At 56.0% G+C, this 56,240-nt stretch carries 54 protein-coding genes and 1 tRNA gene (1 of these 55 cut by a window edge); 28 read left to right on the forward strand and 27 right to left on the reverse strand.

Annotation, left to right across the window (positions count from 1 at the left end; all coding sequences use genetic code 11):
- From Q354_RS29075 to Q354_RS0120765, 5 genes are all read left to right on the forward strand, one after another.
- Positions 1-141 (forward strand): HvfA family oxazolone/thioamide-modified RiPP metallophore (locus tag Q354_RS29075; protein WP_036230989.1); only part of this gene is annotated, 141 nt, incomplete at its 5' end.
- A 122-nt stretch (positions 142-263) separates the two neighbouring features.
- A complete protein-coding gene (locus Q354_RS0120750) occupies positions 264-1,115 on the forward strand; it encodes an HvfB family MNIO-type RiPP peptide maturase (RefSeq protein ID WP_027859275.1) in 852 nt (283 codons plus the stop codon).
- On the forward strand, positions 1,096-1,872 hold the full coding sequence (locus Q354_RS0120755; protein WP_027859276.1) for an HvfC family RiPP maturation protein: 777 nt from the start codon (positions 1,096-1,098) through the stop codon (positions 1,870-1,872). The genes Q354_RS0120750 and Q354_RS0120755 overlap by 20 nt, the downstream gene beginning before the upstream one ends.
- Positions 1,873-1,912: 40 nt before the next feature.
- On the forward strand, positions 1,913-2,527 hold the full coding sequence (locus tag Q354_RS0120760; RefSeq protein ID WP_036230991.1) for an HvfX family Cu-binding RiPP maturation protein: 615 nt from the start codon (positions 1,913-1,915) through the stop codon (positions 2,525-2,527).
- 182 nt (positions 2,528-2,709) lie between these two features.
- Positions 2,710-3,633, forward strand: coding sequence for a Dyp-type peroxidase (locus tag Q354_RS0120765; protein WP_027859278.1), 924 nt, complete (start codon positions 2,710-2,712; stop codon positions 3,631-3,633).
- A gap of 29 nt (positions 3,634-3,662) precedes the next feature.
- Here Q354_RS0120765 and Q354_RS0120770 read toward each other — a convergent pair whose 3' ends face one another.
- The 4 genes from Q354_RS0120770 to Q354_RS0120785 form a co-directional block, all read right to left on the reverse strand.
- On the reverse strand, positions 3,663-4,022 hold the full coding sequence (locus tag Q354_RS0120770; protein ID WP_027859279.1) for a hypothetical protein: 360 nt from the start codon (positions 4,020-4,022) through the stop codon (positions 3,663-3,665).
- The gene (locus Q354_RS0120775; protein WP_169828921.1) at positions 4,019-5,278 is read right to left on the reverse strand and encodes a diguanylate cyclase domain-containing protein; all 1,260 of its coding nucleotides are present in this window, start codon (positions 5,276-5,278) and stop codon (positions 4,019-4,021) included. Before Q354_RS0120775 ends, Q354_RS0120770 begins: the two co-directional genes overlap by 4 nt.
- Positions 5,279-5,430: 152 nt before the next feature.
- Positions 5,431-7,119: a Na/Pi cotransporter family protein gene (locus Q354_RS0120780; RefSeq protein WP_027859281.1), complete on the reverse strand. Its 1,689-nt coding sequence runs from the start codon at positions 7,117-7,119 to the stop codon at positions 5,431-5,433.
- Positions 7,120-7,205: 86 nt separating this feature from the next.
- Positions 7,206-7,913, reverse strand: a complete 708-nt coding sequence (locus Q354_RS0120785; RefSeq protein WP_027859282.1) for a ComF family protein — start codon at positions 7,911-7,913, stop codon at positions 7,206-7,208.
- 120 nt (positions 7,914-8,033) lie between these two features.
- On the opposite strand from Q354_RS0120785, the gene bioB reads away from it, so the two are divergent.
- The 8 genes from bioB (at position 8,034) to Q354_RS0120825 (ending at position 14,680) form a co-directional block, all read left to right on the forward strand.
- Positions 8,034-9,077 (forward strand): biotin synthase BioB, encoded by a 1,044-nt coding sequence (bioB, locus tag Q354_RS0120790; RefSeq protein WP_027859283.1) that lies wholly within the window; start codon positions 8,034-8,036, stop codon positions 9,075-9,077.
- Positions 9,078-9,136: 59 nt separating this feature from the next.
- Entirely contained in the window at positions 9,137-10,303 is a 1,167-nt protein-coding gene (gene bioF / locus Q354_RS0120795; protein WP_027859284.1) for an 8-amino-7-oxononanoate synthase, read from the forward strand.
- Positions 10,300-11,076 carry a pimeloyl-ACP methyl ester esterase BioH gene (gene bioH, locus Q354_RS0120800; protein ID WP_027859285.1) on the forward strand — a complete coding sequence of 259 codons (777 nt, stop codon included), beginning with the start codon at positions 10,300-10,302 and terminating at the stop codon, positions 11,074-11,076. The genes bioF and bioH overlap by 4 nt, the downstream gene beginning before the upstream one ends.
- Positions 11,073-11,870, forward strand: a complete 798-nt coding sequence (bioC, locus tag Q354_RS0120805) for a malonyl-ACP O-methyltransferase BioC (protein WP_027859286.1) — start codon at positions 11,073-11,075, stop codon at positions 11,868-11,870. The genes bioH and bioC overlap by 4 nt, the downstream gene beginning before the upstream one ends.
- Positions 11,863-12,546, forward strand: coding sequence for a dethiobiotin synthase (bioD, locus tag Q354_RS0120810; RefSeq protein ID WP_027859287.1), 684 nt, complete (start codon positions 11,863-11,865; stop codon positions 12,544-12,546). Before bioC ends, bioD begins: the two co-directional genes overlap by 8 nt.
- A 66-nt stretch (positions 12,547-12,612) precedes the next feature.
- Positions 12,613-13,191, forward strand: a complete 579-nt coding sequence (smrA, locus tag Q354_RS0120815; protein WP_027859288.1) for a DNA endonuclease SmrA — start codon at positions 12,613-12,615, stop codon at positions 13,189-13,191.
- 100 nt (positions 13,192-13,291) lie between these two features.
- Entirely contained in the window at positions 13,292-14,026 is a 735-nt protein-coding gene (locus Q354_RS0120820) for an EAL domain-containing protein (protein ID WP_027859289.1), read from the forward strand.
- 48 nt (positions 14,027-14,074) lie between these two features.
- Positions 14,075-14,680, forward strand: a complete 606-nt coding sequence (locus Q354_RS0120825) for a DUF924 family protein (RefSeq protein WP_027859290.1) — start codon at positions 14,075-14,077, stop codon at positions 14,678-14,680.
- A gap of 22 nt (positions 14,681-14,702) precedes the next feature.
- Here the strand turns inward: Q354_RS0120825 and Q354_RS0120830 are convergent, their stop codons facing one another.
- Both Q354_RS0120830 and Q354_RS0120835 read right to left on the reverse strand, forming a co-directional pair.
- Positions 14,703-15,185, reverse strand: coding sequence for a GreA/GreB family elongation factor (locus Q354_RS0120830; protein ID WP_027859291.1), 483 nt, complete (start codon positions 15,183-15,185; stop codon positions 14,703-14,705).
- A 41-nt stretch (positions 15,186-15,226) separates the two neighbouring features.
- A complete protein-coding gene (locus tag Q354_RS0120835) occupies positions 15,227-16,471 on the reverse strand; it encodes a multidrug effflux MFS transporter (RefSeq protein ID WP_027859292.1) in 1,245 nt (414 codons plus the stop codon).
- Positions 16,472-16,952: 481 nt separating this feature from the next.
- Here Q354_RS0120835 and Q354_RS0120840 point away from each other — a divergent pair, with 481 nt between their 5' ends.
- Positions 16,953-17,372: an Lrp/AsnC family transcriptional regulator gene (locus Q354_RS0120840; protein ID WP_027859293.1), complete on the forward strand. Its 420-nt coding sequence runs from the start codon at positions 16,953-16,955 to the stop codon at positions 17,370-17,372.
- Here Q354_RS0120840 and Q354_RS26765 read toward each other — a convergent pair.
- Entirely contained in the window at positions 17,362-18,351 is a 990-nt protein-coding gene (locus Q354_RS26765) for a sensor histidine kinase (protein ID WP_051560489.1), read from the reverse strand. The genes Q354_RS0120840 and Q354_RS26765 overlap by 11 nt on opposite strands.
- A complete protein-coding gene (locus tag Q354_RS0120850; protein WP_027859294.1) occupies positions 18,348-18,890 on the reverse strand; it encodes a heme NO-binding domain-containing protein in 543 nt (180 codons plus the stop codon). The genes Q354_RS26765 and Q354_RS0120850 overlap by 4 nt, the downstream gene beginning before the upstream one ends.
- Before the next feature lie 198 nt (positions 18,891-19,088).
- Between Q354_RS0120850 and Q354_RS26770 the strand changes: the two genes are divergently transcribed.
- The 3 genes from Q354_RS26770 (at position 19,089) to Q354_RS0120870 (ending at position 22,183) form a co-directional block, all read left to right on the forward strand.
- Positions 19,089-19,808, forward strand: coding sequence for a GGDEF domain-containing protein (locus Q354_RS26770; RefSeq protein WP_051560491.1), 720 nt, complete (start codon positions 19,089-19,091; stop codon positions 19,806-19,808).
- A gap of 80 nt (positions 19,809-19,888) precedes the next feature.
- A complete protein-coding gene (locus Q354_RS0120865; protein ID WP_027859295.1) occupies positions 19,889-21,985 on the forward strand; it encodes a tRNA(Met) cytidine acetyltransferase TmcA in 2,097 nt (698 codons plus the stop codon).
- 121 nt (positions 21,986-22,106) lie between these two features.
- Positions 22,107-22,183: transfer RNA gene (locus tag Q354_RS0120870), tRNA-Met, on the forward strand.
- Positions 22,184-22,807: 624 nt separating this feature from the next.
- Here the strand turns inward: Q354_RS0120870 and Q354_RS0120875 are convergent.
- From Q354_RS0120875 to Q354_RS0120895, 5 genes are all read right to left on the reverse strand, one after another.
- Positions 22,808-23,731, reverse strand: a complete 924-nt coding sequence (locus tag Q354_RS0120875) for a branched-chain amino acid ABC transporter permease (RefSeq protein ID WP_027859296.1) — start codon at positions 23,729-23,731, stop codon at positions 22,808-22,810.
- Between the two features lie 11 nt (positions 23,732-23,742).
- Complete coding sequence (locus Q354_RS0120880) at positions 23,743-24,630, reverse strand: branched-chain amino acid ABC transporter permease (protein WP_027859297.1); 888 nt, start codon at positions 24,628-24,630, stop codon at positions 23,743-23,745.
- A gap of 120 nt (positions 24,631-24,750) precedes the next feature.
- Complete coding sequence (locus Q354_RS0120885) at positions 24,751-25,959, reverse strand: ABC transporter substrate-binding protein (protein WP_027859298.1); 1,209 nt, start codon at positions 25,957-25,959, stop codon at positions 24,751-24,753.
- Positions 25,960-26,018: 59 nt separating this feature from the next.
- Positions 26,019-26,729, reverse strand: a complete 711-nt coding sequence (locus Q354_RS0120890; protein WP_027859299.1) for an ABC transporter ATP-binding protein — start codon at positions 26,727-26,729, stop codon at positions 26,019-26,021.
- Entirely contained in the window at positions 26,726-27,550 is an 825-nt protein-coding gene (locus tag Q354_RS0120895; protein ID WP_027859300.1) for an ABC transporter ATP-binding protein, read from the reverse strand. The genes Q354_RS0120890 and Q354_RS0120895 overlap by 4 nt, the downstream gene beginning before the upstream one ends.
- A 283-nt stretch (positions 27,551-27,833) precedes the next feature.
- On the opposite strand from Q354_RS0120895, the gene Q354_RS26775 reads away from it, so the two are divergent.
- From Q354_RS26775 to Q354_RS0120910, 3 genes are all read left to right on the forward strand, one after another.
- Entirely contained in the window at positions 27,834-30,743 is a 2,910-nt protein-coding gene (locus tag Q354_RS26775) for a cache domain-containing protein (protein ID WP_084332702.1), read from the forward strand.
- A complete protein-coding gene (locus tag Q354_RS0120905; protein ID WP_027859301.1) occupies positions 30,733-31,449 on the forward strand; it encodes a response regulator transcription factor in 717 nt (238 codons plus the stop codon). The genes Q354_RS26775 and Q354_RS0120905 overlap by 11 nt, the downstream gene beginning before the upstream one ends.
- Positions 31,450-31,753: 304 nt before the next feature.
- On the forward strand, positions 31,754-33,220 hold the full coding sequence (locus Q354_RS0120910; RefSeq protein ID WP_027859302.1) for an NAD-dependent succinate-semialdehyde dehydrogenase: 1,467 nt from the start codon (positions 31,754-31,756) through the stop codon (positions 33,218-33,220).
- Positions 33,221-33,364: 144 nt separating this feature from the next.
- Here the strand turns inward: Q354_RS0120910 and argS are convergent, their stop codons facing one another.
- Positions 33,365-35,101 carry an arginine--tRNA ligase gene (argS, locus tag Q354_RS0120915; protein ID WP_027859303.1) on the reverse strand — a complete coding sequence of 579 codons (1,737 nt, stop codon included), beginning with the start codon at positions 35,099-35,101 and terminating at the stop codon, positions 33,365-33,367.
- A gap of 323 nt (positions 35,102-35,424) precedes the next feature.
- Entirely contained in the window at positions 35,425-35,826 is a 402-nt protein-coding gene (locus Q354_RS0120920; RefSeq protein ID WP_027859304.1) for a gamma-glutamylcyclotransferase family protein, read from the reverse strand.
- 649 nt (positions 35,827-36,475) lie between these two features.
- On the opposite strand from Q354_RS0120920, the gene Q354_RS0120930 reads away from it, so the two are divergent.
- Entirely contained in the window at positions 36,476-36,733 is a 258-nt protein-coding gene (locus Q354_RS0120930) for a hypothetical protein (RefSeq protein ID WP_036230997.1), read from the forward strand.
- On the opposite strand, the gene Q354_RS0120935 is transcribed toward Q354_RS0120930, so the two are convergent.
- The 5 genes from Q354_RS0120935 to gatC form a co-directional block, all read right to left on the reverse strand.
- Positions 36,721-37,161 carry a GNAT family N-acetyltransferase gene (locus Q354_RS0120935; RefSeq protein ID WP_027859306.1) on the reverse strand — a complete coding sequence of 147 codons (441 nt, stop codon included), beginning with the start codon at positions 37,159-37,161 and terminating at the stop codon, positions 36,721-36,723. The genes Q354_RS0120930 and Q354_RS0120935 overlap by 13 nt on opposite strands.
- Complete coding sequence (gene msrA / locus Q354_RS0120940; RefSeq protein ID WP_027859307.1) at positions 37,151-37,621, reverse strand: peptide-methionine (S)-S-oxide reductase MsrA; 471 nt, start codon at positions 37,619-37,621, stop codon at positions 37,151-37,153. Before msrA ends, Q354_RS0120935 begins: the two co-directional genes overlap by 11 nt.
- Before the next feature lie 269 nt (positions 37,622-37,890).
- On the reverse strand, positions 37,891-39,345 hold the full coding sequence (gene gatB, locus Q354_RS0120945; RefSeq protein ID WP_027859308.1) for an Asp-tRNA(Asn)/Glu-tRNA(Gln) amidotransferase subunit GatB: 1,455 nt from the start codon (positions 39,343-39,345) through the stop codon (positions 37,891-37,893).
- Between the two features lie 13 nt (positions 39,346-39,358).
- The gene (gene gatA, locus Q354_RS0120950) at positions 39,359-40,810 is read right to left on the reverse strand and encodes an Asp-tRNA(Asn)/Glu-tRNA(Gln) amidotransferase subunit GatA (RefSeq protein ID WP_027859309.1); all 1,452 of its coding nucleotides are present in this window, start codon (positions 40,808-40,810) and stop codon (positions 39,359-39,361) included.
- Between the two features lie 49 nt (positions 40,811-40,859).
- Entirely contained in the window at positions 40,860-41,147 is a 288-nt protein-coding gene (gene gatC, locus Q354_RS0120955) for an Asp-tRNA(Asn)/Glu-tRNA(Gln) amidotransferase subunit GatC (protein WP_027859310.1), read from the reverse strand.
- Positions 41,148-41,498: 351 nt separating this feature from the next.
- On the opposite strand from gatC, the gene Q354_RS0120960 reads away from it, so the two are divergent.
- The 7 genes from Q354_RS0120960 (at position 41,499) to Q354_RS0120990 (ending at position 50,885) form a co-directional block, all read left to right on the forward strand.
- Positions 41,499-42,536, forward strand: coding sequence for a rod shape-determining protein (locus Q354_RS0120960; protein ID WP_027859311.1), 1,038 nt, complete (start codon positions 41,499-41,501; stop codon positions 42,534-42,536).
- Between the two features lie 120 nt (positions 42,537-42,656).
- Positions 42,657-43,460 (forward strand): rod shape-determining protein MreC, encoded by an 804-nt coding sequence (mreC, locus tag Q354_RS26780; protein WP_407637290.1) that lies wholly within the window; start codon positions 42,657-42,659, stop codon positions 43,458-43,460.
- Positions 43,461-43,467: 7 nt separating this feature from the next.
- The gene (gene mreD / locus Q354_RS0120970) at positions 43,468-43,959 is read left to right on the forward strand and encodes a rod shape-determining protein MreD (RefSeq protein WP_027859312.1); all 492 of its coding nucleotides are present in this window, start codon (positions 43,468-43,470) and stop codon (positions 43,957-43,959) included.
- An 8-nt stretch (positions 43,960-43,967) separates the two neighbouring features.
- A complete protein-coding gene (locus Q354_RS0120975) occupies positions 43,968-44,552 on the forward strand; it encodes a Maf family protein (RefSeq protein ID WP_027859313.1) in 585 nt (194 codons plus the stop codon).
- Between the two features lie 19 nt (positions 44,553-44,571).
- Positions 44,572-46,056 carry a ribonuclease G gene (rng, locus tag Q354_RS0120980; protein ID WP_027859314.1) on the forward strand — a complete coding sequence of 495 codons (1,485 nt, stop codon included), beginning with the start codon at positions 44,572-44,574 and terminating at the stop codon, positions 46,054-46,056.
- Positions 46,057-46,236: 180 nt separating this feature from the next.
- Entirely contained in the window at positions 46,237-50,055 is a 3,819-nt protein-coding gene (locus Q354_RS0120985; RefSeq protein WP_169828923.1) for a YhdP family protein, read from the forward strand.
- A complete protein-coding gene (locus Q354_RS0120990; RefSeq protein WP_027859316.1) occupies positions 50,052-50,885 on the forward strand; it encodes a carbon-nitrogen hydrolase family protein in 834 nt (277 codons plus the stop codon). The genes Q354_RS0120985 and Q354_RS0120990 overlap by 4 nt, the downstream gene beginning before the upstream one ends.
- Positions 50,886-50,917: 32 nt before the next feature.
- Here the strand turns inward: Q354_RS0120990 and yjgA are convergent, their stop codons facing one another.
- The 7 genes from yjgA to Q354_RS0121025 all read right to left on the reverse strand — a co-directional run.
- Positions 50,918-51,460, reverse strand: coding sequence for a ribosome biogenesis factor YjgA (gene yjgA / locus Q354_RS0120995; protein ID WP_027859317.1), 543 nt, complete (start codon positions 51,458-51,460; stop codon positions 50,918-50,920).
- A 12-nt stretch (positions 51,461-51,472) separates the two neighbouring features.
- Positions 51,473-52,822: a magnesium transporter gene (mgtE, locus tag Q354_RS0121000; protein WP_027859318.1), complete on the reverse strand. Its 1,350-nt coding sequence runs from the start codon at positions 52,820-52,822 to the stop codon at positions 51,473-51,475.
- A gap of 105 nt (positions 52,823-52,927) precedes the next feature.
- Positions 52,928-53,197 (reverse strand): HPr family phosphocarrier protein, encoded by a 270-nt coding sequence (locus tag Q354_RS0121005; RefSeq protein WP_027859319.1) that lies wholly within the window; start codon positions 53,195-53,197, stop codon positions 52,928-52,930.
- Positions 53,198-53,223: 26 nt separating this feature from the next.
- Positions 53,224-54,081, reverse strand: a complete 858-nt coding sequence (gene rapZ, locus Q354_RS0121010; RefSeq protein ID WP_027859320.1) for an RNase adapter RapZ — start codon at positions 54,079-54,081, stop codon at positions 53,224-53,226.
- 19 nt (positions 54,082-54,100) lie between these two features.
- Positions 54,101-54,550, reverse strand: a complete 450-nt coding sequence (gene ptsN, locus Q354_RS0121015; RefSeq protein ID WP_027859321.1) for a PTS IIA-like nitrogen regulatory protein PtsN — start codon at positions 54,548-54,550, stop codon at positions 54,101-54,103.
- Positions 54,551-54,571: 21 nt separating this feature from the next.
- On the reverse strand, positions 54,572-54,862 hold the full coding sequence (gene hpf, locus Q354_RS0121020) for a ribosome hibernation-promoting factor, HPF/YfiA family (RefSeq protein ID WP_027859322.1): 291 nt from the start codon (positions 54,860-54,862) through the stop codon (positions 54,572-54,574).
- Between the two features lie 49 nt (positions 54,863-54,911).
- A protein-coding gene (locus Q354_RS0121025; RefSeq protein ID WP_084332706.1) for an RNA polymerase factor sigma-54 crosses the window boundary here: on the reverse strand, positions 54,912-56,240 show its 3' portion. The gene runs 171 nt beyond the window's last position; the window shows 1,329 of its 1,500 coding nt (coding positions 172-1,500); its start codon lies off the right edge, out of view; the stop codon is at positions 54,912-54,914.

Raw genomic sequence — 56,240 nt, forward strand, 5'->3', positions numbered from 1 at the left:
TGTGGCGAAGGTAAATGTGGCGGCGAAAAAACCAAAGCTGAAGGTAAATGTGGCGAAGGTAAGTGCGGCGGCGAAAAAACCAAGTCCGAAGGTAAGTGCGGCGAAGGTAAGTGTGGCGGTTCTAAAACGAAAGAAAGCTAATCCTTTAGCAGCCTGAAAAAAGGAGACGATACTCTCTGGATTGATTCTGGTCGTATCGTCATCCTGCAGGGCTATGTATTCTCGTAGCCCTTTCTGGATTTGATGCTCCGAGGACCTGAGTGATGAGTGATAAAAGCTATCCGGTAACGGGTGCTGGATTTGGATTCCGACGTTGTATGGTGGATACCCTGCCTGAGGTTGACCCCGAAAAGGTCGATTTTCTGGAAGTCGCACCGGAAAACTGGATGGGACTGGGTGGTCGCTTCGGCCGGAAATTCCGCGAGTACACGGAAAAATATCCGTTTATGGCCCACGGCCTGTCACTGTCACTGGGGGGGCCTTCAGCGCTGGATACTGAATTCCTGCAGCGCCTGAAAGGTTTTATCAAAGAGCACAACATTCGCGGTTATTCTGAACACCTGAGTTACTGTACCGACGATGGTCACCTCTATGACCTGATGCCGATTCCGTTTACGGAAGAGGCGGTGAAGTACGTGGCGGCCCGTATCCGGCAGACTCAGGAGATTCTGGAACAACGAATCGCGATTGAAAACGTTTCTTTTTATGCCGCCCCTTCAGCTGAAATGACCGAATTACAGTTTGTGAAGGCGGTGCTTGAAGAGGCTGACTGTGACCTGCTGCTGGATGTGAATAACATCTATGTGAACAGCATTAATCACAATTACGACCCTTACGAATTTATGGCGCAGATGCCGGCTGAACGCCTGATGTATCTGCACGTTGCCGGTCATTACGACGAAGCCGAAGACCTTAAGGTCGATACCCACGGTGCCGATGTCATCGACCCGGTGTGGAACCTGTTGCAGCAAGCCTATAAGCAGTTTGGCCCGGTGCCTACTCTGTTAGAGCGGGATTTTAATATACCTCCACTGGCTGAATTGATGCGGGAGGTAGATCAGATTCGTTTCTACCAGAGCGAACGGAGGATGGCCGATGCCCGCACAGTCGCCTGAGCGCCCTCAGTTTCAACAGGTGCAGTATGCATTTGCTGCGCATCTGCGAAACCCGGAAAAGAATGCTGCGCCTGCCGACGTGGAAGAGCGTCGGATGCAGATCTACCGCGAGTTGTTCTACAACAATGTAGAGGGATTTCTGGCGGGGAACTTTCCGGTGTTCAAAAGCCTCTGCTCAGAAGAGTACTGGCACCAACTGGCACGTAGCTTCTTCGACAGTCATCACTGTCATACCCCCTACTTCCTGGAGATCGGCGAAGAATTCCTCAGCTGGCTGAATGGCGAGCGGGAAGCCAATCCGCGCGATCCCGGCTTTATGGCTGAACTGATGCACTACGAGTGGGTTGAGCTGGCGCTGGACAGCTCCGAAACAGAGATTCCGTCGCAGGGCTTTGATGCTGAAGCGGATCTGCTCGACGGACATCCGCTGCAGTCACCACTGGCCTGGTCGCTGGCGTACCAGTATCCGGTGCATTGTATCCGTCCGGATTATCAGCCGGAGCAGCCTGGCGAGACGCCCACCTGCCTCATTGCCTATCGCAACCGCGATGATGAGGTGAGGTTTATGGAAATTAACCCGGTGACCGCACGCCTGCTTTACCTGCTGTCAGAGGATGAGTCTCTGACCGGCCGCGAAGCGCTGGAACAGATCGCTGCCGAGATGCAGCACCCCGAGCCGGGACAGGTGATTGCCGGAGGCGCTCAGACGCTGGCGCATCTGCGCGAGGCTGGGGTTTTGCTGGGTACGGCGATCTGACACACCTATACGAGCTTTAAGCCTTGAAAGGAACAAGACTATGGCGAATCCTCTGATCAATTTTGCGAATAAACTGCAGGATGTGCTGGATTACAGCCGTCAGGCAGATGGGCTGGCACCGCTATTGCTGCGCCTCTATCTGGCCCCCGTACTGATGCAGGCCGGCTACAACAAATTATCCCACTTTGAAGATACCGCAGCCTGGTTCGGAAACCCCGAGTGGGGCCTGGGGCTGCCAATGCCTGAAGTGATGGCGGCACTGGCTGCCGGCACTGAGTTCTTTGGTGGTATTGCCTTGATTCTCGGCCTGGCGACCCGCTGGATCAGTATTCCGCTGATGGTCACCATGATTGTAGCGGCGGTGACTGTGCATCTGGAAAACGGATGGTTGGCGATCTCCGATGCCAGCAGCTGGTTGGCGAACGAGCGGGTGATGGAAGCAGCCGAGCGGCTTGACCGTGCCAAGGACATCCTGCGTGAGAATGGCAACTATAGCTGGCTCACCGGGCGCGGATCAGTAGTGATTCTGAACAACGGTATCGAGTTTGCGGCGACCTACTTTATTATGCTGCTGAGCCTGTTCTTTATCGGTGGCGGCCGCTACTTCAGTCTGGATTATTGGATTGCCCGTAAATTCCGCACTCAGGAAGCCTGAGAGGCTGAACTGAAGGTGCTAGAAAGCCTGTCCTGGTGACAGGCTTTTTTATGTCCTGAAGATGGCTTTTCTTCGATATTAGTTATTAGCTATCGGGGTGTTGCCCTTAATCAATTATATTGAGGGGCAACCCCGCTCTATACTGGATTCATTTAAAACCGATACAACGAGAGGATCTCTCCATGACGCTTTATCAGCATGGTGTGGTAGCTGAGGCCAGCAGTGATGCCCTGTTTCTCACGCTGAACCGGACGGCTCAGGTTGATGCCGATAGCCGCATTCGTCAGTTGCTCAGCCGTATTCCACAGATTCAGGCGCAATATCGTAATGAATATCCCCAGGCAGCTCTGAGCCTGGTGGTTGCGATCGGCAGCAGTTACTGGGATTCACTGATTGCCGAAGACCGGCCTGCTCAGCTGCGGGCGTTTCCTGCTATGGAGTCGGGTGGCTTTGTGGCGCCGGATACGCCGGCGGATCTGTTATTCCATATCCGCTCTGAGCGTCATGATCTTAACTTCGAGCTGGGGCGTGCCCTGCTGGCCGAGCTGCAGGGAGCTGCCGAGCTGGTGGAGGAGGTGCATGGATTCCGCTATCTGGATTCGCGGGATCTGACTGGGTTTGTCGACGGTACTGAAAACCCGGAAGGGGATCATCGGGCTGAGGTCGCAGTGATCGGTAATGAAGATAGCGCTTTTGCCGGTGGCAGTTATATCCACCTGCAGCGTTATGTGCATGATCTGCCTCACTGGAGTCTGCAATCGCTGACAACCCAGGAAGATACGATCGGTCGCAGTAAGGCCGAAAATGTGGAATACGCCTCCGACAAAAAGGCGCCGACGGCACATACCAAGCGAACGTCGCTAAAAGATGCCGAGGGCCGTTCAATCGAGATACTGCGCCATAGTATGCCTTATGGCATGATGAAGGAATGTGGTCTGATATTTGCCAGCTACTGTCGCTCTGCGGATAACTTCCGCCTGATGCTGGAGAGTATGATCGAGGGTGATAAGCAGGGGCACCGGGATCACTTGCTGCGCTATACCCGGGCGGTTACCGGACAATCATTCTTTGCCCCTTCAACCGAGTTCCTGTGTCAGCTAGGATAGTCCTGAAGCCGCTAGCCAGCCTCTGACTGTCAGAGGCTCTTTTCCAGCAGTTCCCGCAGGTTTTGCTCCGCAGCTTCGTTATTGCGCTGTTGTTGCAGCGCCTCGACCATCTGTTGCAGCAGTGGCGCGCAGCTTTTACCGGCCGCCAGTCCCTGTTGCAGCAGTTTTTCCAGATCCAGAGGCTGGTCTGACTGCAGTGCCTGCTGGTCATCGAAACACTGCAGGTAGCTGCGGATATAGGGTGCGCTGATCTCGCCGCCTTGCTCGAGGCTGTTTCCGAACTGTTTCAGCCATCGCTCAAGCTGTTCGGCCTCTGTGGATGCAGCACCGGCTGTACCTGTCAGAAGCAGAGCGGCGGGTATTATCAGTGCCGGCAATAAGCGTTTCATAGCTGTTCAACGCCTCCCTTATTATTATGCTTCGCCCGGTAAAGTGCCTTATCGGCCCTCACCATCAGTGATTCCAGACTATCATCTGGCTGCAGATGACTGAAGCCGATACTACAGCCAACTCCCGGGAATTCATGATGAATACCCTCTTTAATCCGTGCGGCAATGTGATCGATAGCGCTGTCGTCGCAGTGGTGCAAAAACAGGATAAACTCATCGCCACCGGTGCGTCCGGCGATATCATCGCTGCGAATCAGCTGGTTGAGAGTGTCGCCCAGCTGTTTAAGCAGGCGGTCTCCGACGGGATGGCCCATAGAATCGTTCAGTTGCTTGAAGTGATCCAGGTCCAGTGCCAGCAAAACCGCCGGAATCGCCTGTTTCTGGCAGCTGCGCAACCTTTTCTTCAGGTAGGCTGACAGGCCGTGGCGGTTGTAGAGTCCGGTGAGAGAGTCTTTCAGGGCCATCTCGCTGAGATAGCTCTCGCGTTCGCGCAGCTGATCGATCAGTTTGTGGCGGGTGAGTACCCGCTCCAGCCGCACTTTCAGTTCCTCTTCCATCACTGGTTTGGTGATGTAGTCATCAACGCCGAGATGGAAGGCCATGATGCGGCGGGCAGAATCGTTGTAGCCGGTAAGGGCAATGGTGGGCAGGTTGCGGATCGCCTCGACGCTGCTGTGACGGATCTTATGGATAAGCTCCAGCCCGGTATGGCTGTCTTTCAGAATCAGGTCGATGATCGCCAGGTCGTACTCCGTCTCTTTAAGCGCAGCGGAAGCACTTTCAAAGTTATCGTAGCAATCGACGCGCATACCGTAGCTGTTCAGCATCGCCTTGAGCACCATCGCGGTGGCGCGGGTATCTTCCAGCACCAGTGCCCGGCCGGAGCATCTCAGATCACAATGGTAGAGCGAGCGACGCAGTCCGGCAAAGAGCTCGGCCGGTTGCTGTTTGCAGTAGATATCTGTGACGCCGTTGGCCAGTGCCTCGGAAAACAGGATCTGCTCATCGCTGGAGGTAATCAGCAATATAGGCGTGAACTGATAGCCGGGATGCTGGCGGATGGATCGAACCAGATGGGTATAGTCGCCATCCTGGAGGTGACGTGCCGTGGTGATCAGACCGTACTGCCGTGAACCTAATGCTACCAGCGCCGCTTCGTTACTCTCGCAACAATCGGCAATATATCCTTGCTGGGTGACTTCAGTGGTAATCAGGTTGCGCAGATGGCGGCTCGGATCAACGACCAACACTCGCACAGGCGATTCTCCTTGTGGCTGGATAAGCTCACTCGACGGCTCAGGACAGAGGGGACAGCAAACGACTAACACTAAGCCGGGACAGCTGAATCGGGCCTTATGGGACCAAGCGGATAATTATACGAATAAAAATTGAACAAGCGATAGCTAATTTAGGGCCCGGGTCGTGAATCATAGCTTTGCATTTCAGAGACCTCTTCGATCTCCTGTTCGACCTTTTCAGGAGGATCCAGTTTTGCCAGCGAAAGCTGCAAGCGTTTCAGGTAACGGGCACCCTGATCGGCTTGTTCAGACATGCGCTGAATATGGCTGAGTGCATCCAGAATGGACATGCTTTGCTTGGGCTTGAGTTTGCGTTTCAGGGTAGCGTTGTGGATGGCACCTTTCAGCTCTTTATACTGCTGCTCCAGCGCCAGACTTTTCTGTCGTACCTTCTCGCCGATAAAGCTGGAGGAGGTGGGGGATTTGCAGCTGTCCAGTAATGTGGCGGCAGCCCCGAGGTAGTTGTAAATCTGCTTTTGCAGCGCCGGATGTTCGGCCTCGTTCAGAGCATCGGTGTACTCGGGTAGCCGGGTGGCAAGGCGGGCCAGCTCGCTGAAATTACGCCCTGCCTTGAGGGCGACGGGCAGCATCGGGCTGGTATCTTCGCCCAGTTTCTGTCGCGCCAGTGCCTGGTTGTACTTACCGAGTTTGGAGACCAGGCGCTGCACGATGCTGAGCTGGGGCTGCAGCGGACGGCTATGGTCATACTCATTGCTCAGGACCTGGCGCGCCATCTGATTGCTGATCTCACCAATCCGCGTCAGCTCCAGCTTTACCGCCTCCAGCGCCAGTGAAGGCGTGTAGAGAATGTTCTTATCCAGATAGCGGGGTTTGCCTTCATCTTCTTCCTGCGAGCGAAAACGCCGTTTAATCTGGCGCGTAAGCTGATCACTGAAAGGCCATATCAGGGCAACGCCGAGCAGGTTGAACAGGGTATGGAACAGTGCCAGCAGGATCACCAGATCCAGTGCCTGACCGCTCAGATAGTTTTGCAGCAACGGGCCTGCTGTCAGTAACAGAGTGATACCGACAACGGCCGTAATCAGGTTGAACAGCACATGCACGGCGGCCACCCGTTTGGCGTTGGCAGTCGCGCCGATCACGGCCAGAACCGCGGTAGAGGTGGTACCGACATTGGCACCGATAACCATCGCGGCTGCGCCGATCAGCGGAATAGAGCCGGCGGCGGTCAGTGACAGGGTAATTGCCATCGCGGCGGCGGACGACTGCAGCAGGAATGTGAGTACAAAGCCGGCTGCTACCAGCAGCAGTATCCCCATGCTGTGCTGACTCAGGCTGGCCAGGGGCAGACTGCTATCCAGTCCGATAAAGGCGTCCTTGAGGAAGTCCAGTCCGATAAAAAACACCCCGAAACCGGTAATAGCGATCCCCGTCTGTTGATAGCGGGTGTGGGAGGAGACCAGCTTCATTGCCATACCGATCGCGACCATCGGCATGGCGACGGCGCCGATCTTGAACTTGAAGCCGATCAGCGCGACCAGCCAACTGGTGAGGGTCGTACCGATATTGCTGCCGTAAATCACGGCAACAGACTGTCCCAGGTTAAGCAGGCCGGTGTTAACAAAACCGATTGTCGTAATGGTTACAGCGGTGGAAGATTGTACCAGGGCGGTGATTAATGTGCCTGAAACAAGGCCTCTCAGGGGGGAGCCAGTGGCGGCTTTAAGCGCCTTCTTGAGTGCAGGCCCGGCCGCGTTTTTCAGGCCGCCGGTCATAAGGTGTATACCTAACAGAAATAAACCAACTCCCCCGGCCAGTGTGCCGATAAGTTCATACATAGGGTTGTTCCGTCAGCCGTCGATACTGTCATATTTTAGCAGTAAATATGTCATGCCGAGGGAAAAGGACCTTAAGTCGCCGGCGATCAGGCTTCCGGTGTGCGAGCCAGAACCCAGCCTTCCACGCGGCTGGCACCGCAGTTCAGCAGCACACGGCTGATCTCATTCAACGTGGTTCCGGTGGTCATCACATCGTCGACAAGCGCCACCGAGAGGCCATCCAGCGGCAGGCACTCAAAAGCATGGCGCAGGTTTTGTTTGCGGGCTTTTTTATCCAGCTCCCGCTGGTGGCGGGTTTCCATGGTTTTGCGCAAGCGGCGGAAGTCGGACGGCAGTTTCAGCTGCTGGCTGACAATACGGCAGATCAGTTCTGCCTGGTTAAAACCTCGCTTCGCCAGGCTGTGGCGGTGCATGGGTACCGGTAGCAGCAGATCGGGAAAGGGATGCCCGGGGGATTCTGTCGGGTGCTGTATCTGTAGTGCCAGTTGTAGCGCCAGCGGCGCGATCAGGCTGGCATGGCCGGAATATTTGATCTTTCCGACCAGCTGATCAAGCGGAAACTGATAGCTGAAAGGGGCGCGGATCAGGCTGAATGCGGGCGGTTTCAGCAGACAGTCGGCACATAGCGTCTGCAGCGAACTGCTCAGGGGCAGGGCGCAACGCGTGCAGTGATGGGGCAGCCAGGGCAGATCCTGCAGACAGGACTGGCAGATGCCGGTATGGCGATGGCAGGCGTTGCGGCATAAAATGCATTGATCAAAAAGTAATCTGTGGTTTACCTGTGTTTTTGGCATAGGTTGACAGCTCCGTCTGTCGGGATATCATGTACCAAATAATTTACAATAGTGCCCTCTGCACGTGGTAGGAAAGCGTCCTGCTTTTCAATGACAGATTTTCCGAAGGATTACAGACAGATGCAACAGCCAGCCCCGATCAGGCACGACTGGAACGAAGCCGAAGTAAAAGCTTTATTCGACCTGCCATTTAATGACCTGATGTTTAAAGCCCACACGGTACATCGTGAGAACTTCGATCCCAATGAGGTTCAGGTCAGCACTCTGTTATCGATCAAAACCGGTGCCTGCCCGGAAGACTGTAAATACTGCCCCCAGAGCGGTCACTACAACACCGGCCTGGAAAAAGAACGCCTGATGCAGGTGGAGAAGGTGCTGGAGAAAGCCCGCAAGGCGAAAGAGACCGGCTCTACCCGTTTCTGCATGGGGGCGGCCTGGAAGCATCCGTCTGAAAAGGATATGCCGTACGTGCTGGATATGGTCGAGCAGGTTAAGGCACTGGGTCTGGAAACCTGTATGACGCTGGGTACCCTGACGCAGGATAAGGCAGACCGTCTGGCCGATGCAGGTCTGGACTACTACAACCACAACCTGGATACCTCGCCGGAGTTTTACGGCAACATCATCACAACCCGTAGCTACGGCGAACGCCTGGATACGCTGCAGAATGTCCGTAATTCCGGCATGAAGGTATGCAGTGGCGGTATCCTCGGTATGGGCGAAACCGCTAAAGACCGTGTCGGCCTGCTGATGCAGCTGGCCAATATGCCATCTCACCCTGAAAGTGTGCCGATCAATATGCTGGTCAAAGTGAAAGGTACGCCGCTGGAAAACGCCGAAGACCTGGATCATCTGGACTTTATCCGCACCATCGCGGTGGCGCGTATCATGATGCCCGCCTCCCACGTACGCCTCTCTGCGGGCCGTGAAAAGATGAGCGATGAGATGCAGGCGATGACTTTCTTTGCCGGTGCCAACTCGATCTTTTATGGTGAATGCCTGCTGACCACGCCGAACCCTGAAACCCATCGCGACCTGCAGCTGTTCCGCCGTCTGGGTATCAATCCGGAACAGCGGATCTCGGATACCGATGAGACGCAGGAGCAGGCGATCATCAAGGATCTGCAGGCCCAGCAGGACAGCTCTCACTTCTACGAAGCCTGATCAGTGCGGGGCAGGCCGCGTAGCCTGTCCTTCTCTCCTATTCTTTAGCGGGTCACCTCATGTCATTTGATCAGCTGAAAGCGGAGCTGGAGGCGCGCCGGGCGCAGTCTCTCTACCGCGAACGTCGCCTGCTGCAAAGTCCACAGACACCGGAAGTTCAGGTCGACGGTAAAACCTATCTGGCTTTCTGTTCCAACGATTACCTCGGCCTGGCAAATCACCCTGAGGTGGTTAAGTCGCTACAGCGGGCGGCAGAGCAGTATGGCGTCGGCGGTGGTGCTTCCCATCTGGTGAACGGTCATTCGATGCCGCACCATGAACTTGAGGAAGCGCTGGCTGAGTTTACCGGCCGGCCTCGTGCTCTGCTGTTCTCTACCGGCTATATGGCAAATCTGGGAGCCGTGAACGGGCTGCTGAACAAGTCCGATGCGGTGTTCCAGGATCGTCTGAACCATGCCTCGCTGCTGGATGCCGGGCTGCTGAGCGGGGCGCGTTTTCAGCGCTACCTGCATAATGATCCGGCCAGCCTGAAGCAGCGACTGGCGAAGAGTGAGGCGCGCCGCAAGCTGGTGGTCACTGATGGCGTCTTCAGCATGGATGGTGATGTGGCGGACCTGCCTGCGCTCTGTACTGAAACCAAGGCTGCCGGTGGCTGGATGATGGTGGATGATGCCCACGGCTTTGGTTGTCTGGGCAAGCAGGGCGGCGGTTGCGTCGAACAGTATGGCCTCGGTATGGATGATGTGCAGGTACTGGTAGGCACTTTGGGTAAAGGCTTCGGTACCGCCGGGGCTTTTGTTGCCGGATCGGAAGAGCTGATCGAAACCCTGATCCAGCATGCGCGAACTTATATCTATACCACCAGTATGCCTCCGGCAGTGGCGGCAGCGACCCTGACTTCACTGAAGCTGCTGCGCACGGAGAGCTGGCGACGGGACAAGCTGAACCGGCTGATCAGTCGTTTCAGGAGCGGTTGTGAACAGCTGGGACTGGAGCTGATGGACTCTCCGACACCGATCCAGCCGATTATGGTGGGGGAAGCGGATAAGGCGATGAGCATGAGCGCGATGCTGGCACAAGAGGGGATCTTTATCAGTGCGATCAGGCCCCCGACGGTACCGCAGGGCAGTGCGCGGCTGCGGGTCACGCTGAGTGCGGCACACAGCGAGCAGCAGGTCGACCGGCTGCTGGATGCATTGGACAAGGTTAAACAGGTTAGTCAGTGAAACTGCATTACGAACATTACGGAAACAGCGACAACCCGGCACTGGTGTTACTGCATGGCTGGGGAATGAACAGTCAGGTATGGCAGCCACTGATCGAACCGCTGGCACAAGATTTCCACCTTACCCTGATCGATCTGCCCGGACTGGGCGCCAGTCGCGAATATCCGCAGCCATATGGCCGCGATGCCGTGATCGATGCCCTGTTGGCCGTTGCACCGGCAAAGGCCAGCTGGATCGGCTGGTCGCTGGGCGGCCAGCTGGCGCTGGCGCTGGCTGCCAAAGCGCCTGAGCGGGTCGAACGGCTGGTGATGCTGGCCTCCAACCCCTGCTTTGTGCAGCGTGAGGGCTGGTCGGAGGGGATGAGTCAGGATACCTATCAGGGCTTTGCCCAGGCGCTGCAGCAGAATGCCGCCAAAACCCTGACCCGCTTCATCATGCTGCAGGTGCAGGGCGCCGAGGCCGCCCGGCCCTGTCTGAAACAGTTGAAAGCGGTACTGGCGGCACAGCAGGAGCCGGCCACGGCGCTGGCGGAAAGCCTGGTACTGCTGGAAGAGGACGAGCGCCTCAGCCTGGCTCAGCTGGCGCAACCTCTGCTGATGCTGTTTGGTGCCGAAGACCAGCTGGTACCGGCAGCGGCGGCAGACGCCTGTAAGGCGATCCGTCCCGAAACCGAAATCCGTGTCTATGCCGGCGCCGGTCATGTGCCTTTCCTTTCGCACCCGGAGGTGTTGCTGGCCGATCTGCTGGACTTCCTGCAGGCCGGAGCGTCATGAGTCCGGCACAGTTCGACAAGCAGCGCGTGGCTGCGTCTTTCAGCCGGGCCGCCTCAAGTTACGACAGCGTCGCCCAGCTGCAGCGCGATGTCGGCAATGCCGCACTTGAACAGCTGCCGCAACTGCAGCCGCAGCGGGTCGTCGATCTGGGCAGCGGTACCGGTTATTTCAGCGAACGTCTGCAGCAGCAGTTCCCGCAGTCGACACTGATCAGTCTTGACCTCGCCGAGGGGATGTTGCGCTATGCGCGGGAACATCGCCCGCTCCGTGACGGTCACTACCTGTGTGCCGATGCTGAGTCGCTGCCGCTGGCCGATAACAGCGTAGAGCTGATCTTCTCCAGCCTGGCGATCCAGTGGTGCAGTGATTATCCGAAGCTGTTTGCCGAGATTGGCCGGGTATTGAAACCCGGTGGCTGCTTCCTGTTTGCGACCCTGGGACCGCAGACACTGCATGAATTACGTCAGGCCTGGGCTGCGGTCGATGGCTATGTCCACGTCAACAGCTTTACCCCGGCCGATGAACTGAAGCAGGCCCTGCCCGATGTGCTGGCGCTGGAGCGCTGGCAGGAGGAAGACCGGCTGCTGCGGTACGGCCAGCTGAAACAGCTGACTGACGAACTCAAGGGCATCGGGGCACACAATATGAACCAGGGCCAGCAACATGCCCTGACCGGACGTCAGCGGATTATTGGCTTTAAGAACGCCTACGAACAGCAACGCATGGTGGATGGATCACTGCCGGCCACCTACGAAGTGTTCTATGGGTTGTTACGGAAGAAGAATCATGGCTAAGAAAACATATTTTGTGGCCGGCACGGATACAGATGCCGGTAAAACAGTGGCGTCAGCCGGCCTGCTTGAGGCGGCAAACCGGCAGGGCCTGCGCACAATGGGGCTGAAACCGGTCGCGGCCGGTTGCGAACAGACCGCGGAAGGGCTGCGGAACAGCGATGCCCTGATCCTGCAGCAAACCGCCAGCCTGTCTCTTACGTATGAGCAGGTAAACCCGATCGCATTCGAGCCACCGATCGCGCCGCATATCGCCGCCGCACAGGCAGAGCGACGCCTGACAGCTGACCGGGTCGCGGCCTTCGTCAAAGGCACCCTGCTACAGCCGGCGGATTTTGTGATTGTGGAGGGTGCGGGCGGCTGGCGGGTACCGTTAAATAACCGTGAAACCATGGCGCATCTGCCAAAGATACTGCAGACGCCGGTGATTCTGGTGGTCGGCATGAAGCTGGGCTGTATCAACCATGCTCTGCTGACTGCAGAATCGGTTTCCCGGGATGGTATCCGTCTGGCGGGGTGGATCGCTAACCGGGTTGATGCCGATATGGCAAACTACGATGAGAATATCGGCACGATTAAATCGATGCTGCGGGCACCGCTGCTGGGCGAGATTCCTCACCTCGAGGACCCGACGCCGCAGAATGTAGCGCCGTTTCTCGATCTGTCCCTACTGGACTGATCACTACCGCGGCCGGGGCTATCGCCACCGGCCGTTGGCTGTTCCGCATAGAAGGAGGATTCCGTCATGAACAACGATGATCTGGATTTTTCTGCCCTGATGCAGGATGAAGGTGTTGAGCCGCTGCAGAGGGATCCCCGCGCCGAGCTGGACAGCCACCATGAAAAGCGTGGCGATATTGATTATGAAGCCCGCCGCCGTGCCGCCACTGATGGTGAAGAGGAGGGGCTTTCCACCCGCTATTGCCAGCTGGTGGACCCGAATGATCCGCTGGAGTGGAAGCGTGATGGTGTGCAGGAGGGGGTCTACCGCAACCTGCGGCTGGGTAAATACCAGATTGATGCCCGCCTCGATCTGTTTAAGAAAACCGTTCCCCAGACCCGCGACGAACTGCTGGCCTTTATCGATGAGAGCATGAAATTCGGCATCCGCACCGTGCTGGTCAGTCATGGCCGCGGTAAGCACAAGCAGGCCCATGGCAATGTCCTGAAAAGTTTCCTGAACGACTGGTTGCCGCAGATTCCCCATGTAATGGCGTACCACAGTGCGCAGAAACAGCATGGTGGACTGAGCGCGGTCTATGTCCTGTTACGCAAAAGCGAAGAGGAACGACTGGCGAACTGGGAGCAGCACCAAAAGCGTTAACGTTGCAGTGGGTAGGGCTGCCATAGCGGTTTCACTTGAATTTGAATACGCTGTAAATAATAATGCAATTCATTCTTATTTGATGGCTATTTCAAACGTTATGGATAACTCACTCAGCCGCGTAGACCTTATGGGTATTATCAAGCAGCGCCTCTATGGTGCTGAATACCAGCCACTGGTCTGCCTGAAAACCGCCGAAATCTATGCCTGGGAGGCGCTGGCCCGGTTCTACACAGACAGTGGCCTGAGTATCTCTCCGGCGATCGTCTTTGAAGCCCTGCATGACAGCCCCCTGACACTGGCACAGGTCGAACTGGATCTTAAGCAGCTCCAGCTGGAGGGCCGCCCGCAAGGCTATCCCCTGTTTCTGAACCTTGATCCCGATGCTTATCTTGGTTTTGCCATTGAGGGCCAGACCAATCCGCTGGTCGACCTGATCTGCCGCAGCGACCAGGTAGTGGTGGAGCTGATTGAAAATACCAGTGTCAGTGATGCCAATGCCTGCAACCAGCTCAGTCAGGTATTCCATCAGCAGGATATTGAACTGGCGCTTGATGATGTCGGTGCACCGGGATCGATGCTGTCGCTGCAGGTACTGGAGGCGGTGGACTTTATTAAATTTGACCGTTCCTGGCTGGGATGTCGGGAAGATTCAGCTAAGTTTGCTATGTTGCAGAGTCTGATCGGATTTGCCGCTGGCAGCGGTAAACGTACCGTACTCGAAGGCGTCGAAACTGAGGCTGATCTGAGATGGGCTCAGCGTCTGGGAGTTGACCTGGTGCAGGGGTTTCTCTACCGGGATCAGTTCAGACGTTTTAGCAACAACCGCGAATAGCCTTGTGCTAAAGTGTTATAAACGCTCAAAAACTATAGGGAGATGGCCATGGCGCATCAGATTGACGCGATTCTGGAGTTCTGGTTTGGTGAGATTGAGGGGGGCTTTACCACTACCGATCGCAGCCAGTTATGGTGGATGGGAAATCCTGAGCAGGACCTGCTGATCGGGCAGCAGTTCGGTTACCTGATGGAGCCGGCGCTGGGCGGTGAACTGGATCACTGGGCCGATGCCCCCCGAGGGCGCCTGGCGCTGATTATCCTGCTGGACCAGTTTACCCGCAATATCTACCGTGGCACGGCCAAAGCATTTTCCGGGGATGCCAAAGCACTGGGCCTGTGTAAAGAGGGAATCGAGCTTGGACATGACCGTAAGCTGGCGTATACCGAGCGTACTTTCTTCTATATGCCGCTGGAACATGCCGAAGACCTGGATGCCCAGGAACGTTGTATCAAGCAGTTTCAGAAGCTGGTGCAGGAGGTTCCGGACGACCGTAAGGAAGCCGCCCAGGGCAATCTGGATTTCGCGCACCAGCACCGCAATGTGATCGTGCGCTTTGGTCGCTTTCCTCACCGTAATGAAGCGCTGGGACGCAGCTCCAGCGAAGAGGAGCTTGAATTCCTTGAACAGCTCTCCTCCCGCTGGGGACAGTAGGCCTCCATTGCCTGGCAGCAGGTCAGGCTATATCGGTAATGATAAAGCGGTTGAGTTGTCCGGCTCGGCGCAGCTCGACCTCATCATCCCGCTGACGCTGCATCAGTTGCTGTCCTGCCGGGGTCTCGGGGGTAATCAGGGTAACCGGCTGCTGTGCCAGCATCAGTACCAGACCTCCGGCCTCGGGGCCGATCAGAAAGCGGCACTGCTCTCCCTGTTCTGACTCCAGAGTAACCAGGGCCCCGACAGCAATCTCGTCATCTTCCTCAAACGCCCGCAGCGGCAGATTCTGATAGCGGCTGATAGCCCTGATCAGGCCTTCGCTACGCATTGACTGGCCGTGGGCCAGGTAGGCATTTTCCAGTCCGATGGTGTCGTACTGGGTTTCGGCGATGCTTTCGCTGTTAGTGGCATTGAGATGCGCTTCTTCAGCGGCTTGCAGGGCTTCATCCAGCTGCTGTTGTAGCTGGTCGATAATCTGCGTAATCAGGGGCTGCTTATCCATCAACGGTGATTCTTTCCGGTTAGCGGTTACAGCTTAGGATCTTACGCTTCCGATTTCGGCTGGCAAGTTCTTACTGCGGGACGGGTGAGCAAGTGAATGGCCGATACCGCGCCCAGTGCGGTGGCTGCCATCAGCAGCGTCACCGGCGCCAGAGTGCCATCGTGCAACAGGGTCGCGCTGCTGCCTGCGGTGGCCGCAATGATATTCTGGCTGCAGCCCATGACCGCGTTGGCGGTACCAGCATTATTGGGAAAGAATTCCAGATAGCAGGAGACGCCGTTCGCAAACACCATGCCCAGAGAGCCGATCGTCAGCATAATCAGGCCGACTGCCAGCGGCAGATTGATAATGCCACTCTGGACAGACAGGGCCAGCAGAATCGCACAGGTTAGCTGCAAACTGACCCCGGCCCGCAACAGCTGGTGCGGCGAATACCGGTCCAGCAGGCGCATATTTAATCGGTTAAACAGCATCATCACGATGATATTTGCGCCAAACAGCAGCGGGAAATGGTTCGGGCTGACCTCAAAGTGCACGATGTAGATAAATGAGGATTCGGTCAGGAAGATAAACATGGTGGAGAAGGCCAGGCCGACGGTCAGGATATAGCCACGGGCCGGGCCGTTCTTTAATACGGCGGTATAGCCGGCCAGGGCCGCTTTCAGCCCGCGCTTAGATTTATCCGCGGGGGCCTGATCTGATGCGGATGCTTTTTGCCGTCCAGTCACCGATGGCAGGTTCAGCAGGCTCACCGTCATCGCGATACCGCCGTAGATCGCCAGTGCGACGAAGATCATCCGCCAGCCGGAAAAGTGCAGTATGCCGGCCCCGACGGCGGGGGCGATCAGCGGCGCCCCCATCATGATCATACCGATCAGTGACATAACCCGGGCTGCCTCCCGTCCCCGGAAACGGTCTCTGACAGTGGCGGCGGCAACCACCGTGGCGGTGCCGCCACCGACGGCCTGAATCAGGCGGAACAGCAGCAGCTGGTCAATGGAGTCACTTACCGCAAGCAACAGGCTGCTGATCATAAACAGGCTGCAACCGAGCACGGCAGTTAGCCTGCGTCCCATCTGGTCTGACAAGGGGCCGCCGAAGAGCTGGCCGATGGCATATCCCAGCATGTAGATGGCAACAGAGGCTTCCACCTGATGCAGTTCAGCCGAGAACTCTTTGGCAATATCGGGTAGTGATGGCAGATAGGTATCGATGGCAAAGGGTGCCAGCGCCATCAGGCAGGCCAGAGAGTAAACCAGGGATTTTGATAGTTGGTTGGTATTCATGCAGCCCTTCGGAGACCGGGAAGAAGATAATCGCCCAGTATAAGGCCAAATTTGTTTCGGCGGAGGCTAAAGACTGTCCTGAAAATCGGCGTAATGTGGTGAAAAATAGCAGGCAGCCGGAGGCTGCCTGCCGAATGTAGCGCAAGACCGGGCCGTAAAAAAACATGAAAACGCTCGTTGCTTTTTGTCCGGACCCGAAGCGTTCGCGGCGCTACCAAAGAGAATGGTTGGATATTCAGTGGCGGCCCGGCAAACAACCGGATCTCTGATGCTATTCCGGCTATCAGCTGACCTGATAAAGGGGATGTGAATATTCCGTATAACTATTATGCGGCCGGGAGCTATGCTGATGCAGCTGCAAAAGTGAGGCATTTTTCCGTTAAAACGTGGGTACGGCCGACGATTTGACGGCGTTTTACCGGGCCTGTTTCTGTGGTACTTTCTCTCTCCCAACGCAGTCGAAACCTTTGCGGTAGCACCCATGGACAAGTTTGACCAACAGATCATCCGATGCCTGTCAGAGAATGCCCGGCAATCCACCACGGAAGTGGCCCGTCAGATCGGCCTGTCCCGCAGCGCAGTGACTGACCGGATTCGCAAGCTGGAAGAAACCGGAGTGATCGAGGGTTACCGGGTCGTGCTGAAGGCTCCGGAAAATCTGGTTTCGGCGTTCTTTCTGCTGACCTTTAACAAAGCCAATAATGATGAGGTGATCAGCCAGATTCAGGGCCTGCCTGAAGTGCGTGGCGTGCATATCATCACAGGCGATATTGATATGATCGTCCGGGTTGAGGCGGATAATATGTCGCGCCTGAACGAGGTACGCAACCATCTGGAAGGGCTGGCTAAGCTGACCCGGATCTTTACCTGCACGGTGCTGGAAGAACGCCTCAAGCGCTGACAGCAGAAGCGCTACTGCTGCCGCCGGTTGTTGCTGCTGCAGACTCCTGCGGCAGGCGGATTTCAAAGCGGGTGCCCTTACCAGGCACTGATTTCAGGCTGATCGTGCCGCCATGTTCTTCGATAATGCCATGTACCACGGCCAGCCCCATGCCGGTGCCTTTACCGGGTGGTTTGGTGGTGAAGAACGGCGTGAAGATGTCCTTCTGTATCTCCTCTGGTATACCGGCACCGGTATCGCTGATGGTTACCACCACCTGATCTTTTTCAGCGAAGCACTTGATTGCGATCATGCCGGCACCGTCGATCGCCTGCTCGGCATTAATAATCAGGTTCATAAAGACCTGATTGATCTCATTACTGTTGCAGATCACCGCTGGAATAGGCTGCAGGTCCAGTTTCAACTGGATGTTTTCACCAAAACGGCTGTTAATCAGTTTCAGGGTGCTGCGTATGCCCTCGGTAAGATCCGTTTCCACACGGTCGCTTTGCTGGGTGCGTGAGAAGCTGCGCAGGTTCGTGACGATCTCCTTAACCCGGTTCGCTCCATCCGCAGTTTCATTCAGCAGGCTGGGGATATCCTCAATCAGATATTCAAAATCCTCCCGCTCGGCCAGCTCTTGCAAGACCTTGATATGGGGGGCGGGAAGCTTTTTCTCATCAACCCATTTGTAGATCAGTTTCTGTAACCGGAGATAGGCGGCGATATATTCCTGCAGCGTTTTGATATTGCTTACGACGAACGCCAGCGGGTTATTGACTTCATGCGCCATTCCGGCCGAAAGGGTACCCAGGGTGGCCATCTTTTCATTTTTTAGCATCAGCGCCTGCTGCGCTTTAAGCTGCTCATAGCTGGCTTCAAGCTCGCGGTTTTTCAGGTACAACTCGCGGCTTTTATCCTCAAGCAGCTGCTCTGCTTCCCGGCGGGCATGCTTCTCTCTTTGATAGGCGGTTTTGAAAGGATTGTTTTCTTCGCTCATATAGCCGTCTCGATCTCGAGTTCGCAGTGGTCAGCTCCATGATGCAGGCATACCGGATGTTTCAGCTCAATCTGGCTGCCGTAGTGCTCTGCAGCGCCCATAATAAGTCCCTCCGCCAGGAAACACAGCTTGCGTTCGGAGTGGTAGTGCATAATCAGCTTTCCGGGCGCGGGTTCGCTGTATTTAAACTCTGGCAGGTGGGGAGAGGTATAGAGCTTTTCTACTTCAACGTGGATCACCGAGTCGACGCTTTTCAGAAAGCGGATCAGGTCAGGCTGTTGCTGAACGAAAATAGGGTATCGGCTGGCCAGCTGTCCGAACATGAACTTTCCAAATGCCCGGATTGCATCTTCCCGCGGGATCTGGAGCTTTTCACATACGGCCCCGACCAATGCAAACAGTTCCTCGTCGGAATAGCTCTGGGCCGCCGTATAGGCGCCTTTGGATGGGGATACTTCTTCTACAATATCATTCCAGACCTCAAGGCCTGCTGTTTCTTCAACCATATCGGCCAGTATGTTAAAAACCACGCCCTTCATTTCCGTTCTCCCTTGCGTAATCCTGTCTAGCAGCTTAGCTCATCACTTTAGGACTGTAACCACAGAAGGCGGGAGTTTTATTGCAGGATTTGATGCATCCTGTGGCATTATTAGAGAATCTGAAAACCGGGGTCGGGCTGGTGTAAAGCCTGTTAAGCCTCGGAGACGGGTGACTTTTAAGGATGCTGTGCACCATGAATGCGAGGTTTTCTCTTGGCAGGTACCACTGAATTGCCAGGCTGGCTGCTGGTTTCGGGGCTGACAATTAATGTCCTGATCGTTATCTATCTGATTGTGTTGCTGCGCCACAATCGCGTTATCAGCGCACTGATCAAGCAGCGGGAGTCCGAGATTGCCGATGCCAGGGCGATGCTGGAAAAGGTATCCTCCGAAGATAAACTGACCGGTCTGGCAAACCGCACGACACTGGAACAGCGTCTGCAGGTGGAGTGCCGTCGTGCTCAGCGGGAGTTCAGTCCACTGACTCTGGCGGTGATCGATCTGGATAACCTTAAGGGCTATAACGACCGCTTTGGCTACGAAGCCGGTGATGAGTGCCTGCAGCAGGTTGCGGCGCTGTTAAAACAAAAAGTATCCCGGCCGGGAGATCTGGTGGCACGGCTGGCGAGTGATCAGTTTGCCCTGTTGCTACCAAGTACCAATGAACATTCACGTCACTTTGCGGATGGCCTGAGACAGGCGATCGAGGCTCTGGCGATTACTCATGCCGATGCTCCGTCCGGTGTAATGACCAGCAGTCTGGGGATTGTGACTTTGCAGCCATCTGCTGACCTTCTACCCGAACGCGCACTGGATATGGCGTTGCAACAATTGCAGCGGGCAAAGTCGCTGGGTGGAAATCGTGCCGAGTACTTTGCCGAGCGCAGTGATGAACCGCCGGTGACTCTGAGTTATTAATAATCTGGCTGCCAGACCCTGTTCTGGCGGCTGCTAAGCCCGGTCTGCATAGCTTCGCTACAGCCTTTCTGGTTCATTCTATGTCCGATCTTCTTTCCCTTTATAGACAAATGCTTGTACAGGCCGAAACCGCAGGGCATCGGGCTGTATTGCGGTTGCATGGTTCACGTGAATGGTGCCGGCAACAGGCCCGGCTGATCACTGATGAGGCCAGTCAGCCGCGTTGGTTAGGGATAGATGCGGGGGGCTCGCCCGAGTCCGCAATAGACCCTGCCCGGGCGCACCGTTTTCTGGGGACAGAGACGGATTGCCTGGTAGTTGATTGCTGGGCAGGCTTTAACCCCAATGCGTTTGGCCAGCTGAGCGGCACGCTGCGTGGTGGCGGTATTCTGATACTTCTGACGCCGCCGCTGGAGCAGTGGCCTTTATTTAATGATCCGGAGTTATCTGCAATTGCGGTCGAACCCTACCGGCCAGATGACGTAGGCCGGCGCTTTATCCGTCGCCTGGCGGAGGCGATGAAGGTTAGTGGATTCGTCTGTTGGCAGGAAGGTGGAGCACTGCCCGGGCTGGCCGCAACAAGCAGCCGCAATATGATGCGGGCGGCTGAGCCGAGCGCTGATCTGGCGTGGCACTGCAGGACTGCAGACCAGCAGATGGCGGTTGAGGCGATCCTGAAAGCGGTCAGGCGCGGGCGCCGTCCACTGGTACTGACTGCAGATCGCGGGCGCGGTAAGTCAGCCGCACTGGGGATTGCGGCGGCTGAACTGATCCGGCAGGGGCGCAGGATCATCGTCACCGCGCCGGGCCGGGAAGCGGTAGAAGAAGTGTTTCGTTTCTCCGCCGGGGCAACGGATCCTGGCGGTCAGTCCGACTGCCTGCGCTTTATGGAGCCTGATCTGGCGCTGCAGCAAACTGCGGAAGGCGTGGTGTTGTTGGTAGATGAAGCGGCGGCGATTCCTGCACCGGTGCTGCTGCGCCTGCTGCAGCACTACAGCCGTTGTATCTTTGCCTCCACCATCCACGGCTATGAAGGGACCGGGCGCGGCTTTGCTGTGCGCTTTATGCGCCAGCTTGAACAGCTGGCACCCGGTTGGCAGCAGGTTAGAATGGAACAACCGGTGCGTTGGGCTGAGGGGGACCCCCTTGAGGCTTTTACCTTTAGGGCATTGATGCTGGATGCCGAAGCAGATGAGGCGCTGTCTGATCTGTCGGTTTCCATTACCAGAGCGGATCGGGATCGACTGGCCGCGGACGAGCCGTTGCTACGACAGTTGTTCGGCCTGCTGGTACAGGCCCATTACAGAACTACGCCGGGCGATCTGCGAATCCTGCTGGATAGCCCTAACCTGCATATCTGGCTGGCACAGAACAGTCAACAACAGGTACTGGGCGTACTGCTGGTGGCCGAAGAGGGACCGGTGGATCGCAGCCTGGCAGAAGCGATCTGGCAGGGTAAGCGTCGTCCGACCGGCCACCTGTTGCCACAAACCCTGATCGCTCAGGAAGGCTGTATTCAGGCAGCTGGCTTCAGGGCTGGCCGGATTATGCGTATTGCCGTGCACCCGCAGATGCAGCGTCAGGGGTTGGGGTCAGAGATGCTCCTGCGGCTAAAACAGGATGCTCAGCAGATGGGCTGGGACTACCTTGGCTCCAGCTTTGCCGCCAGTCCTGACCTGATACCATTCTGGCAACAAAATCGCTTTGTCCCGGTACGACTGGGCCAGACACGGGACCTTGTCAGTGGCTGTCATGCAGCGCTGGTTTTGCAGGGATTATCTGAACCCTTTCTGCGCCTGCAGGCAGAGCTTGGGCGGCGTTTCCAGCAGCAGTTACCGCTGTTACTCACCAGTGTCTACACTGAACTGGAACCGGCGCTGGTGATTCAGCTGATACAGCACCCTGATCCATACTGGCAGTTGTCCGATCAGGATCGGCTCGATCTGCAGGCCTTTGCCTGGCATAACCGCATGCTGGAAAGTTGTCTGGTGCCTTTACAAAAACTCTTGCTGCAGTTTGCCCGGGAAGATCAGGGCCAGGCTCTGACACAACAGCAACAATGGCTGATCCGTCTGGTGCTGCAGCAACAGGATCAGCAGCAGGTGTTTCCGGGACAGGGACGCAAAGCGGTGATGCGGCAGCTTCGCGAGGGAGTGAAATCCCTGCTGATTGAGTGATTTATAGCCAGGGTTGATCGTTTTCACGGCGATATTGATAAAAATTAAAAGAAAATGACACTTTCTTGAATTTATCGCTTGCGCTGTGTGGGAGCCGTCTATAGTATACGCCCCACGTTGATGCGGGGTGGAGCAGCCTGGTAGCTCGTCGGGCTCATAACCCGAAGGTCGTCAGTTCAAATCTGGCCCCCGCTACCAACGTAAGAATTCAGAAAGGCAACCTATCAGGTTGCCTTTCGTCGTTTTAGGGCCTGAGAAAACAGGCGTCGGGCTCGATTCTCCATAAAAGCCGGGAAGGCCATCAGTTCAAATGTGGCCCCCGCTACCAACGTAAAAGTTAAGAGCTTCAAGCTTTTAGCAACAAGAGACCAGCTCAGAGCTGGTTTTTTTGTGCCTGAGATTTGGGCGGAATATTGCGTAGGCGCTGAGCAAGAAGGCTTGTCAGGCTCGGCTCTTTTGAAAAGCAGGGAAGGTCGTTAGCTCAAATCTGGCTCCGCTACCTAAGAGGCAGCTGCAAGCTTTCAGCTTAAAGCTACATACTGCTCCTATAGCTACCCGCTAGCACTAAGAAACCAGCTCAGAGCTGGTTTTTTGTGTCTGAAATTTGGGACGGAATTTCGAGTAGGTATCGAGGAAGAAGGGGCATCGGACTCGATTCTGCCTGAGAATAGATATTAGCTTTCAGTTATTAAGTAGCAAGCTATCCGTAGCTCGTAGCTCGTAGCTCGTAGCTCGTAGCTCGCGTGCAGCGTGATAAAAAGGCCCCGCAGGTTAAACCTGAAGGGCCTTTGGTCTTGCTCGCCTTGCTTAGGCAAACTTGTCTCAGAAGTTCTTTTTCAGCAGCTTGTGGAATTCGCCAACGATGCCGTTGCGGAAGGCCAGTACACAGACTACGAAGATCAAACCCATGATGATGTGGATATAGTTGCCCAGCTCGCCACCGGAAAGGTAGTTCTGGATACCGACCACGGATGCCGCGCCGACGATCGGGCCGAAGATGGTGCCCATGCCGCCCAGCAGGGTCATCAGTACCACTTCGCCGGACATATGCCAGTGAACGTCATTGAGGGATGCCAGCTGGAAGACCAGAGTCTTGGTGGAGCCCGCCATGCCCGCCAGCGCAGCGGAGATAACAAAGGCAGCCCATTTGTAGTCATTGACGTTATAGCCCAGAGAGATAGCGCGTGGCTCGTTCTCACGGATCGCTTTCAGGATCTGGCCGAACGGGGAGTGGATGGTGCGGTTCACCAGCCAGAAGCCGAACAGGAAGATCGCGAAGACGAAGTAGTACATGTTCATGTTATCGCTCAGGTCGATAAAGCCGAACAACTCGCCGCGCGGCACGCCCTGCAGGCCATCCTCACCGCCGGTAAATGGTGCCTGCAGATAGACGAAGAACATCAGCTGTGCCAGTGCCAGGGTAACCATGGCGAAGTAGATGCCTTCACGTTTTACTGCCAGCTTGCCGTAGACCGCCCCCAGTGCGGCTGCACAGAGAGTGCCCGCAAGAATGCTGATCTCCGGTGTCAGGCCGGTGGTCGACATCAGGTAGCCGGTGATATAACCGCCGGTACCCAGGAACACGGCGTGACCGAATGAGAGTAGGCCGACAAAGCCGAGCAGCAGGTTAAAGGCACAGGCGAACAGGGCAAAGCAGAGTACCTTCATCAGGAACACGGGGTACAGTGCCAGAGGTGCCAGCAGCCCCAGAACAACCAGGGCAATCATGGATTTATTCAGTTGCATGGTGATACTCCTCAGGCTTCTTTGCCGAACAGGCCGGCAGGCTTGGTCAGCAGCACGATTACCATCACCAGGAAGATTATGGTGGTGGAGGCTTCGGGATAGAAGTATTTAGTCAGGCCTTCTACCACGCCCATGCCCAGTCCGGTCAGGATAGCGCCGCCGATGGATCCCATACCGCCGATAACGACGATGGCAAATACCACGATCAGCATATTACTGCCCATTTCGGGCGAGACCGAGTAGACCGGTGCGGCCATTACACCGGCGAAGCCCGCCAGGCCAACACCGAAGCCGAAGGTCAGGGTAACAATCAATGGAACGTTGATACCGAATGCCTGCATCAGCTGCGGATTTTCGGTGCCGGCACGCAGGTAGGCGCCCAGCTTGGTTTTTTCGATCATGTACCAGGTGCTTACGCAGACGACCAGTGAGGCGATGATGATCCATGCACGGTAGTTAGGCAGGTACATAAATGGCAGGCGGCTACCGCCCTTAAGCTCTTCCGGGATGTTATAAGGCATACCGGATGAACCGAACATATGAGTAAACAGGCCCTGCAGGATCAGTGCGACACCGAAGGTCAGCAGCAGACTGTAGAGGTGGTCTTCGTTGGCGATCGGACGCAGCAGATAGCGTTCCATCAGGATGCCGATAGCACCGACGGCCAGCGGTACGACAATTAATGCCGCCCAGTAGTTGATACCGAGGTATTGCAGGGCAAGCCAGGCAGCAAAAGCGCCCAGCATATACATGGCGCCCTGAGCGAAGTTAATGATTTTAAGCAGACCAAAGATAATCGCCAGCCCGAGACTGAGCAGCGCATAGAAAGAGCCGTTGATCAGTCCGACCAGCAGCTGGCCGAAGAGGCCAAAGAGGTTTATTCCGAGAAATGTCGCCATGACTCTGCACCTTGAAGCGGAAGCCAGCCACCACCCCGTAAACGGTGAGGTGGCTGTAGAATATCCGTCGCCGCCGCCGGGCTCTGTTATCCAGAGCGGCGGCCAGCGGATTCTTTATTGTTATTTGAAGTTACACTGGGCCAGCATTGCGCCGAACGCTTCCTCACCCTTGATAACTTTCTCAAGTGCGAAGATATCGTTCTCACCCTTACGCTCGTCGGCGTTCTTGATACGTACCTGGTACATATCGTGCACCATACGGCCATCGGCACGCAGGGTGGCGTTACGGGCGAAGAAGTCATTTGGCTGGGTCGCTTTCATCTGCTTCATTACAGCATCAGATTCGTCGGTACCGACCGCTTTGACTGCGTTCAGGTAATGCATAGTGGCGGAGTAAGCGCCTGCCTGGCCCATGGCCGGGATAGCGCCGCCGGTGCGTTCCATAAAGCGCTGGGACCATTTACGGGTCTCTTCATCGTAATCCCAGTAGAAACCAGTGGTCAGCTTCATGCCGCCGGCGATAGTTGGGTCCAGTGCCTTGGCGTTCGGTGTGAATACCAGCAGACCTGCGACATCGACCATCTCGGTCAGACCGAATTCAGCAGCAGTTTTCAGCGAGTTGACGAAGTCAGAGCCGGCGTTGGCCAGTGCCACTACGTCCGCGCCGGAGGACTGTGCCTGCAGTACGTAAGAGGAGAAGTCGGTGGTGCCCAGCGGCGCACGTACCTTGCCGACAACCTCACCGCCATTGTTGGCGATAACGCCGGAAGCTACTTTCTCCAGGGCGTGACCGAAGGCGTAGTCAGCGGTGATGAAGAACCATTTCTTTTTACCGGCCTGTACCATTGGTTTTACGGTGCCGTTTGCCAGGGCGACAACGTTATAGGTCCAGTGTGCATTGTACGGAGAGCAGGCCTTAGTGGTGAAGGCGTGGGAAGCTGATGTAGAGATCAGGGCGATCTTCTTGGCATCCGTCAGTACCTTGGTAACGGCACCGGTAACCGCTGAGGATACCAGGCCAGTCACAGCGTCAACCTGCTGGCTTTCAACCCACTCGCGGGCTTTGGCAGAGCCAACGTCCGGTTTGTTCTGGTCATCTGCTGAAACGACTTCGATCGGCTTACCCAGTACAGTGCCACCGAAATCCTCTACCGCCATCTTCACGGCTTCAACACAGCCTTTACCGCAGATATCTGCATAGACACCGCCCATATCAGCCAGTACACCGATCTTAACCTTGTCGTCAGACAGGCCCGCAGCATTAGCGCCGGAGGCGGCGATTGCGGTCATCATGGCAGTGGTCAGCAGGGATTTTTTCATCGATTTCATCGTTATTGTCCTCAGGAGCTTGTTATTTTTATGCGCTTCGGTGAGTGATTAGTCCGGGTTCAGACACCCAGGTAGGTATTCAGCATCTCGGCTTTCGCCTCGAGTTCGTCTGCGAGCACCTCTTCCACAATGTGCCCGTGTTCCATCACGTAGTGGCGATCGGCGATCGGCGCTGCGAAACGGAAATTCTGTTCAACCAGCAAGATGGTCAGGCCGCGTTCTTTCAGCATCAGCAGCACTTCTGCCAGCTTTTTCACGATTACCGGAGCAAGACCTTCGGTGATCTCATCCAGTAGCAGGATATTGGCACCGGTGCGCAGGATACGGGCCATCGCCAGCATCTGTTGTTCACCACCGGAGAGGCGGGTGCCCTGGCTGTAGCGACGCTCATACAGGTTGGGGAAAATCTCGTAGATCTCTTCGACACTCATGCCATCGCTGCGTACCGCTGGCGGCAGCATCAGGTTCTCTTCCACGTTCAGGCTGGAGAAGATACCGCGCTCTTCCGGGCAATAGCCCAGTCCCAGGTGAGCGATACGGTGGGAGGCCATGTCGATGGTCTCGTTTCCGTTAATCACGATCGAACCGGTACGCCGGCCGACCATGTTCATGATGGCGCGCAGCGTGGTAGAGCGGCCGGAACCGTTACGGCCCAGCAGGGTGACCAGCTCGCCCTGCATCACGGTCATATCGATGCCGTGCAGGATATGGGATTCGCCGTAGAAGGCATGCAGGTCGTTGATACGCAGTTTTTCGCGGTGATTGCTCATGCTGTGGCCTCCTGAACATCTTTGCTGTCTGACGCTTTGGCTGCGGCAGACTGTCCCGGTACTTCTTCACCTTCTTCCACACCGAGGTAGGCTTCGCGAACCCGTGGATCGGCGGAGACAGTGTCGTAATCACCCTCAGTCAGGATGGCGCCGCGCTGCAATACCGTGATACGGTCAGCCAGTTTGGAGACCACGTGCAGGTTGTGTTCCACCATCAGGATGGTGCGATCTTTCGACACCCGCTTGATCAGGTCAGCCACTACATCGACATCCTCGTGCCCCATGCCCTGGGTTGGTTCGTCGAGCAGCATCAGCTCGGGCTCCAGCGCCAGTGTCGTGGCAATCTCCAGCGCACGCTTACGGCCATAGGAGAGGTCAACAGTTTTGCTGTTGGCGAATTCAGCCAGTCCGACATCGTCCAGCAGCTCGACTGCACGGTCATTCAGCTTGTCCAGCACCTTCTCGGACTTCCAGAAATGGAAGCTGTTGCCTTCATGGCGCTGCAGGGCAACGCGCACATTTTCCAGTACAGTCAGGTGTGGAAATACGGCGGAGATCTGGAATGAGCGGATCACACCCAGTCGGGCGATCGCTGCTGGTTTCATGGTGGTGATATCCTGACCGTTAAACAGGATCTTGCCCGAGGTCGGGATCAGAAACTTGGTCAGCAGGTTGAATACGGTGGTTTTACCGGCACCGTTTGGACCGATCAGGGCGTGGATGTCACCGCGGCGAACGTTAAGGTTAACGTCTTCGACTGCGGTAAAACCTTTGAACTCCTTTCTCAGGTCTGTGGTTTGCAGAACGTAATCAGTACTCATGGGTTTTGTCCCGCCGTCCGCCCGAAGGTGACGGCATTATTATTTTTGTTTTAACTGACCGGGAAGGCCCTTTGAGATCGATTTAACGCCACAACTTTTGCCAGAGTTTTGCCCAAATGCAACGAAATGTAACAGGCAGTGGATTCAGGCATCTGCCTGAGAAGAAAGTAGGGGAGGTAAAAACGGGGGGAATGAGTTAGGGTATATCCTTATCTGAAGTCCAGCAGCGCCCCGGCTGCGCAGCGGCTCTGACCGGCAACAATAACAATAAGCAGGTAACGTTGTGTTGAAGTCCAAACTGGTACGGCGACTGTTTCTGGTGATTCTGCTGACTGTGGTCGCGCTGTTTACCGCTATCTACTTCTATTCAGTGCCGTTTATCAAACAGACCGTGTTTGAGATCGAGCGCAATGCCAGCCGTATTGCCCTGAACAATGTGTTTGAACTGGCGAATAAGATCTATTTCGGTCTTGAGGGGTATCGCCTGCAGGCACTGGACTCCCATAAGAAGCGACTGGAAGCGGTGGTTTCTCTGGCTGAGGCTTATGTGAATGAGGCACAGCAGCAGGTTGCACGGGGTGAAATCAGTCTTGAAGAGGCGCAGCGTCAGGTCTTCGAAGGGCTGCGTAACTTCACTTATGGCAACAATGACTACGTCTGGGTTGCCAGCCATGATGCTTTCTTTCTGTCCCACCCTGATGACCGTTTTCATCGTACCGATGCTTCAGCCGTGCGAACGGAGACCGGTTCCTTCCTGATTCCGGCGATTGTTTCCCAGGTGGTGGAGAGTGGTGACGGTTTCTTTCAGTACAAGTGGAATCGCCTCGATGCCAGCGATGAGGTTGATAAGATCTCCTATGTGCGCAACTACCCGCAATGGAATATGGTGATCGGCTCCGGACTCTACCTGGATGATATCGAGGCGGAGGTGCAGCAGCGGAAGCGGGCGGCCGTAGATGAACTGCGTGAAGCGCTCAGTGCGATTAAAATCGCCAAGACCGGCTATATGTTTATTTTCGATGGTGACGGCAATATGCTGATCCATCCCAACCCCAATATCGATCAGACCAATGCTTCCGAGCTGCTGGAGCCGGTCACCCGCAAGCCCATCCTGGCCGAATTGGCGAAAGCCGCTGATACTGGTAAAGAACTTTACTATCAGTGGGATAAGCCGTCAGATCCGGGCCACTATGTACATGAGAAACTGTCACTGGTGCGCTACCTGAAGGGATTTGACTGGTATATCGGCTCTTCGGTCTATGTTGCCGAACTGCAGATCGATTCCGAAGTGCTGACGGAACGGATCCTGACGATCGCCTCAGTGGCACTGCTGACGCTGGTGGTGTTGTCTATCATCTTTGTACACTGGGTTGCCCGACCGATTCAGCGCCTGGCCGGCACGGCCGTGCGGGTCAGGGCGGGTGATCTCAGTGCTAAAACCGGCATTGTGCGGGATGATGAACTGGGGCTGCTGGCCAGCAGCTTCGATACCATGGTGGATCGCCTGCGCGACAATATTCACTCGCTGGATACCACGGTGCAGGCCCGCACCTATGAGCTGCAAGCCACCAACAGCCAGCTGCGAGAAGCGGTGGGTTCGTTACAGGAAGCCCAGAGTGAACTGGCGCTGGTGGAAGAGCGTCAGCGTATGGTGCTGGATGCCCTGCCGGCCCAGATCGGTTATGTGGATGCCTCGCTGCACTACCTCTTCGCCAACCGGGGTTATGCTGAAATGTTCGGCATGACCAAGGAAGAGGTGGTCGGCAAGCGGATTGAAGAGGTGCTGGGCCAGACCATGGTGGATGATATGCAGGATCATATCCACCGGGTGCTCAGCGGCGAGGAGGTTTCGTTTGATTATCGCCTGCAGCGTGACGGCCGCGAGCTGATTACCCGGCGTATCCTGATTCCGCACCGCAACCCAGATGGGCGTATTAACGGACTGCTGAGTCTGGCGCTGGATATCACGGCGGAGAAAGAGGCCGAGCGGCGTCTGACCGAAGCCCAGAGAATGAATGCCGTGGGTGAGCTGGCCGGAGGCCTGGCACATGACTTTAATAACCTGTTGTCGATTATTCTGGGGAACCTGTTGGCGGCGCAGGAGCGCTATCCGGAGATCGCAGATCTGATGCGCTATCTGGAGCCGGCAGTGCGTGCCAGTCGCCGTGGTGCTGATATCACCAGCCGCTTGCTGGCGTTCTCCCGCCGTCAACCGCTGATGCCTTCTGCTGTGCGGCTGGAAAGTCTGCTGCAGGATACCCTGACCCTGCTTGAGGGTTCCCTGCCGAGTCATATTCATGTCAGCTGCGAGGGCGATATGAATGGCTGCATTCTCTATATCGATGAGAGTCAGCTGGAAAATGCGTTGGTTAACCTCGCCCTGAATGCCCGTGATGCGATGCCACAGGGCGGCGACCTGCGCTTTCGGGTGCGGCGGCGTGATATTTGTATTCCCGAGCAGTACGATGAACTGGTGGTGCCGGGCGATTATGTTGAAATCTGCGTTCAGGATTCGGGTACCGGCTTTGATCAGGATGCGCTGGCGCTGGCCTACGAACCCTTCTTCTCGACCAAGACCAACGGTGCCGGGTCGGGGCTTGGTCTGAGTATGGTGTATGGCTTTGTGAAGCAATCACAGGGCTATATCTCGATTGCCAGTGAGCCGGGGCTGGGCTCAGTGATCAGCCTGCTGCTGCCGATCAGCGAGGCGGAAGCAGAGATCGAAACCGCCGAGCAGGAAGGGCTGGGGGACTATGCTTCCGACTACAGCGGTCAGCTGATGTTGCTGGTCGAGGATGACGATGATGTCAGGGCGGTGGTGCGTGATCAGTTGCGCAAGCTGGGCTTTGGCGTGATTGAGGCGGTAGACGCCGACGAAGCCGCCGAGCTGATTGAATCGCTCGATGGCCTTTCCGGTATGCTCAGCGATGTTGTGATGCCGGGTAAATTCAGTGGCTTTGACCTGGCGCGAATGCTATACCGGAAAGCACCGTCCAGCCGGATTCTGTTGATGAGTGGTTATGCCTACGACCGGGAAACCCCGGATCAGCATGGCATCAGCTTTACCATGTTGCGTAAGCCGTTTGAGCCGGCGGCCCTGCTGAAAGCCCTGCGCCGTGCCTCCCAGCAAGCGGGAGAGGCAAGCATTACGGTTCCGGGCGATCAGGCTGAAGGAGTAAAGGATGAAGAGTGAGAAGCTCATCTATGTGGTAGATGATGAAAAGGATATCTGTGATCTGGTGTGTCTGGAGCTGGAACGTTTTGGCTACCAGGCGGAAGCCTTTCACACCGGTGAGGGCTGTGCCCGTGCGATCGGTCGCCGCCAGCCCGACCTCTGTATCGTCGATCTGGGGCTGCCGGATATGGATGGCCTCGGACTGGTGCGAACCCTCTGTGAGGAACATCAGATCGGTGTGATGATCCTGTCCGGGCGAGGCAGTCTGCCGGACCGGGTACTGGGGCTGGAGCTGGGAGCGGATGACTATATTACCAAGCCGTTTGATCCCCGTGAGCTGATCGCGCGCGTCAACAGCCTGCTGCGACGACTGGATAATTCACAGAAAGAAGCCGTGGTTGCACGTCGTCAGGCCCGCTTTGCCGACTGGCAGTTTGATACAGCGACACTGACCCTGAGTTCTGATGGCGGCGCCACAGAGGTACTCAGTTCTGCTGAAGCCGACCTGCTGAATGTGCTGCTCAATGCCCCGAAACAGATCCTCTCCCGTGACCAGCTGATGGGGGAGGTGATGGGACGTGATGCGATGCCGTTTGATCGCAGTATTGATGTGCGCATGTCCCGCATTCGCCGCAAACTGGAAGCCGATCCGAAGAATCCGCGGATTATCAAAACGGTCTACGGTGCTGGATATATGCTGGCGGCCGAGGTGGTCTGGAGTTGAAAGCAGCTAATAGCTTAAAGCTTAAAGCTTAAAGCTTAAAGCTGGATGCTGTCAGCTTAGAGCTTAGAGCTTAGAGCTTAGAGCTTAGAGCTTAGAGCTTAGAGCTTAGCGCGTCGCCGGTTAAAGCGGCGGCGCTTACTTTGCTATTTCTCAAAGTATAGTCATGTAAAAACTTATATTACCCAAAGGTCAGCTGGTCTATAACCTCAGTTATAGATTGTAGGTGCCGCTGCCTGTCTGATTGGTTTTGCTCAGGTGCTGCATCCGCCACCGCAACAGCGTTGAATTCCGGAGATAATAATTAATGACTATTCAGCTGAAAGATCCAAGCCTTCTCAAGACTCAGGCCTATATCAACGGCGCCTGGGTGGATGGTGATAAAGGTGAAACCTTCGCCGTGACTAACCCGGCGACCGGTGAACATATCGTCGATGTCGTGAATGTGGGTGTGGAAGAGACCCGTCGCGCTATCGAGGCAGCTGAAGCGGCTATGAAGTCCTGGAAAGCCAAGCCTGCGAAAGAACGCTCTGCCGTGCTGCGTCGCTGGTATGACCTGATCATGGCCAACGTGGAAGACCTGGCTGTGCTGATGACCAGCGAGCAGGGCAAGGTATTGCTTGAGTCCCGTGGCGAAGTGGCTTATGGCGCCAGCTTTATCGAATGGTTTGCCGAAGAAGGCAAGCGTGTTTACGGCGACATCATCCCGGCACCGCAGACCGACCGTCGTGCGGTAGTGGTGAAACAGCCGGTGGGTGTAGTGGCTGCCGTTACGCCATGGAACTTCCCGAGCGCTATGATTACCCGTAAGGCAGGGCCTGCACTGGCAGTGGGTTGTGCCATCGTACTGAAGCCGGCTGCAGAGACTCCGTTGTCTGCACTGGCGCTGGTGGAGCTGGCTGACCGTGCTGGCCTGCCGGCGGGTCTGTTCAGCGTGCTGCCAAGCACCCAGTCCCGTGATGTTGGTCTGGAGCTGACCACTAACCCGATCGTTAAGAAGTTTACTTTCACCGGCTCTACTCCGGTTGGCAAGATCCTGATGAAGCAGTGTGCCGACACGGTCAAGCGTACTTCGATGGAACTGGGTGGTAATGCGCCGGTACTGGTGTTCGATGATGCCGATCTGGATCTGGCGGTCGCCGGTGCGATCGCCTCCAAGTACCGTAACTCAGGTCAGACCTGTGTCTGCGCTAACCGTATCCTGGTACAGGAAGGTGTTTACGATGCCTTCGTCGAGAAGTTCACTGCTACGGTTAAGGGCTTCAAGGTTGGTAACGGTCTGGAAGAGGGCGTGACCCACGGTCCGGTTATCACTGAGAAGGCTCTGTCCGATATCCACGGCATGGTGACAGACTCCGTTGCCGCCGGCGCTAAAGTGGAAGTTGGTGGTGAGCCATCCGATCAGGGCAGCCGCTTCTACCAGCCGACTGTTCTGACCAATGTGAACGATCAGATGCGCGTTTTCCGCGAAGAGATCTTTGGTCCGGTCGCGCCGATCTTCAAGTTCAAGACTGAAGAGGAAGCGATCGCTATGGCTAACGATACCGAGTACGGTCTGGCGGCATACATCTATGCCCGTGATGTCGGTCGTGTATGGCGTGTTTCCGAGGGTGTTGACTTCGGTATGGTTGGTGTCAACGAAGTCGGTATCACCTCTGATGTGATCCCGTTCGGAGGTATGAAGGAATCCGGTCAGGGCCGCGAAGGTTCCAAGTACGGCCTGGATGACTACCTGGAAATCAAATACATCTGTATGGGTGGCCTGGACAACTAAGCTATCAGAAGGCGGGGGCCTGCCTGCGCGGGCCCTTGCTCATCGATAAAGGTGTGCAGAGATAAAAAAACCGGTGCTGTTCAGCACCGGTTTTTTTATGCGCGCAGCACGAAGAAGTGACTGCGCGAGGCCCCGCGAAGCGGCTTACATCCGCTCCATGGTCTCGATGCCCAGCAGGTCGAGGCCCTGCTGCAGTGTGCGGGCGGTGGCTGCACAAAGGCTCAGGCGACTGGCGCGCTGCTCGGCGGCCACGTCGCTGCGCAGGATCGGGCAGGCTTCGTAGAACTTCATGAACAGGCTGGACAGTTCGTAAAGATAGTTACACAACAGATGCGGATAGGCTTCTTTGGCAACCTGGTCGATTACGTCTTCCAGCTGCAGCAGTTTCAGTGCCAGGGCTTTTTCCTGGGCTTCAGCCAGTACCGGCGCGACGGAGTTGTCGACCGTCTGATCAGCCTTGCGGAAGATGCTCTGGATACGGGTGTAAGCGTACTGCAGGTAAGGGGCTGTATTCCCCTCAAAGCTCAGCATGCTGTCCCAGCTGAAGATGTAGTCGTTGGTGCGGGTCTTCGCCAGGTCGGCGTATTTCACCGCGCCGATACCGATCTTGCGGGCGGCTTCCTTCTGCTCTTCGGCAGACAGGTCTGATTCTTTCGACTGCAGCAGGGCTTCGGCTTTCTCAACGGCTTCTTTCAGCAGCTCGGCCAGCTTCACAGTACCGCCGGAGCGGGTTTTGAACGGCTTGCCATCTTCGCCCATCATAGTACCGAACGGGTGGTGCTCCAGGCTGAATTCCGGCTTGGCAAATCCAGCCTTACGGCTGAGGGTGAAGACCTGCTTCATATGCAGTGACTGACGGGCATCGATAAAGTACAGCGCACGGTCGGCGTTCAGCACATCGTTACGGTAGCGCACCGCCGCCAGATCGGTGGTGGCATACAGATAGCCGCCGCCGGATTTCTGCACGATCATCGGCAGCGGGTTACCCTCTTTGTCGGCCAGCTCTTCGAGGAAGGCGACCTGGGCGCCCTGGTCTTCAACAATCAGGCCCTGCTGTTTCAGCAGCTCGATCACCACCGGCAGGTCATCGTTATAGGCGCTTTCTGCCTTGATATCCTCTGGCTTCAGGGTGACGTTGAGCAGCTGGTAGATCTCTTCACTGTGGGTGACAGAGATATTAATGAACTGCTGCCACAGCTCCAGGCAGCGGGCATCGCCACCCTGTAGCTTAACCACGTAGTCACGGGCGCGGTCGGCAAACGCCGGTTCGTTATCAAAGCGCTGCTTGGCGTCGCGATAAAACTCTTCCAGGTCGGACAGTGCGGCTTCGGCTACTTCGTTACCGGCGGTTTTGTCTTCCAGGTTGGCAATCAGCATACCGAACTGAGTACCCCAGTCGCCAACGTGGTTCTGACGCACAACCTTGTGGCCCTGAGCTTCCAGTACCCGGGCCAGTGCATCGCCGATGATGGTGGAGCGCAGATGGCCAACATGCATCTCTTTCGCCAGGTTTGGCGCCGAGTAGTCGATCACCACGGTCTGAGGTTGCTCAGCCTGCTCCATACCCAGGCTGTCGCTGTTCAGGGCTGTGCATACCTGTTCGGCCAGCCAGTCTTCGGCAAGATGGATATTGATAAAGCCGGGACCGGCAATCTCAACCTTGCTGGCAACGTCTTCCAGCTGCAGCTGATCGACGATTTTCTGGGCCAGTTCGCGTGGATTAGTGCCGAGCTTTTTCGCGGCAGCCATAGTGCCGTTGGCCTGATAGTCACCGAACTGTGGTCGGTTGCTTGGAGAAACCATCGGAGAGAAGCTGTCCGGGATACCGACAGCGGTCATAGCTGCCTGAACTCGGGTGGAGAGAAGTTCGCGAATCTTCATGGTTGGGAGCCAGTAAAACCTTAGTATGTTGATGATCCGGCTGTTACAGCGAGCCAGACTCATATGAATGCGTGATTACGGATCAAAGCGGTATTTTAGCCTGACAACGGCGAAATGGGCGCTTGATCGGGGGTATCCCCGGCCGCTTAAAGTAGGGCGTGGATAAGACCGGCTATTTTAAACCGGATGGGGTATCCGGTGATATAGCCAGAGGAAAGGAATTCGCGCCGATCTGTCGCTGGAAAAGCGCTTGTTACTGTTTCGGCTGCTTGTTGCGAGATACCTGCCCGTCTGTAACGGTGGGCAGGTATCTCGCTGAACTGCTACTCGGGTACGTAGCTGGCCAGCCCCTCTTCGATGAACTGCTCCCAGTTCCAGCCCTGGTTGCTGAGCAGGTGCGCGTACTGGGGCTTAATCACAAAGCTCCAGGCAATGGCGCGATTGCCATCATCCGTCAGCACCGTGACCTTATTCCGCTGAAACAGTTCGCCTTCATATTCATCCAGCAGGGTCAGGTCTTCCTCGCTGATATTTTTATACAACAGTCCCGGGGTCACTTCATCCCGCGCCGGTTTAATGCCCGGAAAGGATTCGTCAGTCAGTACCCGGCAGATATGATCGGCGAGGGAGGCACGCTGATACACGTCAGGGGTTCGTTTCAGAACTGCCTTGATCACTTCAGGGATCATCAGGGTGCCATAGGTAAACAGGTTTGCGGTGGTCATCTATCTTGTCTCCCGGACATCTGGCCGCTTTCATAGCGTTTGGCGGCGTCGTTACAGAGGAACCAGGCAATAGTGGATGGCCCGGAAGTGCCTCGTATTTACGATACTAAAATACGTGGCCGGGATTGCAGTAAGATTGCGAGGCTGAAACCGTATGCACCGCGCCAGATCAATATTTCCGGCGAAAAGGCTAATCGGTTTATGGGACTTTGGTAGAGGAGTTCCCTCGCCTCTGCTTTCCCGGCACAGCAGTACTTCTGAATCTGCCTGTTCACGGTGAGCGGAAAATACCGCCCTGCACAAAATATTTAACTTTTTGTGCGCTGTCCAGATAAAGCGACTATTCGGTCGGTAGGTTGGTGCTATTTTCTTAGGCCATAAGCAGAGTGATTAGTTGAGCCTGTGAGCGGCATTTAACCGCTGTGTGAAATCGGTCGCTGCCTGAGGAGATCCCTGTGTCCGAGGTCGACAAATGGTTGCCGGGCTGTAAAATCCTGCTGGTGACGCCGGATGAGCGCTGCCTGCAGGAATTCGGGTCTGTCTAAAGCGGATGTTCATAAACGATCGTTAAACTGACGCTCTTGGAGTGTTCTCAGGCTGTTTGGAGGCTTAAGTGAATCGGAATCAGGTAGCTTTTTCAGGGGTTTTAATGGCTGTGTTGCTGGCGGGCTGTGCGGGTAAGCCTAATCAGGGGCGAGTTGACTTGGCCTGTCATAGTGGCATTGAAGCGGCATATGACGAGCTGAGCTTTGCGCGCAGCCAGGGGTTTAGCGGCTCCGTTGCCTGGACTAAAGCCAGCACGCTGCTGGGCTCTGCAAAAGTCATGGAGCAGGTGGAAAACTATGACGGTTGTCTGGCGAACGTAGAGAAAGCGCGTTTCTACATCCGGCAGTCTCAGGGTAAGTAGCAGCCCATCAGGATCAGGTCGTCGCCCCGGGTCTGGTAGCGCTGCAGCTGCAGGCTGAGCTGGCGCGGAACATCGAACGCCGAGGCAGGCCTGAATCCCAGCCGCTGGTAGAATGGCTCCAGGTGAGAGTAGGGAAAGCAGAAGCAGGGCCGCCTGGGCCAGTAAGGGCGTGATTGTTCAATCAGCTCGCTGCCCAGTCCCTGACGTTGTCTGCTGCGCTCGACCCACAGTCCTCTCATCAAACTATACTCCGGCGCTGTACTGAGACGGAGTCCGGCGATAATCCCGTCGTCCCCCTCCAGCCAGAAGCCGAGGTCGCTCAGGGCCGCTTTGCCTTTGTGGCCATTGCGTTTATAGAAGCGGTTTAGCTGCCAGAGATTGTCTGCGTCAGCGAGGACCAGTGTCCGGCCTGCTTGTTCAGATTCCACAGTGGCTTTGGCCGCGTTTTGCCAGATACTGCTGATGGTACTCTTCCGCACGCCAGAACGTCGCGGCCGGTGTGATCTCGGTAACGATCGGGCCAGGGAAGACTCCGCTGGCATCCATCTCTGACTTACTCTGCTCTGCCAGGGCCTGCTGGTTCTTATCGTGGTAAAAAATCGCCGAGCGATACTGGGAGCCAATATCAGGTCCCTGACGATTCAGTGTGGTGGGGTTGTGGCACTGCCAGAACAGATTCAGCAGGGTGGAGTAGTCGACACTGTTCTCGTCAAACTCAACCTGCACCACTTCGGCATGACCGGTAGTATCGGTGCAGACCTCTTTATAGTTGGGCTGGTCTTTATTGCCACCCATATAGCCTACCGCTGTTTTTGTTACGCCTTTAACGGCAGCAAACTTTGCTTCGATACCCCAGAAGCAGCCCGCGGCAAATGTTGCCAATGCCATGATGGTGTCCTTGTTTTAGTTGGTTACTTCATTGAGTCTCTGCGGCTCAGGGAAAGTTCAATATACACTGTCGTGAGCTACGAGCTACGAGCTACGAGCTACGAGCTACGAGCTACGAGCTACGAGCTACGAGCTACGAGCTACGAACAGCTATTCAAGCTTACGGACAGTCTGTCGATTCGGTCCTCAGAACACAAAAAACCGCGGCCAGGGGCTGGACGCGGTTTTTGTTTCTGCGCGCAGCTCGCTACGCGCCGCCCGGTGCTGATTTAGTCACAAAGGGCGTCGAGTTTCTTCTTCAGGATACCGGTGACGGCGCCCGGGTTGGCTTTGCCGCCGGTGGCTTTCATCACCTGGCCCATAAAGAAGCCGATCATCTTACCGCGCTTATCCGGCTCGGCAGCGATGTACTGCTCGACCTGAGGGCCGCTCTTACTGATCACTTCATCAACGATCGCTTCAATAGCGCCGCTGTCGGTGACCTGTTTCAGGCCCTTGGCTTCGATAATCTCATCGGCGCTACCGCCTTCGCTCCACATCACTTCAAACACTTTCTTGGCGATGTTGCCGGAGATAGTATTGTCTTTGATGCGCACCAGCAGGCCGCCGAGCTGATCCGCAGAGACCGGGCTGTCGCCGATGCTGGTGTCGTTGGCATTGAGGTGCTTGGACAGCTCGCCCATCACCCAGTTTGCCGCCAGCTTGGCATCTTTCGCTGCGGTGACCACGGTTTCGAAGTATTCCGCCAGGAAACGGTCGGCGGACAGTACCATGGCATCGTAGTCGCTCAGCTTGTACTGCTCGATAAAGCGTTCTTTGCGCGCGTCAGGCAGTTCCGGCAGGTTGTTGCGGATCTCCTCGATGTAATCTTCCTCGATCACGATCGGCAGCAGGTCCGGGCAGGGGAAGTAACGGTAGTCGTTGGCTTCCTCTTTGGAGCGCATAGAACGGGTTTCGTTCTTGTTGGCATCGTACAGGCGGGTTTCCTGTACCACGCGACCGCCATCTTCAATCAGGTCGATCTGACGGTCTATCTCGCCGAGGATCGCTTTCTCGATAAAGCGGAAGGAGTTGATGTTCTTGGTCTCGGTGCGGGTGCCGAACTCTTCTTCGCCTTTCAGGCGGACGGAGACGTTACAGTCGCAGCGGAAAGAACCTTCTGCCATGTTGCCGTCACAGATGCCGAGGCTGGTGACGATAGAGTGGATTTTCCGCACATAGGCGACCGCTTCTTCGGCGCTGCGCATATCCGGCTCGGAAACGATCTCCAGCAGGGGGGTACCGGCACGGTTGAGGTCGATACCGGTCATGCCCGGGAACTCGTCATGCAGGGACTTACCGGCGTCCTCTTCCAGGTGGGCCCGGGTGACGCCGACACGTTTAGTGCTGCCATCTTCCAGGGTGATATCCACATGACCCACGCCGACAATCGGGTGGAACAGCTGGCTGGTCTGGTAACCTTTCGGCAGGTCCGGATAGAAGTAGTTCTTGCGGTCGAAGATCGAAGTGCGACCGATTTCGGCGTCGATCGCCAGGCCGAACTTCACTGCCATCCGCAGGGCTTCTTCATTGAACACCGGCAGGGTGCCCGGCAGCGCCAGGTCAACCGCGCAGGCCTGGGTATTGGGTTCGGCGCCAAAAGCTGTGCTGGCACCGGAAAAGATCTTGGAGTTTGTGGCGAGCTGGGCGTGGATCTCAAGCCCGATTACCGCTTCCCATTCCATTTTGATTAACCTCTTAGATGCCTTCAGGTGACTGTTTGTGCCAGTCGGTAGCCAGCTGGAACTGGTGTGCGACGTTGAGCAGTTTCTGCTCGGCGAAGTAGTCACCGATAACCTGCAGGCCGACCGGCAGGCCGTTAGTCTGACCACATGGGATCGAGATGCCTGGCAGACCGGCCAGGTTCAGGGCGATCGTAAAGATATCTTCCATATACATGGCGATCGGGTCTGAGGTCTTCTCACCCAGTTTGAAGGCCGGTTCCGGCGTTGTCGGACCCATGATCACATCAACCTCTTTCAGGGCTTCGGTGAAGTCCTGCTTGATCAGGCGGCGGATCTGCTGGGCTTTCTTGTAGTAGGCGTCGTAGAAACCTTCAGACAAGGCGTAAGTACCGACCATGATGCGGCGCTTAACCTCGGCACCGAAGCCTTCGCCGCGGGAGCGCTTATAGAGGTCTTCCAGGTCAACCGGGCTGTCGCAGCGGTAGCCGTAGCGCACGCCGTCGAAACGGGACAGGTTGGAAGAAGCTTCCGCCGGCGCAATAATGTAGTAGGCCGGTACGGCCAGGCCGGTATTCGGCAGGCTGATCTCCTTAACCGTAGCGCCCAGAGCTTCGTACTCTTTGATCGCGTTCTGTACCTGCTCGGCAATGGCCGGGTTCAGGTCGGATGGAAAGTACTCTTTCGGCAGGCCGATCTTCAGGCCAGCCAGCGGCTTGCTCAGATCAGCAGTGTAGTCCGGCACATCGCGCTGCATGCTGGTGGAATCGCGGCGGTCGAAACCGGCCATCACATTCAGCATCATCGCCGCATCTTCGGCGGTGCGGGTCATGGGGCCGCCCTGATCGAGGGAGGAGGCAAAGGCGATCATGCCGTAGCGGGAGACGCGGCCGTAGGTTGGCTTGATGCCGGTGATACCGCACAGCGCGGCTGGCTGACGGATAGAACCGCCGGTGTCGGTGCCGGTGGCGGCCGGTGCCAGGCGAGCGGCGACTGCCGCGGCTGAACCGCCGGAGGAGCCGCCCGGTACGCGCTCGGTATCCCATGGATTACGGGCCGGGCCGTAGAAGCTGGATTCATTGGAAGAACCCATCGCAAACTCGTCCATGTTGGTTTTACCCAACATAACGCCGCCCGCCGCATTGAACTTATCCACCACGGTGGCGTTGTAAGGGGCGACGAAGTTGTCCAGCATTTTTGATGCACAGCTGGTCCGCACGCCTTCGGTGCAGAAAATATCTTTATGGGCGAATGGTAACCCGGTAAAGGCACCGGCATTGCCGGCTGCGCGGGTGTCGTCGGCGGCTTTGGCCTGAGCCAGCGCCTGTGACTCAGTTACCGAGATGTAGCTGTTGTACTTGCTATCTTCGGCCTTGATGCGATCCAGATAGGCCTGGGTCAGCTCGACACTGCTGAAGTCGCCGTTTTCCAGCCCCTGGGCCAGTTCGGCTAGCGTCTTGTCAAACATGAGATATGTTTTCCTTCAGAATTCCGATGAAGTGGAGAGGTGCCGCCGGTTACTCGATGACTTTCGGTACCTGGAACAGGCCATTTTCAACGGCCGGGGCAACGGACTGCAGGGCGTCACGCTGATTCTCTTCGGTGACGTCGTCCTTACGCAGGCGCTGCACGGCATCCAGTGCATTGGCCATCGGTTCTGTTTCGCTGGTGTCTACAGCCTGCATCTGGTCGACCAGATCCAGAATGTTTGACAGGTTTTCGGTGTATTCCGGGATGTCCTGCTGATCGATCTGCAGGCGCGCCAGATGGGCGATTCGTTCCACATCAGAGCGGTCTAAAGCCATAATCGCTTCTTCCTGGTATTTGGGTGTCAGTTTCAGGGTCATAAAGGTATCACAAAGGCCCGCTTAAGCTGAAGACTGCAGTTGTTTTGCCGGGGCTTTTAGTGACGGCATGATTTGCCGCCGGAGAGGCCGGATGACTGTAACATTTTCAGAACAATCCCCAGCTTGCAACCGGCATCTTTTCGGGGGCGAAAGCCAGCGTTGGCGGTGATTCAGCGGTGATTCAGAGTTGAAACATAAAACAGGCTTGCGACTGATTGATTCTTGCTGAAACAGCCCGTGGTTGTTAGAGTTACCTGTCTTCAGGTTGTAGCGGTTAAACCTGTAAATTTCTTAGGACTCCCTAATCTCATGCTCAAGAAAATCCGTGGTCTATTTTCCAGCGATCTGTCCATCGATCTGGGCACCGCGAACACCCTTATTTATGTCCGGGATCGAGATATTGTTCTCGATGAACCCTCTGTTGTTGCTATTCGCGAAAACGGGAATCAGAAATCGGTGGCTGCCGTAGGCGCAGACGCTAAGCGTATGCTGGGGCGTACGCCGGGAAATATCACGGCCATCCGTCCGATGAAAGATGGCGTTATCGCCGACTTTCACGTTACTGAAAAAATGTTGCAGTACTTTATCAGCAAGGTACACGATACCAACTTCCTGACGCCAAGCCCGCGGGTACTGGTGTGTGTGCCCTGCAAGTCGACCCAGGTTGAACGTCGTGCCATTAAAGAATCTGCGATGGGCGCGGGTGCGCGTGAAGTCTATCTGATCGATGAGCCAATGGCGGCTGCGATTGGTGCCGGCTTGCCGGTCGATGAAGCAAACGGTTCTATGGTGGTGGATATCGGTGGTGGTACCACTGAGATCGCCGTGATCTCCCTAAACGGTATTGTTTACGCTGATTCGGTTCGCGTCGGTGGCGACCGTTTCGACGAATCGATCAGCACCTATGTGCGCCGCAACTACGGCAGCCTGATCGGTGAATCGACGGCTGAACGCATTAAGCAGGAGATCGGTACGGCATACCCATCGACTGAAACCTACGAGATCGATGTCCGTGGCCGTAACCTGGCTGAAGGTATCCCGCGTAGCTTTACCCTTAACAGCAACGAAATCCTGGAAGCACTACAGGAGCCGCTGTCTGCGATTGTACAGTCGGTGAAAAGTGCGCTGGAACAGTGTCCGCCCGAGCTGGCGTCCGATATTGCCGAGCGCGGTATCGTGTTGACCGGTGGTGGTGCCTTGCTGCGTAATATCGATCGTCTGGTGAGCGAAGAGACCGGTCTGCCGGTTATCGTGGCCGACGACCCGCTGACCTGCGTTGCCCGTGGCGGCGGTAAGGCACTGGAGATGCTGGACAAGCATGCTTTCGAGCTGCTGGCACACGACTAACTGAATCAGCTATGTCGCGTCCGTCCTATCTAGTCTGCATGGGACACTTCCGCCCGCAGAGGCAGGAGGTGTCCTATTAAACCCATCTTTCGTGGCGGCTCGCCACGGACCCGCTTCGTTATTTTTGTCTTTCTGGCAGTTGGCCTGATCGGTGTTGATCTTTACTGGGCCAAGAGCCGTGATGCCCGTGCCTATATCTCCCTGCTGCTAACTCCGGTGCAATGGCTGGTGGATGCGCCCAGTCGTGTGGCCGATGAAATCTCTGATGTCGTCGTCGATCGCACGGTTCTGCTCAAGGAAAACGAGCAGCTCAAGTCTGAAGCGCTGTTGCTGCAGCGTAAGGTGCAGCAGGTCGCCGCGATTAAGGCTGAGAATGTGCGTCTGCGCGCGTTGCTCAAAGGCCGCCGCCTGCTCGATGAAGAGGTCAAGCTGGTGGAACTGATCGGTGTTAATCCGGATCCGTTTCAGCATCAGGTGATTATTAACAGTGGTTTCGAAGATGGTGTCTATGAAGGGCAGCCGGTACTGGATGCTGGCGGCGTGATGGGGCAGGTGGTCGAACGTGCCCACTATACCAGCCGCGTTATGCTGATTACGGATGCCCGGCACGCCATCCCGGTTGAGGTCAACCGCAATGGAATGCGCTCGGTGGCGCTGGGTAAAGGCGTACTGACTGAACTGGTGCTGGAACATGTGCCTGATACGGCTGATATTACCGAGGGTGATCTGCTGATCACCTCCGGCCTGGGAGGGCGTTTCCCCCGGGGCTATCCGGTTGGCCGGGTAGTGGAAGTGATCCGTGATCCGGGCAAGCCGTTTGCCCAGGTTAAAGTCCAGCCGACCGCGCGCCTTGATAAGAGCCGCCAGTTGCTGCTGGTGCGCAAGGGTGAGGCGGTCGCCCTGCAGAAGCAGCTGCAGGAGTAATCCCGCGATGCAGGAAGCGAGAACCGGCGGCGGCAGCATGATTATTCTGGGAACCTTTCTGCCCGGAATAATGCTGAGTCAGATGCCGCTACCGTCGATGCTGGAATGGTATCGGCCGGAGTGGGTGGCGATGATCCTGATCTACTGGGTGATCGCATTGCCTCACCGGATCGGCGTTGGTGCCGGTTTTCTGGTCGGACTGATGATGGATGTGGTGCGCGGCAGTGTGCTGGGGCTGAATGCGCTCTCTTTTACCATCATTGCCTATCTGGCACTGCTGCTTTACAAGCGTTTACGTATGTTCCCGCCCTGGCAGCAGGCAATGATGGTGATGGTACTGGTCGGCATTAACCAGTTGCTGTTCCACTGGATGCAGATGGTGACCGGAACCACCGGTGACAGTCTGCTGTTTTTATTGCCAGCAGCGACCAGTGCCCTGTTCTGGCCCTGGATCTTTGTTGTCCTGCGTGGTTTACGCCGGACATTCCGAATCTCATAGGTGCAATTATGGAACCCGTTATCCTGCTGGCGTCAGCATCGCCACGTCGAAGTGAACTGTTACAGCAGATAGGGGTTCCTCACCAGGTGGCACCGGCCCATATTGATGAACAGCCGTTGGCTGGCGAGACCCCAGCCCAGTATGTGGCCCGGCTGTCGTTGGAGAAAGCGCGGGCAGGCTACGACAAGAGCACGCTTAAGCTGCCGGCGCTGGGGTCTGATACCGCAGTCATCTGTGATGAGCTGATTCTGGGAAAGCCACGGGATGAAGAAGATGCCGTGACGACCCTGATGCGTCTGTCAGGACGGAGCCATCATGTCCTCAGTGGTGTAGCGGTCTATACTCCAGAACAACAGCGGGTTGAGGTCGTTTCTACCGAAGTTCGCTTCCGGACGCTGACTGAAACGGAGTGTCGACGCTATTGGGCCAGCGGAGAGCCTGCAGATAAAGCAGGCAGTTATGGTATTCAGGGGCTGGGTGCGGTATTCGTAACCTCGATTAACGGAAGTTACTCCTCTGTCGTCGGCCTGCCGCTGGCAGAAACTGCAGCCATCCTAAACACTTTTGATATAGCTGCCTGGCAGCGCGACTGAGCAGTTTCAAGGAGTGCCCATGGGCGAAGAGATTCTGATTAACTTTACACCAATGGAAACCCGCGTAGCGGTGATCGAAAACGGCATGCCGCAGGAGATCTATGTCGAGCGGGCCAAGCGTCGTGGCATTGTCGGCAATATCTATAAAGGCAAGGTGGTCAGGGTTCTGCCGGGCATGCAGGCGGCGTTCGTCGAGATCGGCCTCGAGCGTGCAGCGTTTATCCACGTGGAAGATGTCCTCTCCCAGCAGGCTTCCAGTGAAGAAAAGAACGGCACTTCCATTTCTCAGGTATTGCGTGAAGGTCAGGCACTGCTGGTTCAGGTAACGAAAGATCCGATCGGCACCAAGGGTGCACGCCTGACGACTCACCTTTCTATCCCGTCCCGTTATCTGGTGTATATGCCGGGCAGCGAACATATCGGTGTCTCCCAGCGAATCGAGGACAGTGAAGAGCGCGACCGCCTGCGTGGCATCGTGAGTAAACTGATTGAGGAAGAGCAGCCTTCTGAGGATGAGAAACGCTCGGTTGGCGGTTTTATCCTGCGCACTGTATCTGAAGGCGCGAGCGAGATTGAACTGCGGGCAGACGTCCAGTTTCTGCGCCGCTTATGGGCGGCGATCCAGCGTAAAATCTCCGGTGCTAAAGCGCCGTCACTGATCTACGATGATCTGCCGCTGAATATGCGTGCCCTGCGTGATATGGCACACAGCGGGGTAGAGCGCATCCGTATCGATTCCCGGGAAACCTTCCAGAAAGCCAAAGAGTTCTCGGCGGCACTGGTGCCTGAAATCGATGATAAGCTTGAATACTATCCCGGCGAGCGTCCGGTGTTTGATCTCTTCAATGTCGAAGATGAGATTCAGAAGGCACTGGGGCGCAAGGTCGAGCTGAAGTCCGGTGGTTACCTGATCTTCGATCAGACTGAGGCGATGACCACGGTCGATGTGAACACCGGGGCCTTTGTCGGTCATCGTAACCTGGAAGAGACAATCTTCAAGACGAACCTGGAAGCGGCGACTGCGATCGGGCGTCAGCTGCGACTGCGGAACCTCGGCGGCATTATCATTATCGACTTTATCGATATGGAAGATGCTGACCATCAGCGCCAGGTGCTGCGTACGCTGGAGCGGATGCTGGAAAAGGATCACGCCAAGTGCAAGGTCACCGGTGTCTCCGATCTGGGGCTGGTCGAGATGACCCGCAAGCGGACCCGTGAAAGCCTTGAGCAGGTGCTCTGTGAAACCTGTGAACAGTGTCAGGGACGTGGTTCTATCAAAACCCCGGAAACGGTCTGCTACGAGATCTTTCGCGAAATCCTGCGCCAGCACCGGGCCTACGATACGGAAGCCTATCTGGTACTGGCTGCTGCAACCGTGGTCGACTACCTGCTGGAAGATGCTTCAGACCATGTGGCCGAACTTGAGAGCTTTATCGGTAAGACTATCCGCTTCCAGGCCGAGCCGGTGTATGCACCTGAGCACTATGATGTAGTGCTGCGATAACCCTGTCGCCGCTCCGGCTGTCCGTTCGGAGTGGTTGCCCTGTTCGCAGGTAGCTAAGCGGTTGTGCCCCGAAAGGGAGCCCGGCAGCCCGGTCCGGTTGAACAAAACAGAGTATTTAAAAAGGAACTTTATCAGCGATGGGGCATTCACTACCTATATATTGGCGGATTGGAGTGGCCGGTGCGTAAGCTGTTTTGGTTTGGTTACTGGTGTCTTGTCTCTGCTGCTTTCCTTCTGCTATTGCTGCTGGGGATGTTGCGCTTTGGTCTTCCCTGGCTGGATGACTACCGCGAACCTATAGCTGTGCAGCTGGGGGGATTGCTCGGAGCTGAAATCAGCATTGATAAGCTTAATGGTTACTGGCTCAACGGCGATGCGGTCGTTGAAGTGAGTGGCCTGCAGGTCACCGGCGGTAAAGGGCAGGCACTGCAGAGTGTGACGCTGGATTCCGCCTTTCTCTCCCTTGATGTCGGTGCTTCTATCCGTCACCTGCAGCCGGTCTTCAGTGACCTGCTGATACAGCGCCCGGTGGTGCGTCTGCAGCAGCTTGCACCAGCGAAGCCCCGCTCTCAGGCCAAGTCCCGGGACGAACTGACTCTAATCCTGACCCGCCTGTTGCGCCAAGAGCGCATTAATCTTCGTAGTGCCGAACTGATCTATCAGCGTAGCAGCGGTGAGTCGCTGGGTATTGCACCTATTAACCTGACGCTGAAGCACGATGGTCAGCTACACCAGCTGGCCGTGATTGCACATCCGGTGGCTGACGGACAGAAAGCAGAAATGCGCTTTGTTGCCGAAGTTGAGGGTAATCCCTGGCGTCAGCCGGTCGATTTTTATCTTGAAGCAGCCGGACTCAATGATGCCCAGCTTAACCCCTGGCTGGCCCTGGTGGGGGCGGAGCTGCGTCTGAACTCGGGGCAGCAACAGTTGTGGGGCCGGGTAGAGCGGCAGCGTTTACAGTATCTCAGCTTTAAGAGCAGGCTGTCTGAGTTTGCGATCGGCTCTGCTGGCTTCGATGCGATGTCTCTCAGTGGTGCCTTGCAACGTAATGGCCGGGGCTATCAGTTGCAGCTGAGCGAAGGACGGTTTGAGGGTAAGAGTGACTGGCAGTTACCAGCCATAGCTGTGAACTTTGAGCAATCCAATGGCAGCTGGCAGCCGCAGCAGGCAATGCTGGACCGGCTGGAACTGGGTCCATTGCAGGGCTGGATTAAAAGCCAGTTCGGACTGAGCGGGATGGCGGCGCGCGCACTGAAATCTCAGAAGCCCGCTGGCACGCTGAGCAATCTGGTTATCCGCCGAACCGGGGCTGAAGCCACTGACTTTGAACTGCTGGCCCGGCTTGAAGCCGTGCAGGTCGATCCCTGGTCCGGAGTGCCGGGCTTATACGGCGTTAACGGTATCCTGCAGGCTGATATAAAGGGCGGGGCCGTCTATCTGCAGAGCAATAAGTTTGCGATGCATTTTCCTGACCTTGATATGGAGCGTTGGAACTACCAGCAGGCCGAGGGGATTGTGCGTTGGGCGCTCGATAGCAGTGGCGCAACGGTGGACTCGGGATTGCTCGGCCTGAAGGCTAAACAGGAGTCGGCCTCCGGCCGCTTCCGGGTCAGAATTCCCTATGATAAGGAACAGCAGACCGATCTGACATTGATGATCGGTGTGACCAATGTGCCCGCCAAAGCGCTGGAAAAGTATATTCCGCCGGAAGAGGTTGGCCGGGACTTTCATAAATGGCTGACAGCAGCAATAGGCGGAGGCCAAGTTAAGTCCGGTGCCTTTATGCTGAATGGTAACACCAGGCCGAGCCTGAAGAGCTATCAGTTCCCGACCGTTCAGCTCTGGCTGGATCTGAAGAAAGCGGACTTTACCTATGATAAGCAATGGCCCGCGATCAAGGATGGCCGGGGGCAGCTGCTCTACAGCAACGATGCGATCCTGATCGGATTACAGGATGGGCGGATCTACGATTCCAGTATTGAAAATGCCTGGGCATACAAGGCGAGAGGCGAGGACCTGCTTAAAGTGGTCGGGCAGCTTAAGGGAGGCCTGTCTGACGTCGAACAGCTACTGCGGGAGCCGCCACTTGTTGAGGAGATAGGTGACGGCCTGAAGCCCTGGAAGATGGCCGGGGATTATACGGCATTGCTGGATCTGGGTATTGATCTCAGCCTGAAGGCAGCGCCAAAGATCCGAGTCGATGGCGACCTGAATAATGGCCGCTTTGTTTCGCAGCAGGACCGGCTGTCATTCGAGAAGCTGAAAGGAAAGCTGGGCTATTCCAGTGAAGTGGGGCTGTTTGCGCCTAAGCTGGAGGGAACCCTGTTTGGTAATAGCCTGGTCGCCAAGATCTCCAGTGAGATGAAAGAGGGACGCCCGGTGAAAACCCAGCTGGCGATGTCCAGCTCGGTGGAATCTGAGCAGCTGCGTAACTGGCTGGGGCTGGACCTGCTGAATATTGTCGACGGTCAGATCAGTTACGATGCCCAGTTGAATATCTGTCCGGCCCTGCCGGGTTGCAGCAATTTGCATATACTCAGTGACCTCAGGGGCGTTGCCGTTTCGGCATTGCCGCCGTATTCAAAAAAACGTGATGAGGCGCGTTCGCTGTCGTTGCAGATCCAGCTTGAGGACGCCCACGAACTGCCCCTTTATATAAACTACGGCGATTCCCTCCGCGCTGCCATGAGTTTACGCCAGGGTTCCCTGTACCGGGGAGAGCTGGTGTTGGGAGGGGCTGCGGCAAAGATTCCGCGAAATCAGGGCCTGTGGATAAAAGGTAAGTTGGATCGTCTTGAGCTTGATCGCCTGCAGCCGTTTCTGACGCAGGCGGGCTTTATATCAAATGCTACGCCCGCTACCACCGCCGGCAGCAGTGGTGAGCTGCTTAAGGAAATTCAGTTGCAATTCGGGGTGCTGGATCTCGGCAGCAGGCAGCTGGAGAAGATCAGGGTCGCTGCCCGACCTCAGTTACGTGGCTGGGACTTCTTTGTGGACGGCCAGGAATTGCGGGGCCAGCTGTTTATGCCGCTGCTCACCGATGAGCCTTATGTCGTCGATCTGGAGTATCTGCATCTGAAGCCGGATTCGTCGGCGACAGCTGTGCCTGATGCGCCTGCTGAGGGGTCTGAGCTGAAGCCAAACGAATTGCTGCCGGTCGATGTGCGGATTGGTGACCTGAGAATGAACGATAAGCCTTTCGGACGCTGGAGCTTTCAGCTTCGTCCGGACAGGCATGGTGCTACGGTACAGCGAATTGTCGGTGACCTGCGTGGACTACGTATCAGCGGGGATGCACGCTGGTCCGAGCATACCACTTATACCGTAGCCTTAATGAATATCTCCGGTACGGATATAGCACCGGCGCTGGAAGGCTGGGGGCTGGGACGACCGGTGGAAAGCGGGAGCTTTAATTCGGATATCCGCCTGATATGGCCCGGCGCACCCTGGCAGTTTGAGGTGTCGCAGATCGATGGTGATGTGGCATTTATGGCAAAAAATGGCCGTATTACCGAGACTGGCAAAGGCAGCGGCTTCCTGCGTATTTTCGGTATTCTGAATCTGGAGTCTCTGGGGCGTCGCTTGCGGTTTGACTTCTCTGATCTGTATGAAAAAGGTCTGGCGTATGACCAGATGTCGGCCAGTTATATCGTAAAGAAGGGCCTTGCATCGACCAGTGTGCCGTTTGAGCTTTCCGGCCCGTCGATCAATATGACATTGAAAGGCGATCTGGATCTGGTGAATACCACGGTCGATCAGGATATGGAGGTGGTGCTGCCGGTAACCGGCAACCTGCCGATTATGGGTGTGCTGCTGGGCCAGCCCCATGTGGCGGGGGCGGTATTTATTCTGGATAAGCTGTTTGGTGGCAAGCTGAGTAAAGTGACCAGTATTAATTACCACCTTTCAGGAGACTGGGGTGATCCTAAGATTGATCTGAAGGGTGGTCCGGAGCGCGAATCTGAGCGGGATAAGCTGTTTCCCGGAGGTGATAAGTGACCAGGCTGGCACTGATTCAGATGGTCTCAGGGGAGAGGCTTGAGGAAAACCTGAGGCAGCTATTGCCGCTTCTGACGGAGGCCAGCATCAGCGGTGCCAGCATGGCCGTTTTACCTGAAAACTTTGCCTTGTTTGACTCTGCCGCATTGCGGCCTTTTGCCGAGCGAGAGAAGGCTGAGGCTTATGTGCAGGGCTGGCTGGCGGAGCAGGCTAAACGGCTGCGTATATGGATCGTCGCAGGTTCCTTGCCACAATCGGTTCGCCCGGATGGATCGGAGCTGGAGGCGCCGCTGATCCGCTCAGCTTCGCTGGTGTTTGATGCTCGCGGTGAGAGGGTTGCCCGATACGACAAGATCCACCTGTTTGATGTCGATGTCGCCGATGGTCAGGGCAGCTACCGTGAGTCGGCCTATGTTGAAGCCGGCGAGCAGCTGGTGGTCATCGACACTCCGTGCGGCAGGCTGGGCCTGACGGTCTGTTACGACCTGCGCTTTCCGGATCAGTACCAGAGGCTCAGAGAGATGGGGGCAGAGCTGATCAGCGTGCCTTCTGCTTTTACCTATGTTACCGGCGAGGCTCACTGGGAAGTGCTGCTCAGGGCGCGGGCGGTAGAGAATCAGTGTTACCTGCTGGGGGTTAATCAGGGCGGCTGGCACAGTGAGCGGCGTCAGACCTGGGGGCATACGCTTTGCGTCGATCCCTGGGGGACGGTCTGCGGCCAGATAGAGAGCGGGGCGGGAGTCCTTATGGTGGATATAAGCCTGGAGCGGCTTGCCGAAATCCGCCAGCAGATGCCGGTGTTGGCACATAAGCAGCAGGCTGAGTATTAGGCTCAGGCCTGCTTGCCCGATGTGGCATCAGGTCAGCGGTTCAGCTGCTCTTCCGCCAGCTCACGCAGGTACTTAAACAGCTTTCTGGCATGGGCCGGAGCCTGACCTTTTTCAGCTTCTTTCTTCGCATTGCGCACCAGCTGGCGCAGGTGCTGAATTTCAGCCTGAGGGTTCTCTGACAGATACTGCTGCAGCTCATCGTTGCCACCGCTGATCAGCCGGTCGCGCCAGCGCTCCAGTTTGTGGAATACCGCATTGTGCGCCTGTTTACTGGCGTCAAACAGATCCAGGCCCTGCTGAATCGCTTCCGCATCCTCGGTACGCATCAGGCGTCCGACATAGTTCATATGGCGCTTCATCGCGCTGCTGCGGGGTTTGATGCGGCCGGCTTCTTCGATCGCAGCGGCCAGTGCTTCGCTCATCGGTACTTTAGCCAGCTGATCCGGTTTCAGCGCGATAAGTTTTTCGCCCAGTTTTTGCAGCGCTTCCATCTGGCGCTTGATCTGGGTACGACTGACCCATTCCTCTTCCTCGGAACTCTTGTTGATTGAGTTAAAGTCTTCGTCTTGAATCATGAGATGCTCTTATCAGCTGTAAAACACGGTAGCCAGGCCCAGAAATGCAAAAAAGCCGACTACGTCCGTGATTGTGGTTAGCAGGACACTGCCTGCAAGGGCCGGGTCAATGCCGGCGGATTTCAGGGCGATTGGCAGCAGGGTTCCTGCGGCGGCACCGGCCAGAAGGTTAATGACGATGGCCAGCGCGATGATGATGCCGATATTGATATCCTGGAACCAGAATACCGCAACAACCGCCACCACCAGTGCCCAGATTACACCGTTAATAATCCCGGCAACCAGCTCGCGGTTGAGTAGCCAGGCGGTATTGGACTTTTCCACATGGCCTAATGCCTGGCCCCGGATGACCAGCGTCAGCGTCTGGGAGCCGGCGATACCGCCCATTGACGCGACAATCGGCATCAGTACTGCCAGGGCAACGACCTTATCGATGGTTTCTTCGAACAGGCCGATCACGGCTGAGGCGACAAACGCGGTCAGCAGGTTGATCCCCAGCCAGACGGCCCGGCGTTTACTGGTTTTCAGGATCGGCGCGAAAGTGTCTTCGTCCTCTTCCAGGCCCGCCATGCTCATCAGCGAGTGATCGGCATCTTCACGGATAACGTCTACCACGTCATCGATGGTGATACGTCCCAGCAGTTTACCGGATTCGCCGACGACCGGAGCCGATACCAGGTCTTCCTCTTCAAACATCCGAGCCACGTCACTGTTGTTCATATCCGCACTGATCGGAGTGACGTCGGTGATCATAATCTCCCGCACTGTGATATCCGGTGCCGATACCAGCAGCTTCGTCAGCGGCAGAATACCGATAAAGCTGTCTTTCCGGCTGACCACAAACAGGGTATCGGTCATTTCCGGAATTTCATCGTGACGGCGGATATAACGTAGTACGGTTTCAACGGTGATATCCGGCCGGATGGTGACCGTATCGGTATTCATCAGGCCGCCGGCGGTGTCTTCCGGGTAGGAAAGAACTTCCTCTACCCGGCGCCGGTTCTGCTTATCCATGATCCGTAACAGCTCTTTCGTCACGGTATCAGGAAGCTGCTGAATAATATCAGCGACGTCGTCGGTTTCCAGTGATTCAGTCAGAGCCAGGACCTGGGGCGCGTCCATCTGGCTAAGGAACTCAGCCTGAACGTCATCGCCAAGATGCTGCAGTACCTCACCTTCAAGGTCCTTGTTGACGAGGTTCCAGAGGATCTGGCGTTCCTTTGGCGGGGACTTTTCCAGCAGGCGGGCGACTTCAGTCGGCCTGAGGGTATTATTCAGGGTAAAGCGAATCTGCTGAAATTCGCCGCTTTCCAGCGCCTGGCTAAGTTTATCGAGGTGAGACTTCTGATTCAGCTGAGTCATGGTGGTCCGCAATGCCTTTGCCAGTGAGCGCTAAAGGTCCATTATAGCGGATTGTTTTCTAACGAATAACCCACAGCATGGGCCGGGAAGGGGAAGAAACGCCTATTATTCCTCTTCATCGAAGCGGTTGTTGATCAGGGCTTCTATCGCGGTTATTGCGTCTGACTCATCATCACCGTTTGCGCTGATAGTCAGCTCGGTGCCTTTGCTGGCAGCCAGCATCATTACCGACATGATGCTCTTGCCATCAACGCTCCGGCCCTCTTTGCTGATCTTGATTTCGCTGGAAAAGCGACCGGTCAGGCCGGTTAGTTTAGCGGCGGCGCGGGCATGCAGGCCCAGCTTGTTAATGATCAGCAGTTTCTTCTCTATCATTCGAGGTTTCCGAAGTGATGTTGGTTTTATCCCAGTTCTCTGTGTCGAACATGGACATTATCCATAAGCCGGGAAAAATGAGAAGCAAGTTGTTCGGCTACATAGACAGAACGGTGCTGACCGCCGGTGCATCCGATACCGATGGTGACGTAACTGCGGTTATTTTTGGCATAGCGGGGCAGCCAGTGCGTGAGGTACTGGATGATATGGCTACACATCTCTTTGACCTCGTCCTCAGCCTGAAGGAAATCGATAACCGGCTGATCCTGTCCGGTATACTGACGCAGATCCGGGCTCCAGTAGGGGTTGGGCAGTATCCGGACGTCATAGACCATATCAACATCCAGCGGAACCCCATGCTTGAAGCCAAAAGACTCAAATTGCAGTGACATGGTTTGTTCGCTGCGCTGTGCGACGCGGTGCTTAATGCTGTCGCGCAGTTCATAGAGGCTCAGCCTGGTGGTGTCTACCCGGATATCGGCCATGCTGGCGATGGGTTCCAGCAGCTGGCGCTCATAGGCGATCGCTTCCTGCAGGCTCAGCTGTTCGTCACTGAGCGGATGCTTGCGCCGGGTTGAGCTGTAGCGTTTCAGCAGAGTGGGTTCAGCCGCATCGAGGTAGACCACTTCATAATGGGCGGGGTGACGTTCCCTGAGTTGCTGCAGAATGCCGGGAAACTGCTGCAGGTTACTCAGCATGTTGCGGGCATCAATGCTGACGGCCACCCGGTCGGGGTGATCTGTATGCTGGTTCATCTGCTGCACCAGGTCTGGCAGCAGCAGGGCTGGCAGGTTGTCTATACAGTAGAAGCCGATGTCTTCCAGTGCCTGAAGTGCGGTACTCTTTCCTGAGCCTGAGCGGCCACTGATCACAACCAGCTTCATGCTGTTCCCTGTCTATCTGTTATATGCCGGATATAGCATTGTATAAGCTTAGGTTGTCGCTGCTGTTACGTAACTGTTGCCGTACGCTTTCCTGGCTAAACAATTCTGCAGCAGACGCGAGAGTCTGAAGGTGTTCGTCACAGGCTTCTTCCGGTACGACAAGAATGAATATCAGATCGACCGGTTTGCTGTCGATGGCATCGAAATCGATACCGTTTTCCAGCGTAACCAGGTATCCGACGGCTTCCTGACAGTTACCCAGGCGACAGTGAGGGATGGCAACGCCATCACCAATACCTGTGCTGCCGAGACGCTCACGTCCCAGCAGACCGGCGAAAACTTCTTCAGAAGAAAGGGACTGGCATTGCTCGGCGATTATCTCGCTGGCCAGCTCAAGGATGCGTTTTTTGCTGGTGCCCTTGAGGCCGCAAAGGGTCCTCTCGGGCGTTAGCATTTGCTGTATCAACATGATTTTGTTGCAGCGAGCCTTTTATTTGTGAGTTTTCAGTTTTTCTTTGTGCTTGATGATCTGGCGATCGAGTTTGTCGATAAGGCCATCAATAGCAGCATACATATTTTCGTGCTGACTGGTTGCAAACACCTGACCACCGGCGACGTGGACGTCGGCTTCGGCTTGCTGGTGCTGCTTCTCAACACTCAGGGTAACTTGTACATTGGTAATATTATCGAAGTGGCGCTCGAGCTTTTCAAACTTGGTGTGAACGTATTCGTTCATGGAATCAGTCAGTTCAACGTGGTGTCCGGAAATATTGATCTGCATAGGTATCTCCTATCGGCAGTGACGAAAGTCCGTCTTGTTGTCGGTTTCATTAAACCAAACGTTTGCGCTCATTAGAAGGCGGTATGTTCATCGCTTCACGATATTTAGCGATGGTACGTCGCGCCACTTTAAAACCCTGTTCATCCAGAAACTGGGCGATTTTATTATCACTTAACGGTTTTGCGGGATTCTCGGCTGCTACCAGCTTCTTGATCAGGGCCCGGATCGCAGTGGAGGAGGCCGAGCCGCCATCGCTGGTGCTGACCTGGCTGGAGAAAAAGTATTTCAGCTCGAAAATACCACGCGGGGTGTGCATATACTTCTGTGTCGTCACACGGGAGATGGTGGATTCATGCATCTCGACGGCTTCTGCAATGTCATGCAGTACCATCGGTTTCATTCCCTCTTCACCGTGTTCAAAGAAGCCCAGCTGACGGGCAACGATCTCCCGGGCGACTTTAAGCAGCGTGTCATTGCGGCTCTGCAGGCTCTTGATGAACCAGCGGGCTTCCTGCAGGTGGTTTTTCAGATAGGTGTTATCGGCACTGTTATCGGCGCGTTTGACCAGGTCGGCATAGCTGCTGTTGATCCGCAGCCTTGGCGCCACTTCCGGGTTCAGGTTGACCTGCCACATTCCCTGATTCTTCGTCACCACCACATCCGGCACAACGTACTCGGGATTACCGTTAGTGATAGTGGCGCCAGGGCGGGGGTTGAGGCTCTGGATCAGCTGTATAACTTCCTGCAGCTGATGCTCTTTCAGTCGGGTTTTGCGCATCAGGGTGCGGTAATCATGGGCACCGAGCAGTTTCAGGTGGTTCCTGGCGACCAGCAATGCTTCCTTTTGCCAGGGCGTGGTGGCCGGCAATTGCTTGAGTTGTACGCAGAGGCATTCGCTCAGGTCGCGGGCGCCCACGCCGGTAGGATCGAACTGCTGAATACGGGTCAGTACGGCTTCCGCTTCATCCAGTTCCAGTTCACCCAGCTGGGGGTCCTGCTTCAGGTGGTCAATCAGTTCTTCCAGCTGAATGCTCAGGTAGCCGTCGGGTTCGATACCGTCGATAATCGCTGTCGCAATAAGCCGATCGACATCGCTCATAGGAGTCAGGTTAAGTTGCCACAGCAGATGATCCTGGAGCGTTTCTTCGGCGGTATCATTGGATTCGCCGGGCAGTTCGCCATCACCCTTACTCTGCGTCGATGTGGCCGAGCTTTGGTAGGTATCTTCCCAGCTGCTGTCGGTGCTTAGCTCCCCGGGGATGTTTTCATTCCAGCTCTCGTCCAGAGCGGCACCTTCTTCGGACTCTGCGGCAGATTCTGCAGCAGCGGTTTCAGCTGTTTCGCGGGTGGTTTCCGGAATGTTTTCCTGCTGATCTGG

This window comes from Marinobacterium jannaschii DSM 6295 (assembly GCF_000620085.1).
In the GTDB taxonomy this organism is placed as follows: domain Bacteria; phylum Pseudomonadota; class Gammaproteobacteria; order Pseudomonadales; family Balneatricaceae; genus Pontibacterium; species Pontibacterium jannaschii.

What these genes read in the sequence shown, in the direction of transcription:
- Q354_RS0120750 (WP_027859275.1), top strand. Translation starts at nt 264, where the DNA reads ATGAGTGATAAAAGCTATCCGGTAACGGGTGCTGGATTTGGATTCCGA.
- Q354_RS0120755 (WP_027859276.1), top strand. Translation starts at nt 1,096, where the DNA reads ATGCCCGCACAGTCGCCTGAGCGCCCTCAGTTTCAACAGGTGCAGTAT.
- Q354_RS0120760 (WP_036230991.1), top strand. Translation starts at nt 1,913, where the DNA reads ATGGCGAATCCTCTGATCAATTTTGCGAATAAACTGCAGGATGTGCTG.
- Q354_RS0120765 (WP_027859278.1), top strand. Translation starts at nt 2,710, where the DNA reads ATGACGCTTTATCAGCATGGTGTGGTAGCTGAGGCCAGCAGTGATGCC.
- Q354_RS0120770 (WP_027859279.1), bottom strand. Translation starts at nt 4,022, where the DNA reads ATGAAACGCTTATTGCCGGCACTGATAATACCCGCCGCTCTGCTTCTG.
- Q354_RS0120780 (WP_027859281.1), bottom strand. Translation starts at nt 7,119, where the DNA reads ATGTATGAACTTATCGGCACACTGGCCGGGGGAGTTGGTTTATTTCTG.
- Q354_RS0120785 (WP_027859282.1), bottom strand. Translation starts at nt 7,913, where the DNA reads ATGCCAAAAACACAGGTAAACCACAGATTACTTTTTGATCAATGCATT.
- bioB (WP_027859283.1), top strand. Translation starts at nt 8,034, where the DNA reads ATGCAACAGCCAGCCCCGATCAGGCACGACTGGAACGAAGCCGAAGTA.
- bioF (WP_027859284.1), top strand. Translation starts at nt 9,137, where the DNA reads ATGTCATTTGATCAGCTGAAAGCGGAGCTGGAGGCGCGCCGGGCGCAG.
- bioC (WP_027859286.1), top strand. Translation starts at nt 11,073, where the DNA reads ATGAGTCCGGCACAGTTCGACAAGCAGCGCGTGGCTGCGTCTTTCAGC.
- bioD (WP_027859287.1), top strand. Translation starts at nt 11,863, where the DNA reads ATGGCTAAGAAAACATATTTTGTGGCCGGCACGGATACAGATGCCGGT.
- smrA (WP_027859288.1), top strand. Translation starts at nt 12,613, where the DNA reads ATGAACAACGATGATCTGGATTTTTCTGCCCTGATGCAGGATGAAGGT.
- Q354_RS0120820 (WP_027859289.1), top strand. Translation starts at nt 13,292, where the DNA reads ATGGATAACTCACTCAGCCGCGTAGACCTTATGGGTATTATCAAGCAG.
- Q354_RS0120825 (WP_027859290.1), top strand. Translation starts at nt 14,075, where the DNA reads ATGGCGCATCAGATTGACGCGATTCTGGAGTTCTGGTTTGGTGAGATT.
- Q354_RS0120830 (WP_027859291.1), bottom strand. Translation starts at nt 15,185, where the DNA reads ATGGATAAGCAGCCCCTGATTACGCAGATTATCGACCAGCTACAACAG.
- Q354_RS0120835 (WP_027859292.1), bottom strand. Translation starts at nt 16,471, where the DNA reads ATGAATACCAACCAACTATCAAAATCCCTGGTTTACTCTCTGGCCTGC.
- Q354_RS0120840 (WP_027859293.1), top strand. Translation starts at nt 16,953, where the DNA reads ATGGACAAGTTTGACCAACAGATCATCCGATGCCTGTCAGAGAATGCC.
- Q354_RS26765 (WP_051560489.1), bottom strand. Translation starts at nt 18,351, where the DNA reads ATGAGCGAAGAAAACAATCCTTTCAAAACCGCCTATCAAAGAGAGAAG.
- Q354_RS0120850 (WP_027859294.1), bottom strand. Translation starts at nt 18,890, where the DNA reads ATGAAGGGCGTGGTTTTTAACATACTGGCCGATATGGTTGAAGAAACA.
- Q354_RS26770 (WP_051560491.1), top strand. Translation starts at nt 19,089, where the DNA reads ATGCGAGGTTTTCTCTTGGCAGGTACCACTGAATTGCCAGGCTGGCTG.
- Q354_RS0120865 (WP_027859295.1), top strand. Translation starts at nt 19,889, where the DNA reads ATGTCCGATCTTCTTTCCCTTTATAGACAAATGCTTGTACAGGCCGAA.
- Q354_RS0120875 (WP_027859296.1), bottom strand. Translation starts at nt 23,731, where the DNA reads ATGCAACTGAATAAATCCATGATTGCCCTGGTTGTTCTGGGGCTGCTG.
- Q354_RS0120880 (WP_027859297.1), bottom strand. Translation starts at nt 24,630, where the DNA reads ATGGCGACATTTCTCGGAATAAACCTCTTTGGCCTCTTCGGCCAGCTG.
- Q354_RS0120885 (WP_027859298.1), bottom strand. Translation starts at nt 25,959, where the DNA reads ATGAAATCGATGAAAAAATCCCTGCTGACCACTGCCATGATGACCGCA.
- Q354_RS0120890 (WP_027859299.1), bottom strand. Translation starts at nt 26,729, where the DNA reads ATGAGCAATCACCGCGAAAAACTGCGTATCAACGACCTGCATGCCTTC.
- Q354_RS0120895 (WP_027859300.1), bottom strand. Translation starts at nt 27,550, where the DNA reads ATGAGTACTGATTACGTTCTGCAAACCACAGACCTGAGAAAGGAGTTC.
- Q354_RS0120905 (WP_027859301.1), top strand. Translation starts at nt 30,733, where the DNA reads ATGAAGAGTGAGAAGCTCATCTATGTGGTAGATGATGAAAAGGATATC.
- Q354_RS0120910 (WP_027859302.1), top strand. Translation starts at nt 31,754, where the DNA reads ATGACTATTCAGCTGAAAGATCCAAGCCTTCTCAAGACTCAGGCCTAT.
- argS (WP_027859303.1), bottom strand. Translation starts at nt 35,101, where the DNA reads ATGAAGATTCGCGAACTTCTCTCCACCCGAGTTCAGGCAGCTATGACC.
- Q354_RS0120920 (WP_027859304.1), bottom strand. Translation starts at nt 35,826, where the DNA reads ATGACCACCGCAAACCTGTTTACCTATGGCACCCTGATGATCCCTGAA.
- Q354_RS0120930 (WP_036230997.1), top strand. Translation starts at nt 36,476, where the DNA reads ATGGCTGTGTTGCTGGCGGGCTGTGCGGGTAAGCCTAATCAGGGGCGA.
- msrA (WP_027859307.1), bottom strand. Translation starts at nt 37,621, where the DNA reads ATGGCATTGGCAACATTTGCCGCGGGCTGCTTCTGGGGTATCGAAGCA.
- gatB (WP_027859308.1), bottom strand. Translation starts at nt 39,345, where the DNA reads ATGGAATGGGAAGCGGTAATCGGGCTTGAGATCCACGCCCAGCTCGCC.
- gatA (WP_027859309.1), bottom strand. Translation starts at nt 40,810, where the DNA reads ATGTTTGACAAGACGCTAGCCGAACTGGCCCAGGGGCTGGAAAACGGC.
- gatC (WP_027859310.1), bottom strand. Translation starts at nt 41,147, where the DNA reads ATGGCTTTAGACCGCTCTGATGTGGAACGAATCGCCCATCTGGCGCGC.
- Q354_RS0120960 (WP_027859311.1), top strand. Translation starts at nt 41,499, where the DNA reads ATGCTCAAGAAAATCCGTGGTCTATTTTCCAGCGATCTGTCCATCGAT.
- mreD (WP_027859312.1), top strand. Translation starts at nt 43,468, where the DNA reads ATGCAGGAAGCGAGAACCGGCGGCGGCAGCATGATTATTCTGGGAACC.
- Q354_RS0120975 (WP_027859313.1), top strand. Translation starts at nt 43,968, where the DNA reads ATGGAACCCGTTATCCTGCTGGCGTCAGCATCGCCACGTCGAAGTGAA.
- rng (WP_027859314.1), top strand. Translation starts at nt 44,572, where the DNA reads ATGGGCGAAGAGATTCTGATTAACTTTACACCAATGGAAACCCGCGTA.
- yjgA (WP_027859317.1), bottom strand. Translation starts at nt 51,460, where the DNA reads ATGATTCAAGACGAAGACTTTAACTCAATCAACAAGAGTTCCGAGGAA.
- mgtE (WP_027859318.1), bottom strand. Translation starts at nt 52,822, where the DNA reads ATGACTCAGCTGAATCAGAAGTCTCACCTCGATAAACTTAGCCAGGCG.
- Q354_RS0121005 (WP_027859319.1), bottom strand. Translation starts at nt 53,197, where the DNA reads ATGATAGAGAAGAAACTGCTGATCATTAACAAGCTGGGCCTGCATGCC.
- rapZ (WP_027859320.1), bottom strand. Translation starts at nt 54,081, where the DNA reads ATGAAGCTGGTTGTGATCAGTGGCCGCTCAGGCTCAGGAAAGAGTACC.
- ptsN (WP_027859321.1), bottom strand. Translation starts at nt 54,550, where the DNA reads ATGTTGATACAGCAAATGCTAACGCCCGAGAGGACCCTTTGCGGCCTC.
- hpf (WP_027859322.1), bottom strand. Translation starts at nt 54,862, where the DNA reads ATGCAGATCAATATTTCCGGACACCACGTTGAACTGACTGATTCCATG.